The organism is Streptomyces sp. NPDC090032 (assembly GCF_044748025.1).
Classification (GTDB): domain Bacteria; phylum Actinomycetota; class Actinomycetes; order Streptomycetales; family Streptomycetaceae; genus Streptomyces.
Window position 1 is genome coordinate 549,640 of record NZ_JBIVFF010000002.1, and the last position, 55,537, is coordinate 605,176.

Annotated in this window: 55 protein-coding genes and 2 pseudogenes (2 of these 57 running past the window's edge); 27 read left to right on the forward strand and 30 right to left on the reverse strand. The window is 71.5% G+C overall.

Annotated features, from left to right (window positions below; all coding sequences use genetic code 11):
- A protein-coding gene (locus tag ACIPWY_RS06200) for a TetR/AcrR family transcriptional regulator (RefSeq protein WP_362900426.1) crosses the window boundary here: on the forward strand, positions 1-160 show its 3' end. The gene continues 449 nt to the left of window position 1, outside the view; the window shows 160 of its 609 coding nt (coding positions 450-609); the start codon falls outside the window, past its left edge; the stop codon is at positions 158-160.
- A 17-nt stretch (positions 161-177) separates the two neighbouring features.
- Here the strand turns inward: ACIPWY_RS06200 and ACIPWY_RS06205 are convergent, their stop codons facing one another.
- From ACIPWY_RS06205 to ACIPWY_RS06215, 3 genes are all read right to left on the reverse strand, one after another.
- Positions 178-1,632, reverse strand: a complete 1,455-nt coding sequence (locus ACIPWY_RS06205) for a SulP family inorganic anion transporter (protein WP_401532370.1) — start codon at positions 1,630-1,632, stop codon at positions 178-180.
- Positions 1,633-1,753: 121 nt separating this feature from the next.
- Positions 1,754-2,125 carry a hypothetical protein gene (locus ACIPWY_RS06210; protein ID WP_393698762.1) on the reverse strand — a complete coding sequence of 124 codons (372 nt, stop codon included), beginning with the start codon at positions 2,123-2,125 and terminating at the stop codon, positions 1,754-1,756.
- 149 nt (positions 2,126-2,274) lie between these two features.
- Positions 2,275-3,444, reverse strand: coding sequence for a serine hydrolase domain-containing protein (locus ACIPWY_RS06215; RefSeq protein WP_393698764.1), 1,170 nt, complete (start codon positions 3,442-3,444; stop codon positions 2,275-2,277).
- Between the two features lie 182 nt (positions 3,445-3,626).
- On the opposite strand from ACIPWY_RS06215, the gene ACIPWY_RS06220 reads away from it, so the two are divergent.
- Positions 3,627-4,073, forward strand: a complete 447-nt coding sequence (locus ACIPWY_RS06220) for a MarR family winged helix-turn-helix transcriptional regulator (RefSeq protein ID WP_383891679.1) — start codon at positions 3,627-3,629, stop codon at positions 4,071-4,073.
- A 107-nt stretch (positions 4,074-4,180) separates the two neighbouring features.
- Complete coding sequence (locus ACIPWY_RS06225; protein ID WP_362900416.1) at positions 4,181-4,582, forward strand: hypothetical protein; 402 nt, start codon at positions 4,181-4,183, stop codon at positions 4,580-4,582.
- A 69-nt stretch (positions 4,583-4,651) separates the two neighbouring features.
- Here the strand turns inward: ACIPWY_RS06225 and ACIPWY_RS06230 are convergent, their stop codons facing one another.
- A complete protein-coding gene (locus tag ACIPWY_RS06230) occupies positions 4,652-5,284 on the reverse strand; it encodes an LUD domain-containing protein (RefSeq protein ID WP_393698767.1) in 633 nt (210 codons plus the stop codon).
- Positions 5,281-5,748 carry a nuclear transport factor 2 family protein gene (locus tag ACIPWY_RS06235; RefSeq protein ID WP_362900412.1) on the reverse strand — a complete coding sequence of 156 codons (468 nt, stop codon included), beginning with the start codon at positions 5,746-5,748 and terminating at the stop codon, positions 5,281-5,283. The genes ACIPWY_RS06230 and ACIPWY_RS06235 overlap by 4 nt, the downstream gene beginning before the upstream one ends.
- Positions 5,749-5,894: 146 nt before the next feature.
- Here ACIPWY_RS06235 and sigJ point away from each other — a divergent pair, with 146 nt between their 5' ends.
- Entirely contained in the window at positions 5,895-6,875 is a 981-nt protein-coding gene (sigJ, locus tag ACIPWY_RS06240; RefSeq protein ID WP_401532371.1) for an RNA polymerase sigma factor SigJ, read from the forward strand.
- Here sigJ and ACIPWY_RS06245 read toward each other — a convergent pair.
- From ACIPWY_RS06245 to ACIPWY_RS06275, 7 genes and pseudogenes are all read right to left on the reverse strand, one after another.
- Positions 6,837-8,321: a sialate:H+ symport family MFS transporter gene (locus ACIPWY_RS06245; RefSeq protein ID WP_362900408.1), complete on the reverse strand. Its 1,485-nt coding sequence runs from the start codon at positions 8,319-8,321 to the stop codon at positions 6,837-6,839. The genes sigJ and ACIPWY_RS06245 overlap by 39 nt on opposite strands.
- 91 nt (positions 8,322-8,412) lie before the next feature.
- On the reverse strand, positions 8,413-9,123 hold the full coding sequence (locus ACIPWY_RS06250) for an N-acetylmannosamine-6-phosphate 2-epimerase (RefSeq protein WP_401532372.1): 711 nt from the start codon (positions 9,121-9,123) through the stop codon (positions 8,413-8,415).
- Positions 9,124-9,146: 23 nt separating this feature from the next.
- Complete coding sequence (locus ACIPWY_RS06255) at positions 9,147-10,076, reverse strand: ROK family protein (RefSeq protein ID WP_401532373.1); 930 nt, start codon at positions 10,074-10,076, stop codon at positions 9,147-9,149.
- Positions 10,073-11,032, reverse strand: a complete 960-nt coding sequence (locus tag ACIPWY_RS06260; RefSeq protein WP_401532374.1) for a dihydrodipicolinate synthase family protein — start codon at positions 11,030-11,032, stop codon at positions 10,073-10,075. The genes ACIPWY_RS06255 and ACIPWY_RS06260 overlap by 4 nt, the downstream gene beginning before the upstream one ends.
- Positions 11,033-11,426: 394 nt before the next feature.
- Positions 11,427-12,149: a FadR/GntR family transcriptional regulator gene (locus tag ACIPWY_RS06265; RefSeq protein WP_393698775.1), complete on the reverse strand. Its 723-nt coding sequence runs from the start codon at positions 12,147-12,149 to the stop codon at positions 11,427-11,429.
- Between the two features lie 124 nt (positions 12,150-12,273).
- Positions 12,274-12,699, reverse strand: coding sequence for a nuclear transport factor 2 family protein (locus ACIPWY_RS06270; protein WP_362900398.1), 426 nt, complete (start codon positions 12,697-12,699; stop codon positions 12,274-12,276).
- Between the two features lie 59 nt (positions 12,700-12,758).
- Positions 12,759-13,553 (reverse strand): annotated as a pseudogene (locus ACIPWY_RS06275) (slipin family protein); the annotation flags it as partial.
- Positions 13,554-13,975: 422 nt separating this feature from the next.
- Between ACIPWY_RS06275 and ACIPWY_RS06280 the strand changes: the two are divergent.
- Positions 13,976-14,785, forward strand: coding sequence for a putative protein N(5)-glutamine methyltransferase (locus ACIPWY_RS06280; RefSeq protein WP_393698777.1), 810 nt, complete (start codon positions 13,976-13,978; stop codon positions 14,783-14,785).
- 19 nt (positions 14,786-14,804) lie between these two features.
- Here ACIPWY_RS06280 and ACIPWY_RS06285 read toward each other — a convergent pair whose 3' ends face one another.
- The 3 genes from ACIPWY_RS06285 to ACIPWY_RS06295 form a co-directional block, all read right to left on the reverse strand.
- Positions 14,805-15,878, reverse strand: a complete 1,074-nt coding sequence (locus ACIPWY_RS06285) for a PHP domain-containing protein (protein ID WP_362900793.1) — start codon at positions 15,876-15,878, stop codon at positions 14,805-14,807.
- 124 nt (positions 15,879-16,002) lie between these two features.
- A complete protein-coding gene (otr(A), locus tag ACIPWY_RS06290) occupies positions 16,003-17,922 on the reverse strand; it encodes a tetracycline resistance ribosomal protection protein Otr(A) (protein ID WP_401532375.1) in 1,920 nt (639 codons plus the stop codon).
- Positions 17,923-18,120: 198 nt separating this feature from the next.
- A complete protein-coding gene (locus ACIPWY_RS06295; RefSeq protein WP_362900390.1) occupies positions 18,121-18,591 on the reverse strand; it encodes a protein phosphatase in 471 nt (156 codons plus the stop codon).
- Positions 18,592-18,762: 171 nt separating this feature from the next.
- Between ACIPWY_RS06295 and ACIPWY_RS06300 the strand changes: the two genes are divergently transcribed.
- Complete coding sequence (locus tag ACIPWY_RS06300) at positions 18,763-19,809, forward strand: DMT family transporter (RefSeq protein ID WP_393698779.1); 1,047 nt, start codon at positions 18,763-18,765, stop codon at positions 19,807-19,809.
- On the opposite strand, the gene ACIPWY_RS06305 is transcribed toward ACIPWY_RS06300, so the two are convergent.
- Positions 19,748-20,185, reverse strand: coding sequence for an SPW repeat protein (locus ACIPWY_RS06305; RefSeq protein ID WP_362900386.1), 438 nt, complete (start codon positions 20,183-20,185; stop codon positions 19,748-19,750). The genes ACIPWY_RS06300 and ACIPWY_RS06305 overlap by 62 nt on opposite strands.
- A 77-nt stretch (positions 20,186-20,262) precedes the next feature.
- On the reverse strand, positions 20,263-21,444 hold the full coding sequence (locus ACIPWY_RS06310) for a dihydrofolate reductase family protein (protein WP_393698781.1): 1,182 nt from the start codon (positions 21,442-21,444) through the stop codon (positions 20,263-20,265).
- Positions 21,445-21,620: 176 nt separating this feature from the next.
- On the opposite strand from ACIPWY_RS06310, the gene ACIPWY_RS06315 reads away from it, so the two are divergent.
- Together ACIPWY_RS06315 and ACIPWY_RS06320 are read left to right on the forward strand one after the other, a co-directional pair.
- Positions 21,621-21,959 carry an ArsR/SmtB family transcription factor gene (locus ACIPWY_RS06315; protein WP_401532376.1) on the forward strand — a complete coding sequence of 113 codons (339 nt, stop codon included), beginning with the start codon at positions 21,621-21,623 and terminating at the stop codon, positions 21,957-21,959.
- 5 nt (positions 21,960-21,964) lie between these two features.
- Positions 21,965-22,507, forward strand: a complete 543-nt coding sequence (locus ACIPWY_RS06320; protein ID WP_362900382.1) for an SRPBCC family protein — start codon at positions 21,965-21,967, stop codon at positions 22,505-22,507.
- Positions 22,508-22,517: 10 nt separating this feature from the next.
- Here ACIPWY_RS06320 and ACIPWY_RS06325 read toward each other — a convergent pair whose 3' ends face one another.
- Positions 22,518-23,150, reverse strand: coding sequence for a PAS domain-containing protein (locus ACIPWY_RS06325; protein WP_401532377.1), 633 nt, complete (start codon positions 23,148-23,150; stop codon positions 22,518-22,520).
- 223 nt (positions 23,151-23,373) lie between these two features.
- Here ACIPWY_RS06325 and ACIPWY_RS06330 point away from each other — a divergent pair, with 223 nt between their 5' ends.
- Positions 23,374-26,541, forward strand: coding sequence for a bifunctional cytochrome P450/NADPH--P450 reductase (locus tag ACIPWY_RS06330; RefSeq protein WP_401532378.1), 3,168 nt, complete (start codon positions 23,374-23,376; stop codon positions 26,539-26,541).
- Between the two features lie 76 nt (positions 26,542-26,617).
- On the opposite strand, the gene asnB is transcribed toward ACIPWY_RS06330, so the two are convergent.
- A complete protein-coding gene (asnB, locus tag ACIPWY_RS06335) occupies positions 26,618-28,459 on the reverse strand; it encodes an asparagine synthase (glutamine-hydrolyzing) (RefSeq protein ID WP_362900376.1) in 1,842 nt (613 codons plus the stop codon).
- 276 nt (positions 28,460-28,735) lie between these two features.
- The gene (locus ACIPWY_RS06340) at positions 28,736-29,920 is read right to left on the reverse strand and encodes a TIGR03364 family FAD-dependent oxidoreductase (protein ID WP_383891744.1); all 1,185 of its coding nucleotides are present in this window, start codon (positions 29,918-29,920) and stop codon (positions 28,736-28,738) included.
- A 178-nt stretch (positions 29,921-30,098) separates the two neighbouring features.
- On the opposite strand from ACIPWY_RS06340, the gene ACIPWY_RS06345 reads away from it, so the two are divergent.
- Positions 30,099-30,872, forward strand: a complete 774-nt coding sequence (locus tag ACIPWY_RS06345) for a GntR family transcriptional regulator (protein WP_362900372.1) — start codon at positions 30,099-30,101, stop codon at positions 30,870-30,872.
- On the forward strand, positions 30,865-31,554 hold the full coding sequence (locus tag ACIPWY_RS06350) for a phosphonatase-like hydrolase (RefSeq protein ID WP_362900370.1): 690 nt from the start codon (positions 30,865-30,867) through the stop codon (positions 31,552-31,554). Before ACIPWY_RS06345 ends, ACIPWY_RS06350 begins: the two co-directional genes overlap by 8 nt.
- Positions 31,555-31,622: 68 nt before the next feature.
- Here ACIPWY_RS06350 and pgm read toward each other — a convergent pair whose 3' ends face one another.
- Together pgm and ACIPWY_RS06360 are read right to left on the reverse strand one after the other, a co-directional pair.
- Positions 31,623-33,251, reverse strand: a complete 1,629-nt coding sequence (pgm, locus tag ACIPWY_RS06355) for a phosphoglucomutase (alpha-D-glucose-1,6-bisphosphate-dependent) (protein WP_393698792.1) — start codon at positions 33,249-33,251, stop codon at positions 31,623-31,625.
- A 96-nt stretch (positions 33,252-33,347) separates the two neighbouring features.
- Entirely contained in the window at positions 33,348-34,103 is a 756-nt protein-coding gene (locus tag ACIPWY_RS06360) for a Clp protease N-terminal domain-containing protein (protein WP_362900366.1), read from the reverse strand.
- A gap of 122 nt (positions 34,104-34,225) precedes the next feature.
- Here ACIPWY_RS06360 and ACIPWY_RS06365 point away from each other — a divergent pair, with 122 nt between their 5' ends.
- The 4 genes and pseudogenes from ACIPWY_RS06365 (at position 34,226) to ACIPWY_RS06380 (ending at position 36,146) form a co-directional block, all read left to right on the forward strand.
- A complete protein-coding gene (locus ACIPWY_RS06365; RefSeq protein ID WP_393698795.1) occupies positions 34,226-34,699 on the forward strand; it encodes a cupin domain-containing protein in 474 nt (157 codons plus the stop codon).
- Between the two features lie 123 nt (positions 34,700-34,822).
- On the forward strand, positions 34,823-35,263 hold the full coding sequence (locus tag ACIPWY_RS06370) for an OsmC family protein (protein WP_362900362.1): 441 nt from the start codon (positions 34,823-34,825) through the stop codon (positions 35,261-35,263).
- Positions 35,264-35,344: 81 nt separating this feature from the next.
- Positions 35,345-35,886 (forward strand): annotated as a pseudogene (locus ACIPWY_RS06375) (TNT domain-containing protein); the annotation flags it as partial.
- Between the two features lie 26 nt (positions 35,887-35,912).
- Positions 35,913-36,146 carry a hypothetical protein gene (locus tag ACIPWY_RS06380; protein ID WP_393698798.1) on the forward strand — a complete coding sequence of 78 codons (234 nt, stop codon included), beginning with the start codon at positions 35,913-35,915 and terminating at the stop codon, positions 36,144-36,146.
- 26 nt (positions 36,147-36,172) lie between these two features.
- On the opposite strand, the gene ACIPWY_RS06385 is transcribed toward ACIPWY_RS06380, so the two are convergent.
- Positions 36,173-37,840 carry a chitinase gene (locus ACIPWY_RS06385; protein ID WP_393699011.1) on the reverse strand — a complete coding sequence of 556 codons (1,668 nt, stop codon included), beginning with the start codon at positions 37,838-37,840 and terminating at the stop codon, positions 36,173-36,175.
- A 372-nt stretch (positions 37,841-38,212) separates the two neighbouring features.
- Positions 38,213-38,722, reverse strand: coding sequence for a DinB family protein (locus tag ACIPWY_RS06390; RefSeq protein ID WP_362900356.1), 510 nt, complete (start codon positions 38,720-38,722; stop codon positions 38,213-38,215).
- A 270-nt stretch (positions 38,723-38,992) separates the two neighbouring features.
- Here ACIPWY_RS06390 and ACIPWY_RS06395 point away from each other — a divergent pair, with 270 nt between their 5' ends.
- From ACIPWY_RS06395 to ACIPWY_RS06430, 8 genes are all read left to right on the forward strand, one after another.
- Entirely contained in the window at positions 38,993-39,409 is a 417-nt protein-coding gene (locus tag ACIPWY_RS06395) for a hypothetical protein (RefSeq protein WP_362900354.1), read from the forward strand.
- A 117-nt stretch (positions 39,410-39,526) separates the two neighbouring features.
- On the forward strand, positions 39,527-39,919 hold the full coding sequence (locus ACIPWY_RS06400; protein ID WP_393698801.1) for a hypothetical protein: 393 nt from the start codon (positions 39,527-39,529) through the stop codon (positions 39,917-39,919).
- A gap of 7 nt (positions 39,920-39,926) precedes the next feature.
- Positions 39,927-40,493, forward strand: coding sequence for a hypothetical protein (locus tag ACIPWY_RS06405; RefSeq protein ID WP_393698803.1), 567 nt, complete (start codon positions 39,927-39,929; stop codon positions 40,491-40,493).
- Between the two features lie 56 nt (positions 40,494-40,549).
- Positions 40,550-40,921 carry a peptidase inhibitor family I36 protein gene (locus tag ACIPWY_RS06410; RefSeq protein WP_362900791.1) on the forward strand — a complete coding sequence of 124 codons (372 nt, stop codon included), beginning with the start codon at positions 40,550-40,552 and terminating at the stop codon, positions 40,919-40,921.
- A 143-nt stretch (positions 40,922-41,064) separates the two neighbouring features.
- Positions 41,065-41,517 carry an ATP-binding protein gene (locus ACIPWY_RS06415; RefSeq protein ID WP_362900348.1) on the forward strand — a complete coding sequence of 151 codons (453 nt, stop codon included), beginning with the start codon at positions 41,065-41,067 and terminating at the stop codon, positions 41,515-41,517.
- A gap of 58 nt (positions 41,518-41,575) precedes the next feature.
- Entirely contained in the window at positions 41,576-42,970 is a 1,395-nt protein-coding gene (locus tag ACIPWY_RS06420; protein WP_393698805.1) for an FAD-binding oxidoreductase, read from the forward strand.
- 129 nt (positions 42,971-43,099) lie between these two features.
- Positions 43,100-44,374: a hypothetical protein gene (locus ACIPWY_RS06425; RefSeq protein ID WP_401532380.1), complete on the forward strand. Its 1,275-nt coding sequence runs from the start codon at positions 43,100-43,102 to the stop codon at positions 44,372-44,374.
- An 89-nt stretch (positions 44,375-44,463) separates the two neighbouring features.
- On the forward strand, positions 44,464-45,336 hold the full coding sequence (locus ACIPWY_RS06430; RefSeq protein ID WP_362900344.1) for a universal stress protein: 873 nt from the start codon (positions 44,464-44,466) through the stop codon (positions 45,334-45,336).
- Positions 45,337-45,355: 19 nt separating this feature from the next.
- On the opposite strand, the gene ACIPWY_RS06435 is transcribed toward ACIPWY_RS06430, so the two are convergent.
- Together ACIPWY_RS06435 and ACIPWY_RS06440 are read right to left on the reverse strand one after the other, a co-directional pair.
- Positions 45,356-45,550: a ferredoxin gene (locus ACIPWY_RS06435; RefSeq protein WP_362900787.1), complete on the reverse strand. Its 195-nt coding sequence runs from the start codon at positions 45,548-45,550 to the stop codon at positions 45,356-45,358.
- Positions 45,551-45,595: 45 nt separating this feature from the next.
- Positions 45,596-46,801, reverse strand: coding sequence for a cytochrome P450 (locus ACIPWY_RS06440; RefSeq protein WP_362900342.1), 1,206 nt, complete (start codon positions 46,799-46,801; stop codon positions 45,596-45,598).
- Between the two features lie 340 nt (positions 46,802-47,141).
- Between ACIPWY_RS06440 and ACIPWY_RS06445 the strand changes: the two genes are divergently transcribed.
- Positions 47,142-47,648, forward strand: a complete 507-nt coding sequence (locus tag ACIPWY_RS06445) for an FBP domain-containing protein (RefSeq protein ID WP_362900340.1) — start codon at positions 47,142-47,144, stop codon at positions 47,646-47,648.
- Between the two features lie 109 nt (positions 47,649-47,757).
- Here the strand turns inward: ACIPWY_RS06445 and ACIPWY_RS06450 are convergent, their stop codons facing one another.
- The 4 genes from ACIPWY_RS06450 to ACIPWY_RS06465 all read right to left on the reverse strand — a co-directional run bounded on the left by ACIPWY_RS06450 (position 47,758) and on the right by ACIPWY_RS06465 (position 53,391).
- Positions 47,758-48,603: a nitroreductase/quinone reductase family protein gene (locus ACIPWY_RS06450; protein WP_362900338.1), complete on the reverse strand. Its 846-nt coding sequence runs from the start codon at positions 48,601-48,603 to the stop codon at positions 47,758-47,760.
- Between the two features lie 428 nt (positions 48,604-49,031).
- Positions 49,032-50,000 (reverse strand): hypothetical protein, encoded by a 969-nt coding sequence (locus tag ACIPWY_RS06455; RefSeq protein WP_393699014.1) that lies wholly within the window; start codon positions 49,998-50,000, stop codon positions 49,032-49,034.
- A 270-nt stretch (positions 50,001-50,270) separates the two neighbouring features.
- Positions 50,271-51,923, reverse strand: coding sequence for an amidohydrolase (locus tag ACIPWY_RS06460; RefSeq protein ID WP_401532382.1), 1,653 nt, complete (start codon positions 51,921-51,923; stop codon positions 50,271-50,273).
- Between the two features lie 43 nt (positions 51,924-51,966).
- Entirely contained in the window at positions 51,967-53,391 is a 1,425-nt protein-coding gene (locus ACIPWY_RS06465; protein WP_362900333.1) for a cytosine permease, read from the reverse strand.
- A gap of 151 nt (positions 53,392-53,542) precedes the next feature.
- On the opposite strand from ACIPWY_RS06465, the gene ACIPWY_RS06470 reads away from it, so the two are divergent.
- The 3 genes from ACIPWY_RS06470 to ACIPWY_RS06480 form a co-directional block, all read left to right on the forward strand.
- A complete protein-coding gene (locus ACIPWY_RS06470) occupies positions 53,543-54,145 on the forward strand; it encodes a TetR/AcrR family transcriptional regulator (protein ID WP_362900331.1) in 603 nt (200 codons plus the stop codon).
- Positions 54,146-54,220: 75 nt separating this feature from the next.
- On the forward strand, positions 54,221-54,925 hold the full coding sequence (locus ACIPWY_RS06475) for a ribonuclease H (RefSeq protein ID WP_393698811.1): 705 nt from the start codon (positions 54,221-54,223) through the stop codon (positions 54,923-54,925).
- A 105-nt stretch (positions 54,926-55,030) separates the two neighbouring features.
- Positions 55,031-55,537: the 5' portion of a 4'-phosphopantetheinyl transferase superfamily protein gene (locus tag ACIPWY_RS06480; RefSeq protein ID WP_362900327.1), read on the forward strand. 291 nt of this gene lie beyond the right edge of the window; only the first 507 of its 798 coding nucleotides appear in the window; the start codon lies at positions 55,031-55,033; the stop codon falls past the right edge of the window.

Consider the following 55,537-nt stretch of genomic DNA (forward strand, 5'->3'; position numbering starts at 1 on the left):
CCACATCGAAGGTGAATCGCCCGCGCTCCGGCTCGCCGTCCGCGGCTGGCTGGCCTTCATGGTGGCCGTGTGCCTGGAGTGGCTCGACGAGCCGGAGCTGTCACGGGATCAGGTGCGCGACCTGTGCGCGCGGGCCCTGCTCGGCGCGATCACGCCGTAGCGCGCCCCCGGCGGACCTCAGACGGCCGGATGGAGCTTGACGGGCTCGATGCCCGCGCCGCTGTGCCGGGCCGCCCAGTTCCGCAGCGCCGTCTCGCAGGCGTGGTCGAGGTGATGCAGGCCGGACAGGTTGAGCTCGACGGGCCGGTCCTGCGGCAGCGCCTCCAGCTCGTCGAGTATCTTCGGCAGCTGCAGAAACGTCGCGTTGCCTGACAAGTACGCCTGGATCGGCCCGGCCCCCTTGTCTATGACGTCGAGCCGCACGTGCGAGGCCTCCCACGCCGTCTTCACCACCGCGAGCGCGAGGCCGATGAGCACGCCCTCGAACATGCTGACCGTGACGATCGACACCGCCGTGACGATCAGGACCAGGGCCTCGCCCCGGTACTCACGCCACAGCGCCGCGATCTGCCGCACGGGGATGAGCTTGGCGCCCGCGTGGATCAGGACGGCCGCGAGCGCGGCGACCGGGATCACGCCGAGCGCGGCGGGCAGCAGCGCCGCGAACAGCAGGAGCCACACGCCGTGCAGGACCCGGGAGGCCTTGGTGCGGGCGCCCGCCTGGACGTTGGTGGCGCTGCGCACGATCACCGCGGTCATCGGCAGCGCGCCGAGCAGCCCGCACACCGTGTTGCCCGCGCCCTGCGCGATGAGTTCCTTGTCGTACGACGTGCGCGGCCCGTCGTGCATCCGGTCGACGGCCGCCGCGCTGAACAGGGACTCGGCGGACGCGATGAGGGTGAACGCGAGGACGGTGCCGACGACCCCGACGCTCGCGAGCTGCCCGAATGCGTCGGCGCCGGGCGGCTGTACGGACTCGATGAGACCCTGCACCTCGACCCGCGCGACCGGCAGTCCGAATCCGGCGGCCGCGAGTGTCGCGAGCCCCACCGCGGCGAGCGGCGCGGGCACCACCTGGGCCGCCTTGGGCAGCCGCTTCCAGCCGAGCAGCACGACGATCGTGCCCACGCCGAGGAGCAGCGCGGTGAGTGCCTGCGGCGAAGACACCGAGTCGGTCAACAGCTCCGGCAGCCCGGCGAGTTTGTCAGGTCCCGACGCGGGCGCCGGTGTGTCGGCCATCGCGTAGAGCTGCCCCGCGATCAGCACGAGGCCGATCCCGGCGAGCATGCCCTCGACGACCGCCACGGAGATCGCCCGGAACCAGCGGCCCAGGCGCAGGCCGCCCATGAGAAGCTGGAGCAGCCCCGCCGCGAGCACGATGACGCCGAGCACCGGCAGGCCGTACGCCTGCACGGCCTCGTACACGAGCACGGTGAGCCCGGCCGCGGGCCCGCTCACCTGAAGACTGCTGCCGGGCATGGCCCCGGCCACCAGACCGCCCACGATGCCGGTGACGAGGCCGAGTTCGGCAGGGACGCCGGACGCCACGGCCACGCCCACGCACAGTGGCAGGGCGACCAGGAACACGACGAGAGACGCGGCGAAGTCCTGCCGCGGTACCAAACGCTTCACGAGCGCATACCTCCAGCGCGCCCCGTGCGGGGCGCGTAGTCCTACACGTGCGGAGTGTCACGGAGGCGGGCAGGAGGGTGCGCCGAAGACGCACGGGAACTGCTCCTGCCCCCGGGCGCTCTCAGCAGCGGAAGACCTGGAGTATGACGGGGAGACAGTCGGCCGCCCGTCTCGGCTGGCGGTGCGGGGACCCGCCCGCCGCCATCGACGCGATGCCGGGGTCCCCGGCCAGGACCTGCCAGGGACACGCGGCCCCGCGCACGGTGCCGTCGGGCCCGTATCCCTCGGCGCGGTGCCGGTCGCGGGGCAGGTAGTGATGGGCCGAGATCCGCGGCAGCTCGGTGTCGTCGCAGGCGGCGACCGGGGCGCCGGTGCGCGTCACGGGCTCGTGCGCGGAGGCGGACGGGGCGCCTTGGACCAGGAGTTGGAGGGAGAGCAGGCCGACGGCGAGGGCCATCAGGCAGGCCCTCGCAGTCCTCGTGCCCCGTGCCATCCGGCCGGCCTCCTGGTCGCGTCGCCTCGTAATCCCCTTGGGCAGTCAGCAGATTAGCCTGGCGAACTGCCCATGTGGTTACCGTAAGGTTGCGCGGCGGTAAGGGCGCGCCGGACGGCGTGTGGTGGCCGGTTTCGGACGGTCGGATCTCAGCCGAGCGCCTCGTACAGCGCCCTGATCAGGGCCATCTTGCGTGGGTCGTCAGCGATGTGAGGGCCCATCCGGTTCATCACATAGCCCATCGCGACACCCGACTCGGGGTCGGCCGATCCGAACGAGCCGCCGAAGCCGTCGTGTCCGACCGCGCGCGGGTTCGGCCCGTACGAGCCGTTCGGCCCGCTCAGCCACAGGCCGAGGCCCAGCTCCGTCTCGTGCGTGAACCCGGCGCCGAGGACCAGGTCGCGGCAGCTGCCCTGCCCCTCGCGGATCCGCTCGGCGCCCTCCGGGGAGAGGATCTGCTGATCCCCGGACCGGCCCCTGCCCGCGACGATTCCGTACAGCGCGGCCACGGCGCGCGCCGTGCCGTGGCCGTTGGCGGCCGGGATCTCGGCGGCGCGCCACGCCGCCGTGTTCGCCTCGGCCGCCCCCGCGATCGGGTTGGTCAGCGCGGCCAGAGCGGCCGGTGCCAACTGGGCGAAGACCGCTGCTTGTTCGCTGGTGGCCTGCGCGCGCGGGTGCACCAGTTCCGCCGCGCGGCCCGCCTCCTTCTCCGGCAGCCCGATCGTGAAGTCGATGCCGAGCGGGCCCGTCACCTCGCGCTCCAGGAAGGCGCCCGGCAGCAGACCGCTGACGCGCCGGACGACCTCGCCGACCAGGAACCCGTACGTCAGTGCGTGGTAGCCGGAGACCGAGCCGGGCTCCCACCAGGGCTCCTGCGCCGCGAGCCGGGACGTGGTGAGCTCCCAGTCGAGGAGCTGCTCCAGGGAGTGCGGCTCGCGCAGCCCGGCGAGTCCGGCCCGGTGCGACAGCAGATGCCGTACGAGTACGCCTTCCTTGCCGGCCGCGGCGAACTCCGGCCAGTACGAGGCGACCGGCGCGTCCGGGTCGAGCAGGCCGCGGTCGATGAGGATGTGGGCGCACAGAGCGGTCGGCCCCTTCGTCGTCGACCACACGTTGACGACGGTGTCGCGCTCCCACGCGCGCGTGCGCGCCGCGTCGGCCCAGCCGCCCCACAGGTCGACGACGGGTGCGCCGTCGATCAGGACGGTGACGGCCGCGCCCAGTTCCCCGCGCTCCTCGAAGTTCTCCTCGAAGGCCGCGCGGACGGCGTCGAAGCGCGCGTCACAGTGTCCTTGGATGCCGGGCGCGTGCTGGGTCATTGGGGTCTCCGTGGGCCGAAGCGGTGAGGCGGGGCGAGCCGGGACGGGCCCGCAGAGGTGAACATACCGACTGGTCGGACCAGCGGGAAGAGGGGTGACAGCCGATGGTTTTCCTGTGCCGGCCCGTCGGGCGGAGCGGTGCGAAATTGCAAGGCTGCCTGTCGACCTTCTACGGTGAGGCCATGCAGCGAGAACCCGCGGACGAGCCGCTCGCAGAACAGGTGGCCGCCGATCTGTCGGCCGTCGTCGGACGGCTGCTCAGGCGACTGCGCACCGCGTCGCCCGACAGTCTCCTCACCCCCACGCAGCGGACCGTACTGGCCCGCCTCGACGGAGAAGGCCCCGCCACCACGGCCGCGCTCGCACGCGCCGAGTACGTGCGGCCCCAGTCGATGCGGCTCACCCTCGCGGCCCTGGAGGAACGGGACTTCGTGGCGCGCACGCCCGACCCGGACGACGGCCGCCAGTCCGTCGTCGACATCACGGAGAGCGGCCGCAGTACCCTCGCCTCGGTCCGCGCCGCCAAGCACGGCTGGCTCGTCCAGGCCCTGGCAGGCGAGCTCGACGAGGCCGAACTGCGCACGCTGGCCGAGGCCACCGCCCTCATGGAGCGGCTGGTCGAGAAGTGAGCAGTACGCGGATCGGGGCCCTCGGGCTCCCGTAGTTGATCTACGTATGACATTCTCCTCCCCGAGCGCCGGCGGGCACAGGCCCGCCGGCAAGGGGAGGGGACATCATGAAGACCCGAAACACCGTGATCAGAGCACTCGCCACAGGTGCCTGCGCGATCGGTCTGGTTGCCGGCCTGCAGGGCGAGGCCTGGGCCGGCACGGTCACCATCTACGCGCCCAGCGGCGCCGGCAACGCCACCTGGAACGCCGACCCGGACGGCTCGATCCCCGGTGACGCGATCCGCGCCTGTGACACCAAGTCCGACGGCTGGGGCATCGAGACCGCCCTCGACTATGACTACGACGGCAAAATGGACCGGTACATAGACACCCGCGGCCACACAGCCGGCTACTGCAGCCCGTGGAAGGGCGGAGACCTCAAGGAGGGCAGGACCGTCCGCATGTACGTCACCCCGGTCAGCGGATCGAGCTACGGCCCCTCGACGTACATCGACGTCGTGGCCTGACGCCCACGCGACCCGCGCCCTGAGCCCGCCCCGGCGCCTGCTGGGGAAGGCTCAGGGCGCACGTCCGGTTCAGAACCCGATCGCCTCGCGCAGCAGCAGGACGATTCCCTGGCCGGTGAGGGGTTGCGCGTGGAGGACCAGGAGTTGGTTGACGGCGCTCGGCTGTCCGTACGCCTCCTGGGCCCGGGCCGATTCCAGGGGGAGGGTGTGTTCCTCGAGGCGGCGCAGTGCGGCGTCCAGGTCGGGCACCACCTTCTGCGCCCCGACGATCCAGATCGCACGACCGGCGCCCCCGGCGTACGCGGGCAGTTGGCTCCCGGAGGCCGAGGCGATCACGAGGGAGCCGGTCTCGGTGAGCGCGGCGACGCTGCCCACGACGACGTCGGGGACGGCGATGAGGCGTCGGATGTCGTCCGCCTCGGTGGCCCGGTCCATGGCCAGCACACGGGGCTTGACGGCCGCCCGATAGCGGCCGCCGGTGTTGATGTCGCCGTCGATGCCGGACAGCCGCAGTGTCTCGCTGGCCGCGGTGAACACACTGGCATTCTGCGGAATCAGCTCCTTGACGCGGGCACGCGCGGCGGCGGCGTCGTCGAGGATCTCGACGGTGAAGTTGCGCGCCGCCAGTGCGGTGGCCGCCCGGTCCAAGCCGTGCGCGGGCGCCGGGTCCGTGAAGGACGTGGTCGAAGTGGAGAGGGTCATCGTGCCTCCTGGGCCGCGTGGGGGGCCTCGGCCGGCGCCGAGCCCGTCAGCGGAGTGGTGTCGAGGTACCTGATCTCGTAGACCCGCTCGGTGAACTTCCAGCCGTCGTCGGTGCGGCGGTAACGGTCGTGGTAAATGGCGTAATTGAGCCCCTGGAGTCCGTTCCGCACGCGTGCGATCTCCTGCATGTAGGCGCGGCCGGTCGCCGTGTCGCCGTCGATCCGGATCATGCCCGGATGCGTGTTCTGCACGAAGAAGTCCCACTGCGCCTGGAGCCGCTCGCCCCCCGCGAGGATCTCCTCCCGGCCGGTCAACTCGATGGGGACGTTGGGCATCCGCAGCACGCCGTCCTCGGTGAACAGTGACGCGAGGCGGGGGCGGTCGCGCATCATCGCCGCGTCGGTGAACTCTCCGCGCAGCGCCTCGATCTCGACGCGGTCGGCAATCGCCTGAAAGTCGGTCATCGGCTTCCTCCGTTCCGTATGCCTGTTACGACAACGCGGCCCTCCGGAACGTGAGGCGACGGGAGCGACGTCACATTCCGGAGGGCCGGATCGTCCAGGAGAGGGAGGGCAGTGACCCGGCCGAGACAAGGGGAGTGCGCGACACCATGGCCAAGCGATCCGAGACGAGTGACGGTCAGCCCGATCCGGGCCTGAGCGCGATCATGAGCGAGCGGCGCCGGCTGATCAATCTGGCGTACCGGCTCCTCGGCTCGCTGTGCGACGCCGAGGACGTCGTGCAGGAGACGTATGTCCGCTGGTACGCCATGGACCCGGCGCGACGGGACGCCGTCGAATCCCCCGGCGCCTGGCTGGCCACGGTCGCCGGCCGCATCTGCCTGAACCTGCTCGGCTCCGCCCGCGCGCGCAGGGAGCGCTACGTGGGCGAGTGGCTCCCCGAGCCGCTTCCCGAACGCCGGGAGTGGACCGACGGCGTCACGGCGGACCCGGCGGACCGGATCACCCTCGACGAGTCGGTCAACATGGCCTTCCTCGTCGTACTGGAATCCATGACGCCGGCCGAACGCGTCGCGTTCGTCCTTCACGACGTCTTCCGTTACGCGTTCGCCGAGGTGGCGGAGATCGTCGGCCGTTCACCGGCGGCCTGCCGCCAACTGGCCTCCTCCGCCCGCCGCCGCGTCCGCGAGTCGCAGGCCCCGGCCGGTCCGACGAGCGCGCAGGCCGGCATCGTCCGGGACTTCAAGGAGGCCTGGGCGGCGAAGGACGTGAGCGCCCTCGTGGGTCTCCTCGACCCCGAGGCCACCGTGGTCGCCGACGGCGGGGGCCTGGCCGGCGCCCTGCGGCGGCCGATCACAGGCCGCGAGCGACTCGCCGACGCCTGTCTCAACGTCGCCCGCCTCGCACCCGACCAGACACTGCTGGAGCGTACGGTCAACGGCCGGCCCGGCCTTGTCGCCCAGCAGGACGGCATCACGGTCACCGTGTTCGCGTTCCGGGTCGCCGGAGACCGGATCACCCACATCTGGGCCATGCGAAATCCGGAGAAGCTCCGCCCCTGGACAGACGGTGACCGTGGCGGGGTCCGTGTGTCAGCGGGACGCCGCGGGGACCTGCCCGTCGGACCGTGACGACGTGGTCTGCGGTGCCGCCTCGGCGAGGTGGTCGACGGTGCCGTCCGGGTCGGTGAGGCGGTTCAGGCGGCCCGGTACGTCGAAGCCCACCAGCAGGACGACGATCACCGTGCCCGCGAAGGTCAGCACGGCCAGGGCGCGCCCCAGGTCCATGCCCGCCGCGAGGTGCGCGCCGAGAACCGGCGCGACGGCCCCGCCGAGCGCACCCACGTTGTAGGTGAACCCCAGCGCGGCGGCCCGGTTCTCGGTGGGGAAGTGGCCACCGATGTACCGGGGCAGCAGCCCGGAGATGCCGAAGCTGGTCGCCTGGAGCACGAAGAGCAGGACGCCGAGCAGGAAGAGGTTGTCGCGCACCGCGAACACCGGGAAGACGAAGACCAAAGAGGCGAGCAGCGTCAGCGCGTACGCCTTCTTCGTACCCATCCAGTCACCCGCGAAGCCCGCGAGCCAGCAGCCCGCCATCGTGCCGAAGCCCGCGAAGTACAGCGCGTCGGTGACCTGTTGGGGCGAGTAGCCCAGCTCGGTCTTGAGGTACGTCGGCAGCAGCGCCTGGATCGGCCACGAGTACAGGAACGCGAAGAAGATCGTCACGATCATCGACACATAGAGCAGTCGGCTCTTGCGCCCGCCCAGCTGCACGGCGAACGCGATGAGCGCCACCGCGGCCACGACCGACAGCGCGGGCACGAGCCCGTCGCCGACGGGCGTGAAGATCGAGAACAGCGACACCGTGGCGGCCACGGTGAGGACGACGTTCACCGTCGCCCTGGCAGGAGTGGCGAACAGGGGCCGGAACGGGTTCGGCCGCTCCTTCTCCTGCTGCTTGCCGACCGACTCGCTCCAGTCCGCCGCCTCCGGCAGCGCCCGCCGCATCCACAGCGCGACGACTATCGGGACGAGGCCCACGTAGAACATCCAGCGCCAGCCCAGTGTGGGCACGACCCAGTTGTAGACCTGCGCGGCGAGCACCGAGCCCATCGAGAAGCCCGAGATCAGGAACCCGCTGGCCCGGTTGCGCACGCGCGTGGGCCAGCTCTCCATGACGTACGTGGCGCTGGCGCTGTACTCGCCGGCCATGCCCATCCCGATCGCGAGGCGCGCCACGAACAGGCTCGTGTAGTCCCAGGCGAAGCCGCACGCGAACGTGCCCAGGGAGTACAGCAGGATGCTGAGGACCATCGAGAGCTTGCGGCCGTAGCGGTCGCCGAGCGCGCCCAGGACGGCTCCGCCGAGCCAGCGCGTGATGAACGCGCCGGAGATCAGACTCGCGGCCTGCACGGTGCTCAGGCCGAACTCCGAGCTGATCTCGGTCAGCACGAGGGTGATCAGGACGAAGTCGAACCCGTCGAGGACGTAACCGATCCAGGCGGCGAAGAACGCCTTCCACTGGGGGCGGCTCACCTCGCGGTACCAGGGGAGCGGTGGCTTGGCTGTGGTGTGCACGATTACTCCAGGATGCCGGAAGGACCCGCCGTCGAGTCCCGTCTGCGGTGTGGGGGGTGCGGTACGGCCTGAGTGGGGGGTTGAGCGGGAACTACATACAGAGGAGAGCCGTCACGAAACGCGAGGTCAGCGCGGTGGGCGCGGTGATCGCGGTGCCGACGACGACACTGTGCGCGCCCCGGGCGAGCGCGAGCGCGGCCTCTTCGGGAGTACTGACACGGCCTTCGGCGACCACAGGAACCTCCAGCGCGGTGGAGAGCGCGGCCACCAGATCGAGGTCGGGGCCGACCTGGCCGGGGGAGCCGGGTACGTAGCCGGACAGCGTCGTCGACACGAAGTCCGCGCCGTCGGCGGCCGCCGCGACGCCCTCGGCGAGAGTCGCCACATCGGCCATCACCAGGGCCCCGGCGCCGTGCACCGCGGCCACGATGTCGGCGAACGTGCCTCCTTCGGGCCGGGGGCGCGCGGTCGCGTCGGCGGCGACGATGTGGGCGCCCGCCTCGGCGACGGCCAGGGCGTGCCGGACGGTCGGCGTGATGTAGACGCCGGCTTCGCCGTCCTTCCACAGCCCGATGAGCGGCAGGTCGACGGCCGCGGAGATCGCGGCGACGACCTCGGGTTCGTTGGCACGGATCCCGGCCGCCCCGCCGGCCGCGGCGGACCGGGCCAGCCGTACGAGGGTGTCGGTGTCACGCATGGGATCGCCGGGCGGCGCCTGGCAGGAGACGATCAACTTGCCTTCGAGCAGGGCCGGGACGGCGGACGAGGGCGACGTGGGGGTGTTCGACGCGAGGGCGTTCATCGAGATACTCCAGGCAGGGGTGGTCAGGACTGTGGCGGCGCGTGCAGCGGCACCTGAGAGGGCAGGCGCGCGGCGCCGATGACGGCGGCGTCGGCCCCGAAAAGGGGCCTGGAGGGCCGGAGCCGAGCCAGCGGAGGCATGAGCTCGGCGGTGAACGCCTCGGTCAGCGCGCCCCAGTACAGCGGCCCGATGTGCGGCACCCCGCCGCCGACGACGACCCGGTCGGGGCCGAGCGTGTTGGCGAGACCGCCCAGGACGCGGCCGGCGGCGACCGCGCCGGTCACGATGGCGCGCACGGCTGGCTCCTCGCCCGACGCGGCCCGCTCGGCCACGGTCTCCAGGCGGTCCACGGACCGGCCCGTGAGCCGCCCGTACAGCGCGGCGATCCCCGGTCCCGACGCGACGGCTTCGAGGTGTCCCGTGCCGCCGCAGCTGCACGGCAGCCCCGCCGCTTCCGGACTCGGCACATGGCCGAGATGACCGGCGATGCCCGCGGTTCCGTGGACCATGCGCCCGCCCACGGCCATCGCTCCGCCGACACCGGTGCCGATCGCCGCGTAGACGAGGGACGCGCCCGCACCGGCGGCGGCCAGTTCGGGGGCGGCCGTGGCGCGTACGTCGTTGTCGCACGCCACCGGGAGTCCCGTACGGGCCGCGAGACCGGCGGCGAGCGCCGTGCCCGCCCAGCCGCGGATCGAGTCCGTGGCGCTGGTGACGGTGCCCGTCACCGGGTCGATCACGCCGGCCGCGGCGACCCCGAGGACGCCGGGCCCCGTGCGGCCGCCGACCGAGAGGGCCGCGTCGGCGAGTGCGTCGAGCACGGCGTCGGGGCCGTCGCCCGCGGGCGTGGGCCGGGTGTGCCGGGCGAGGACCGTGCCGTCCGGGGCGACGAGCACGGCGGCGATCTTCGTGCCGCCGAGGTCGAGGCCGATCGCGGGATCCGTGACCGTCATCGGACCGGCGCGAGTCCGGCAGCACGCAGGCGCCGCGCGACCTCGGCGACGGACTCCGCGCCGAGCTGGATCTGCGGGAACGCCGTGTCGCCGCACTCGATGACCCCGAGGAGCCGCAGCGCCGCCTTGAACGACCCGAGGGCGGAGGAGCTGCGCCCCATGTCGGCCTCGGGGCCGACGTCGACCATCCCGAACAGCGCGACGAGACGCTCCTGCTCCTTGGCGGCGAGCGCCCAGTCGCCTGCCAGCGCGGCGTCGTAGAGGCGCACGTATCCGGCGGGATCGACGTTGCCGATGCCGGGCACGACGCCGTCCGCGCCCGCCAACAGGGCGCAGTCCACGGTGAGTTCGGATCCGGTGAGTACCGAGAAGTGCGGGGCGGGCCCGTCCGCGCGGCCGTCGCGGCCGCCCAGCTCGACGAGCAGCCGGCGCAGCCCGCCCTCGTCTCCGCTGCTGTCCTTGAGGCCGGCGAGCGTGCCGTCCTCGGCGAGTTCCCGCACCAGCGACGCGGGGAGCTTGCTGTGGACGGCGACAGGGATGTCGTAGGCGAACAGCGGCAGGTCCACGTGCGCGCGCAGGGCGCGGAAGTGGCCCGCGATCTCCTTGGGGTGGGTGCGCGTGTAGAAGGGCGCGGTGGCGACCAGGGCGTCGGCGCCGAGTTCGGCAGCCACGCGCGCGTGGGCGATGACACGCGCGGTCGTGGTGTCGATGACGCCGGCGAGCACGGGGACCCTGCCCGCCGCCGTTTCCACGACGGTCCGCAGGGCGACGGCACGCTGCTCGTCGGTCAGAAACGCGACCTCGCTGGTCGAGCCGAGCGCGAACAGTCCGTGCACGCCGCCCGTGACGAGGTGCTCGACGAGACGGGCGAGGGATGCGGTGTCCACCTGGCCCGTCTCGTCGAGGGGGGTGCAGACGGGCGGGACGACCCCGCGCAGGGGTGTGGTCAGGGACATGGCGGCGCTCCGGGTTCTCTTCGGTTCAGAGGGGGTAGGGCGTCAGACATAAGACGTCCTACGTCCTGGGCGTCACCTTAAGTCGCACCCTGCGGGGGCGGTCAAGGGGTAGAGGTCACATTCACGCGACGGACACCGGTGAACGGAGTAACGGCGCGGGTGCACCCGGCGTCACTGCCCCCCAGGGCGAGATGGCCGGGCAGAACGGCCATGGTGGGCCGGACGTCGTGGGCCGCGATGAGCGTGCCCCTTTGTGGACGTGGTCAGGGCCGGCATCCGGTGCTGCGGGAATCCGTCTCCCCGGGTGGCGAGGTCCTGGAGGGTCAACTCGCCCCGGCCGACCGGGCGTTGGTGGCCGTGGGCGAGGGCCGGCGCCCCGATCCCGAGCGGGCCGTCAAGAGCGCGTGCGGGCCTCGGAGATGCGCCGTCGGACCGGCGCGTAGTGCTCGCCGACGGCCTGGGCGAACGCCACCGTGTCGCCCGCGCGGGCCGCTGTCACGATGCTGTGGTGGGCGGCGGCGGTCTCCGCCTGCTCGGTGTGCGCGAACCCGGCGATCTGCGGGGCCACGATGGCGTACACGTCCCAGAAGGCCATCGAGAGCTGGCCCATCAGATCGTTGCCGAGCGGCGCGACGAGCAGGGCGTGGAACGCGCGGTCGGCCTCGATGAGACCCTTGTCGTCACCGCCCACGCCGGCGTTGCTCATCCGGGTCACCAGCCGTTCCAGCGCGTCGAGTTGCTCGCCGCTGAGCGACGCGACGATCCGCTCGGCCATGCCGCGCTCGAACAGCTCGCGCACGTCCACGAGGTCGGCGAGGACCTGCACGTCGTCGTCGGGGCTCAGCAGCCCGCGGAACGTCAGGCTCTCCACCAGCGCGGACAGACTCAGGTGCCCCACATACGTGCCGTGGCCGTGCCTGACCTCGACGATGTCGAGCGCGTGCAGGATCTTGACGGCCTCGCGGACGCTGGACCGGCTCGCGCCGAGCGCCTCGCACAGCTCCGTCTCCGTGGGCAGCGGATCGCCGGGGTGCAGCCGGTTCTCGAGGATGTACCGCTTGATGCCGTCGGTGACTTCCTGCCGCAGCAGTGGCCGGACCGGCCTGATACCGGGCATGAGCGGTCTCCCCACCTCTGAACGCGCCTGGACCCGCCGCCCGGGCCGCTTCCACGCTACCAAGGCGTCGGACATCAGATGTCCCGGGTCGGACGAGCATGGGCATGGGCTGTGCGCCCCTCGTTCAAGGTGTCGGGCCGCCCTCGCCCCCGAGGAACAGGGCACCCTCGGGCTCCCGTCGACCGCCGGTCTGATGCCAGTAGTCGCGCGTCTCGACGGCGAGCCCGTCGGCGCGGAACCGTACGAACACGCAGCCCGCCAGCGTCGAGGTCTCGCCGCCCTCCTCTGCCACCACCCGGAACTCCGCCACGGTCAGTCCCTCAGGGCCGACCACCGGCGGTCCGAACTGCACGTCGAGCGGGCGCTCGCCCTCGAACGACCAGCGCAGATAGTCGGCCAGCTCCACCCGGCCCCGGTGCGGCGCCCTGAACGGCATCGAGCGGTGCACGCAGTCCTGCGCGTAGAGCGCGAGGAGCGCCGGGACGTCGTGCCGCGCCCACCCCCGCTCCCAGGTCTCGACGAACCGCAGTGCCGCGTCAGCTGTGTCCATGCCGGTGCGAACGCGCCCCCGTGGCGCCGTCATTCCTCGGGGCTCGCCGGCTTCTCGTGGTCGCCCTCCTCGACGGCGGGCGGTGGGGGACCGGGCTGCTGGGCCCGTTCAAGGAAGCGCAGGAGCTCCACCGGGAAGGGGAGCACGAGGGTCGAGTTCTTCTCGGCGGCGACGGCCACCACGGTCTGCAGGAGCCTCAGTTGGAGCGCCGCGGGCTGTTCGGACATCTGGGCTGCGGCCTCGGCGAGTTTCTTGGAGGCCTGGAGTTCGGCGTCGGCGTTGATGACGCGGGCACGCCGCTCACGGTCGGCCTCGGCCTGTCGCGCCATGGACCTCTTCATCGTTTCGGGCAGTGACACGTCCTTGATCTCGACCCGGTCGATCTGCACGCCCCAGCCGATGGCCGGGCTGTCGATCATCAGCTCGAGGCCTTGATTGAGCTTCTCGCGGTTGGAGAGCAGGTCGTCCAGGTCGCTCTTGCCGATGATCGACCGCAACGACGTCTGGGCCATCTGTGAGACGGCGAACCGGTAGTCCTCGACCTGCACGATCGCGTTGGCCGCGTCGACGACCTTGAAGTAGATGACGGCGTCGACCCGGACGGTGACGTTGTCGCGGGTGATGCCGTCCTGGGCGGGCACCGGCATGGTCACTATCTGCATGTTGACCTTGTGCAGCCGGTCGATGCCGGGGACGACGGTGGTGAACCCCGGCCCGCGGACCGCGCCGTGCAGCCGGCCCAGGCGGAAGACCACGCCTCGCTCGTACTGCTTGACCACGCGGGCCGCCGCGGCGGCATAGACGGCGCCGAACGAAGCGGCTGCGACCGCGGCCGTGAGCAGTTCCGCCAGCATGGCGACCCCCTGACTTTTGAGTCGTCCAGCTCGATGTGCGGCGGCCGGCTCGGGGTGTCTGAGCCGGCGCGATGTGCCTAAGCAGGCTGGTGTGCCTAATCCACGATATGCCCGAAATGTTCAATGGGGCGAGGAGTGCGGGTCGGTCACGGGGAGTGACCGCATCCGGCCCTCCGAGGGCCGGCAGACCCGTACTCGCGGCGGGCGGCCGGCCCGCCGCCACGGACCCAACTCCCGGCCGGGCCACGGCGACGGCTGGGGTAGTGTTACCGCTCCCAGCAGCGCTTCGGCCGAGGAGGTGAGCCCCATTACCGCTGTGTCAGGTCGGGTGCTCCCTTCACACGCCCCCGCTGTCCACCGGACGTAGGTGGCCGCAGGTCATCGGGAGCCCCATCGGCATCCCGAAAGGTCACGCTTCATACATGTCGGTTCAACCGTCACTCTCGCCACATCACCCCGACATCGTCGCCGGCCTGCGCGCCGCAGGCTGCGTCTTCGCCGAGGAAGAGGCGGACATCCTCCTGTCGACGGCCCGTACGCCGGACGAACTCGCCGCGATGGTCGAGCGCCGCGTGGAGGGCCTCCCCCTCGAACACGTCGTCGGATGGGCGGAGTTCTGCGGTCTGCGCATCACACTGGAACCCGGTGTCTTCGTCCCGCGGCGCCGCACCGAGTTCCTCGCCCGCCAGGCGGCCGCCCTCGCGCCCGCCGGGGCCGTCGTCCTCGATCTGTGCTGCGGCAGCGGGGCCGTGGCCGTGGCACTCGCCACCCGCGCCGAACCCGCCGAACTCCACGCAGCCGATCTGGACCCGGCAGCGGTGCGCTGCGCCCTGCGGAACGTGTCGCCGTTCGGCGGCGAGGTCCACGAGGGCGACCTGTACGGGCCCCTGCCCGCCGCGCTCAGGGGCCGCGTCGACATCCTGGCCGCCAACGGCCCGTACGTCCCCACGGGCGATGTCGCCCTGCTCCCGCCCGAGGCCCGCGACCACGAGCGGCGCATGGCGCTCGACGGGGGCGCCGACGGGCTCGACATCATGCGCCGCGTCGCGGCAGGCGCCCCTCAGTGGCTGGCCCCGGGCGGGCACCTCTTCGTCGAGACCAGCGAACAGCAGGCCGCCGAGGCCGTCGCGGCGGTCACCCGCAGCGGTCTGGCGGCTCGGGTGGTGACGGACGACGACCTGTACGCCACCGTGGTCATCGGGACGAAGCGGGGTGCGGTGGGGGAGGGGTAGCGCGCCGGCGCGGTGGGAGCTAGGGGGTACACCCCGTGTCCCCCTGGCCCGCCCGGCTCGGGACCCGGCGCGTTCGTGTCCAGGTGAGGAGTTCGTCCGCAGGCCAGGTGTTCACCACGCGGTCGGCCGGTACCTCGCACTCCTCGGCACGGGCGCAGCCGAGGGGCTGCCAGTCGAGCTGGCCCGGCGCGTGCGCGTCCGTGTCGACGGAGAACAGCGTGCCCGCGGCCACGGCCTCGCGCAGCAGCCTGCGAGGCGGATCGAGGCGCTCGGGGCGACTGTTGATCTCGACCGCGGTGCCCGACTCCGCGCACGCCGCGAACACGGCTTCCGCGTCGAACTGCGACTCCGGGCGGCCCCGTCCCACGCCGTTGCGTCCCGTCACGAGCCGCCCCGTGCAGTGCCCGAGCACATCGGCGTGAGGGTTCGTCACCGCGGCGACCATCCGGCGCGTCATCGCCGGCGCGTCCATGCGCAGCTTGGAGTGCACCGACACCACGACGACGTCGAGCCGGCCGAGGAGTTCGGGTTCCTGGTCGAGGGATCCGTCGGCGAGGATGTCGCACTCGATGCCGGTGAGCAGCCGGAAGGGCGCCCAGCGCTCGTTCAACTCCGCCACTACGGCCAGCTGTTCACGTAGCCGCTCCGGCGACAGGCCGTGCGCCACGGTCAGGCGCGGCGAGTGGTCGGTCAGGACGGCCCACTCGTGACCGAGGGCGATCGCCGCGCGGCCCATCTCCTCGATGGTGCTGCCGCCGTCCGACCAGTCGGAGTGCAGATGGCAGTCGCCACGCAAGAGCGCGCGCAGCCGCTCACCGCCCTCGGCGAGCGGCGCCGCGGCGCCCTCGCTCTCCAGGCGCGCCAGATAGGCCGGCACCTCGCCCGCCAGCGCCTCCCGGACCACCTGCGCCGTCTTGGGCCCGACTCCCTTGAGTGATTCGAGCGTCCCGGCCGCGGCGCGCTCGGCCACCTCCCCGTCGGGCAGCGCGCCGAGCACCTGGGCGGCGGTGCGGAAGGCTCCGGCGCGATACGGCGGGGCCAGTGTGCGCTCCAGGAGAAAGGCGACCCGCTCCAGCGCCTCGACGGGTTCCATCGCCATGGCCTTCGCCACCTCCCGCTCCCGCGTCGCGTACCGCTTCCTCCAGTTCCTCCAGCGTGGCGCACCCCCGTGTGCGCCGCGACACGCGGGAGTCCGAGGACGGCCGGGGGCCCATTGCCTACGCCGCATGCTCCGGCGTCCGGACGGGTCGGTCGCCGGACACCCGGGACCACCACACGCCCTCCCCGCGCGTCAGGCCCGGCAGAGCGAGCTCGGCCCCACGTACTTCGCGGGCCGGGAGCGAGCCCGTGACGACCCAGGAAGTGGTGCCGCCCGTCGTGTCGCCGAACTCGGCCTCCGCGGCGGACAGGCGGGCGGTCACCGCGGCGAGCGTGTCCAGCGGGATCTCCGCCTCGAACGCGTGCACCGGTTCGTGCACCGTCGTCCCCGACCGCTCCAGCGCGCGCCGCAGGACGAGCCGCGTCAGGCCCCGGAAGTCCCCGGCGACACTGACCGGCGACAAGAACCCGGAGCGCACGAGTGTCACCCGGCAGTCCGTGACGGGCCACCCGAGTGGCCCCTCGCCGAGTGTCGCGTGCACCGTGTCCTCGACGGCCTGGTGGAACGCGCGGGGCAGCGCGCCCAGCTCCGTCTCGTACGAGAAGACCCGCCCGGAACCACGCGGACCCGGCTCCACGCGCAGCCCGACCGTCGCGCAGAATCCCGTCTCGCGGTGGTGCGTGATGTCCTCGTACACCTCGACGGTGCCTGCGGGGCGCTCGACGCAGCGGATGCGGCTCGGCTCGAAGACGGCCTCGATGCCGTAGTCCTGGACGAGGGTCGCGGCCAGGACCTCCTTCTGCACCTCGCCGTAGAGCAGCAGGGCCGTGCTCCCGTCGGGCGCGGGCTCCGCGTGGATGAGCGGATCCTGCCCCGCGATGTCGAGGAGCGCGCTCCGCAGCGCCGCCGAGCGGCCGGGGCGAACGGCCCGCACGAGGGTCTCCAGCGTGGGCGGCGCGAAGCCCGGCGCATGGCCGCGGCCGTCGCGCGGGCCGAGCCGGTCGCCGACCCGGACGTCGGGCACGCCCCGCAGCTCAGCGATGTTTCCGGCAGTGAGGGTGCCGGCCGTTCGCCCCACCACGTCGAGACCGGTGACGCGTCCGGGAATCTCGGTGACAGAGCCGTCGGACGCGTCCCGCAGGAACGTCACACGTTGACGCTCCTTCAATTCACCCTCGTTCAGGCGGAGATAGGCCACCCGCTCGCCTGCCGGGCCTCGGCGTACCGCGAAGACCGTGCCGCGCGGTACGGCTCCGGGAGACGGTACGGCCGACGGGTGGGGGATCAACCGGGGGACTTCCTCGATGAGTTGGGCGACGCCCTGGCCGCCGAGGGCCGAGCCGAACAGGACGGGGTGCACGGAGCCGTCCGCCGTGCGTGCCGCCAGGACGCGGCGCAGGTCGGCGGCGGTCGGCTCGGGACCGTCGACCAGACCTGCGAGCACCGAGTCGTCGACCTCGGCGAGCGCTTCCGCGACAGCGGCCCGTGCGACCGGGTCGGTGAGACGCCGCGGGACCGTCCGGGCCGACGGGGTGCCGGCGTCGTGGACCTCCGTGAGCGGCACGACGTGCGGGGTCAGGCGGCGGCGGACGTCGTCGAGCAGCGCCTCGTCCCGCGCGCCCGCCCGGTCGATCTTGTTGACGAAGACGAGGGTGGGCAGCCGCAGCCGGCGCAGGGTCTTGAGGAGGACACGGGTCTGGGCCTGGACGCCCTCCACGGCGGACAGCAGCAGCACGGCGCCGTCGAGGACCGCGAGAGCGCGCTCGACCTCGGCGATGAAGTCCGAGTGCCCGGGGGTGTCGATGAGATTGATCTGGATGTCGCCGATGGTGAACGCGGCGACGGCCGAGCGGATCGTGATGCCGCGCTGCCGCTCGATGTCGCCGGTGTCGGTACGGGTGTCGCCCGCGTCGACGCTGCCGAGACGGGTGATCGCGCCGGTGTCGAAGAGGAGACGCTCGGTGAGGCTGGTCTTACCGGCGTCGACGTGGGCGAGAATGCCGATGTTCAGGGTGTGCCGCGTGGGCTGGGAAAGCATGGAAGGTCGAGTCCTCGAAAGAGTTCGTCCGGTCAGGGCGCTGAACTGCTTCGAAGGAATGACGCATTCCGTGCTCCAGGGCTGTCGGGGGCGTGGCCCGACCATGATGCGGCGCGACCGGCAGACCCGCGCAACTCATTTTCCGTGGCGCGGCGCGGCCTGACGCGGCCCGGCGCCCCGCCGGTTCCCTCGGACGGGTCAGTCGGCGAAGTGCCTCACGTACCGCTTCTGCCAGGGTGTTTCCACGGCGTGCGCGGCGTAGTTCCGGCGGACGAACTCCACGGCGCGGTCGGCAGGTACGCCGTCCAGGACGGCCAGGCAGGCGAGCGCCGTCCCGGTCCGCCCGCGGCCACCGGCGCACGCGAACTCGACCCGCTCCCCGGCGGCCCGCTCCCACGCGTCCGAGAACACCTCACGGGCCTCCTCGCGGCTGCTCGGCAGTCGGAAGTCGGGCCAGCGCAGCCACCGCGACTCCCACGGGACGTCGGGCGGCCGCCGGCCGAGAAGATGCACCGCGTACGAGGGAGAGGGACCCGGCGGGAGCGGGCGGCGCAGACCGCGCCCGCGGACCGTCCGTCCGGAGGGCAGCAGCAGTACGCCGGCGGCGCCTGCCTCCCACGGGCTCGCGGCGCTTGTCCCGGACGGCGGCCCGGAGTCGAACTCGTTCATCTGCGCTCCCGTCGGTGAACAGCGTCGGTCCCCCATCATGTCCAGGACGAGCCATCGTCTCCCGAAATCCCGCGACTTGATCGCCGGGCGGTGCCAGACTCGACGGACGCGTGACCACGACTCAGCTGACCATGACCGCGACTCCACGACTCATCCACGGAGGCCGTACGCGTGACCGAGAAGCCGCGCCTCGAGGTGGCCGGGCGCGCGCTCGTGCCGCTGCTCGCGACGGTACTTGTCCTGCTGCTCGCGGGGACCTGGCTCCTGTCGGGTGCCCTCGTCGAGGCCGCCGGGCCCTTGACGGTCGCGACGGGGCGCACCGCCGTGTGCTGCGTCGTCCTCACCGCCTTCGCCGCCGCCCGCTCCTCGGGGCGCAGGCAGCTGCGTGAGGTGGTCCAACGGCCGTGGCTGGTATGCCTGTTGGCCCTGCTCGGATTCGCCGGATACGCCGCGGGCACCCTCCTGGCCATCCCGCGCGTCGGCACCTCCCTCACGAATCTCGTCGTCGCTCTCATGCCGTGCGCGGGCGTGGCCATCGGCGCGCTCTGGTTCGGCGAGCGTGCGAGCCGACGCTCCGTGACCGGCGCCCTCATCGCGACGGCGGCGGCCGGCGCGTACGCGGCGCTCGGCGGCCAGGGCACCCTCGACGCACCGGGCCTGCTCCTGGCGCTCGCCGGGATGTTCGGGTTCGCGGTGTACGGGTTCCTCTACCGGCGCACGCTCGCCGGTCTGCCGCCGCTGGCCGTACTTCCGGTGCTGCTCGCCGCCGCCACCGTGATGCTGCTGCCCCTCACCCTGCCGGGGCTCCGGGCGCATCCGCCGACGGCGGCGCAGTGGGCGGGCATCGCGCTCCTCGGTGGTGCCGTGTACGCCCCCGCCTATCTGGTGCAGCACCGGCTGATCCTGCTCAAGGGGCCCGTTTTCACCGCCGCCGTCCAGCTCGCCGTGCCGTTCACGGTGCGCATCGGCGACTGGGCCCTGGGCACGGCGGGTGCTCCGGGGCTCACCGAGGCCGCGCTGCTGGCCGCCGCGTGCGCGGGCATCGCTCTCGTCACGCTGGAGCGGCGACGGCCCGGGAGCGATGTGAGTGCTCCCGGGCCGTCAGTGACTCCCGATTCCGTTGGACGGACCGACTCTTCCGGGGCCGCGTTGCCTACTACGTTGCCCGGTTGGCCTTCATCGACAGGCTCGCGCACAGGAGCCCGAGCACGAAGATGAGACCACCGATGATCACGTTGTTGAGGATGACGCCCAGGTCGGGGCTGGAGCCCACGATCCACGGCGCGATGATCATCCAGGCGCCCATGGCGCACATGGCCCAGCTGAGGCCGTACATCCGGGTCGGAGTGACGGCGAACCCGATGGCCAGGACTGCGATCGCGATGCCCATGATCAGGTTATGGGTCGCGAGCAGGGGCTGGCTGGCGCTGTAGTGGACCACCAAGGGGGAGATGGCGCAGTAGAGACCGATCAGGAAGACCGGTGCGTCCATGAGCGCCACATCGCGGCCACCGAGTACGCGCGCGTACCGGTCCCGCATTTCCGAGATGTCAGGGTGACTGGAGAGGTCAGGCCTGTGGTGAAGGTCGGCCATGAGAATCGACTCCTTAGGTTCTCGAAGTCTGACCGCGTCGCGCGGCGGACTGCCACGCACCCTCATTCTGCGCTTATTCATTCCTTATGTGTACTTGTGGCGGGAAAGAGGTGCTGATTGGGGAGAATCGCCGCCTCGGCGAGGTCCGGGATCTCCGCGACGGTCACGCCCGCGTCCTCCAGGATTCCGATGCCGTCGGCGCCCGCCACGAAGGTGTCGGGCTCGCGCCAGGCCGTCACCACGCGCCGCGCGCCCGCGTCGAGGATGAGCCGGGCGCAGGGCTCGGGCCGTGACGCGCGGCGGGCGCAGGGTTCGAGGCTGCTGTAGACGGTGGCGGTCCGCAGCCGCGGGTCCGCCGGGTCGATCTTGGCGAGCGCGGCCTCCTCGGCGTGCACGACCGGGTCCCCGCCCTCGCGCGAATATCCGCGTGCCAGCTCCGTGCCGTCACTCGCGACGATCACCGCGCCGACGCTGAACGCCGTTTCGGAAGGCGGGCAGTCCGAGGCGAGGGCGCAGGCGAGGGCGAGCCAGTGCCGGTCGGCCGCCGTGGGGGAGTCGTCGGTGCCGGGCGCGCAGGGCGCGTACCGCATCAGCACCACGTCGCCGACCGGCCGGGTCTCCAGGAGCCGCATCCGGTGCCGACTGCCGCCGGGGTACGCGCCGGGTCCGAAGAGGCGGGGCGCGTCCGGTTCACCCACGACGAGCGGTGCCACCGCCAGCTGCACCTCGTCGGCCAGGCCGCGCTGGAGCAGCTGGGTGTGGACCCGGGTGCCCCCTTCCACCATCAGGCGCCGCACACCGTGCGCGGCGGCCAGGTCGTCGAGCAGACTCGCCCAGTCGACGGTGCTCCCGAGGGCGGCCACCTCGGCGAGCGGGCCGAGCCGCTCCCGCGCGAGTACCGCCCCGGCGTCGGTCGTGTAGACGACCTTGTCGCCGCCCGTCGTCCAGAACGGGTCCCCGGCGTCCAGGTCACCCGACGCGGTCACCGCCACCTTCAGCGGATACGCGGGCAGTCCCGCGGCCACCCGGTCGGCGCGCCGTTGCTCGGACTTGACCAGGAGCCGCGGCCGGTCGGCCCGCAGAGTGCCCGCTCCCACGAGGATCGCGTCGCACGAGGCGCGCACCGCGTCGACCCGGTCGAAGTCCTCGGCGTTGGACAGGAGCAGGCGCTCGGGCCCCGCGTCGTCGAGGCAGCCGTCGAGCGAGACGGCCGCCGAGAGGAGGACGTAGGGGCGGGACGGGCGGGACGGCTGGGACATGGCGGCTCCGGGTCCGGGAAGCGAGGAGGGCGGCGGGGCGAGAGCTGTGCTGCTTCAACCTTCGAACACTATCCGGGACCTGCCGCGGCCGAGGCGGTCGTCAGCGCAGCCGCATCGGCCGCAGTGGCACCTTACATTCCTTGACCGGCATATAACCAATGCGGCATATTGACGTCATGCCCGCATCCGCCGTCTGGACCGCACTCGCCGACCCGCACCGCCGCGTCATCGTCGCGCTGCTGCTCGAGCGTCCGCGGCCCGTCGGTGAGATCGTCGAGGCGTGCGGCCTGAGCCAGCCCAGCACCTCCAAGCACCTGCGGGTACTGCGCGAGGCGGGCCTGGTCGACGTCGAACAGGAAGCCCAGCGCCGCGTCTACCGCCTGCGGCCCGGACCCGTCGCCGAGCTCGACGCCTGGCTCGAGCCCTACCGGCGCCTGTGGAACGACCGCCTCGACGCACTCGGGCGCCGCCTCGACGCCCACGCCCCCGAGGACGACGAACCAGCGAAGGACTGAAGGCCATGACCACCCCGCACCCCGCACCCACCGGCAGCTACGCCCCGCTCGACGACGGCCGCCCCGCCGTCCGCTTCACCCGCACGTACGACCACGCGATCGAGCGTGTCTGGCGTTACGTCACCGACCCCGCCGAGCTCGCACACTGGTTCCCGTCCCAGGTCGAGATCGAACTGCGCCCCGGCGGCGTGATCCGTTTCCACGGCGACCCGAACATGCCCGAGTCGACCGGCCGCGTCCTCACCGTGGACGTCCCGCGCCACCTCTCCTTCAGCTGGGGCGGCGACGAACTCCACTTCGACCTGGAGGCGCTCGACGTGGCGCGCACCCGCTTCACCCTGACCAACGTCCTGGAGGCCGCCGACACCGCGGCCCGCAACGCCGCGGGCTGGGAGATCTGCCTCGCCGCCCTGGACGCGGCCGACCGCGGCGAGAGCTTCGACGGCCCGCATGCGGGAACGCTCGTCCCGTGGAAGGTCCACTACGACGCTTACGTCGCGGCCGGACTGCCGTCGGGGGCGCCGGTCCCGGGCATGGACGAGGCGTAGGCCTTGTCCCTTACGCGGAGTCGCCCGGCGCGGCGGCGCGCGGCGGCCACACCCCGGGCAGCAGCACGCCCGACGCGTAGGCGCGCGCGACCAGTGCCGTACGGTTCGTCGCGCCCCACCGCTGGGACAGGCGCCGCAGGTGGTAGTTGACGCCGTCCGTGGTCAGGCCCGTGTCGCGGGCCGCCTGCGCCGTGGTGGCACCGGCGGCCAGGAGCTCCAGGATGCGTGACTCGGCCGCGCCGGCGGTTGCCCGCGGCCGGTCGGGAGCGGCCGGGCGTTCGCCGACGACCCGCAGCATGACGAGCAGATCCGGCGTCCGTTCGACGGTGTCGCTGACCGGATCCACGGTCAGCTCGCCCTCCCGCAGTGCGCCGTCCGGCGTCTCCCAGGCGACCGAGACCTGATAGCGGGAGCGCCGCCGCAGTCGCAGCGCCTCGGCGATCCGGTGGAGCTGCGACTCGTCCCGCGGGCGGAACAGGTGCAGGATGTCCCGGCCCTTCAGGCGGCCGGGGGTGGTGTCGCACTCGCCGGCCATGGCCGCGTTCGCCAGCATGATCGTCCCGCGTGGTCCGCACACCGCGACGGGCATCGGGATCCGGTCGAAGAGCAGCATCGCGCGATTGCGCCACAGCACCCCGTCCATCGCGTACCCCTTCCCACGTGGCGTTTCATGTCGCGGCCGGACTCTTTACACCTTCGGACCCTTTTCACCTGCGGTCCCTTGTCACGTCCGGCCGACGAGCGCAAGCGCGGCGCGCCGCAGGTCACTACACAATCATGTAGTGCGGCGGCCCGGCCCGGCGGGGCCACGGGATCAAGCTGGACGGGCACCGAACCCCGTACCGCGAAAGGCAGTTGCCGCCCCCATGCCCGACTCCGCGCTGCTCCCGCCGGCCCCCACCGACGGCCTTCCGCTCATCGACATCTCCGCCACCGGCCCGGGACCCGCGCCCCTCCAGCAGGCCATGGAGCTGTCCCGCCGCCACGGCCCCGCACTCGTGCGCAGGCTGCACGGCCGCGACGCCCTCTTCGTCAGCGACCTCGACCTCGTCACCGAACTCGCCGACGAGACCCGCTTCGCCAAGCACGTGGGCCCCGCGCTGGAGAACGTCCGCGCCTTCACCGCCGACGGCCTCTTCACCGCCTACAACGACGAGCCGAACTGGGCCCGCGCCCACGACATCCTCATGCCCGCCTTCGCCCTGGGCTCCATGCGGACCTACCACCCCGTCATGTACCAGGTGTCCCGCCGCCTCATCGAGTCCTGGGACCGCGCCGCGCACGCGGGCAGCCCCGTGGACGTACCGGGCGACATGACGCGGATGACCCTCGACACCATCGGACTCGCGGGCTTCGGCTACGACTTCGGGTCCTTCGAGGGATCCGAGCCGCACCCCTTCGTGGAGGCCATGGTCCGCTGCCTCGAATGGTCGATGAAGCGGCTCGCCCGCACGCCCGGAACAGACCACTCGGCCGCCGACGCCGCGTTCAAGGCCGACGCCGACTATCTGGCGCAGGTGGTCGACGACGTCATCACGGCGCGCACCGACGCACCCGAAGGCGACGACCTGCTCGGCCTGATGCTCACCGCCCGCCACCCCGACGGCAGCGCGCTCGACACGGCGAACATCCGCAACCAGGTCATCACCTTCCTCATCGCGGGCCACGAGACCACCTCGGGCGCGATGTCCTTCGCCCTGTACTACCTGGCCAAGCACCCGGCCGTACTCGACCTCGTACGCCGTGAGGCCGACGCCCTGTTCGGGGACGCGGCCGACCCCGAGCCCAGCTTCGACGAGGTCGGCCGGCTCACCTACACGCGGCAGGTGCTGAACGAGGCGCTGCGCCTGTGGCCGACCGCCGCGGCGTTCAGCCGGCACGCGCGTGAGGACACGCTCCTCGGCGGCCGCATCCCGTTGCGTGCCGGGCAGGCGGTCACCGTGCTCACGCCGATGCTGCACCGGCAGCCCGTGTGGGGAGACAACCCGGAGCTGTTCGACCCCACCCGGTTCACGCCCGAGGCGGAGGCCGCGCGCTCGCCGCACGCCTTCAAGCCGTTCGGAACCGGTGAACGCGCCTGCATCGGGCGGCAGTTCGCGCTCCACGAGGCGACGATGCTGCTCGCTCTCCTGGTGCACCGCTACCGTCTCGTCGACCACGCCGACTACGAGCTCACGGTCAAGGAGACCCTGACGCTCAAGCCCGAGGGCTTCACCCTCACGCTCGTCCCGCGCACCTCCGCCGACCGGAACCACCCGGCCCTGCCGGGCCACGCGCCCGTGGAGGAGCGGACCGCCGCGCCGGACACGCTGCCCGCCCGCGTGCGGCCCGGCACCGGGGTCCTGTTCCTGCACGGCAGCAACTACGGGACCTGCCGCGGCCTCGCCGAGCAGCTCGCCGACGACGTCGCCGCGCTGGGCTGCGACACGGCCGTCGCGCCGCTCGACACCCATGCGGGGGCACTGCCCACCGACCGCCCCGTCGTCGTGGTCGCGGCCTCCTACAACGGCCGGCCCACGGACGACGCGGCCGAGTTCGCCGCCTGGCTCGACGGTGCACAGGAAGGCGCCGCGCACGACGTCACGTACGCGGTCCTCGGGGTGGGCGACCGCAACTGGGCCGCCACCTATCAGCACGTACCGACGCGCATCGACGAACGGCTCGACGCGCTCGGTGGCACCCGCCTGTGCGAGCGCGCCGCGGCCGACGCCTCCGGCGACCTCAACGCCACCGTCCGCACGTTCACGACCGGGCTGCGCGCCGCGCTCCTCACCCAGTACGGGGACCCCGACGCGGCTCCTGCCGACACGGCTGAGCCCGAGGACGCGTACGAGATCCGGGAGATCGGCGGTGGGCCCCTCGATGTCGCGGCCGCCCGGCACGGGCTCGTCCCCTTCACCGTCACCGAGGCGAGCTCCCTCACCGCGCCCGACCACCCGCGCACCAAGCGCTTCGTGCGTCTCGCGCTGCCCGAGGGCGTCACGTACCGTACGGGGGACCATCTCACCGTGCTGCCCGCGCAGGATCCCGCGCTCGTCGAGCGGACGGCCGCCGCGTTCGGGGTGGATCTGGACACGGTCCTCGACATCCGGGCCCGGCGCCCGCGCCGCGACGGACTCGCTCTGGACCGGCCGCTGACGGTCCGTGAACTCCTCACGTTCCACGTCGAGTCGGGGCACGCCCCCACCCCGGCCCAGGTGGCACTGCTCGCCGAGGCGAACCCCTGCCCTCCCGAGAAGGCGGCGCTCGCGGGACTCGCCGACGACCCGCGTACGCTCGTCGAACTCGTGGAGGACCACCCCGCCCTGCGGGGTGCGCTGACCTGGCCGCAGCTCCTCGACCTCCTGCCGCCGCTGAAGCCCCGGCACTACTCGATCTCGTCGAGCGCCGAGCAGAGCCCCACGCACGCGGACCTCATGGTGTCCGTCCTCGACGCCCCGGCCCGCTCGGGCCGCGGCCGGTTCCGTGGCACCGGATCGACGTACCTGGCCGGGCTGCGGCCCGGCGATACGGTGCTCGCCCGCGTCCAGCCGTGCCGCGAGGTCTTCCGCGTCCCGAACGGCTCGGAGACCCCTGTCGTCATGATCGCCGCGGGAACGGGCCTCGCCCCCTTCCGCGGCGCCATCGCCGACCGCGCCGCCCTGCTCGCCGCCGGCACCCCGCTGGCACCCGCCCTGTGCTACTTCGGCTGCGACCACCCCCGAGGTGACTTCCTGCACGCCGACGAACTGCGTGCAGCCGAGGCCGCGGGCGCCGTCTCTCTGCGCCCCGTCTTCAGCGAGGCGCCCGAGGAGGGCCACGCCTTCGTCCAGCACCGAGTGGCTGCCGAGGCCGATGAACTGTGGGCGCTGCTCGGGGCCGGGGGACGCGTCTACGTCTGCGGTGACGGGGCACGGATGGCGCCCGGCGTGCGCGACGCGTTCCGCGCCCTGTTCCGGGACCGCACGCCGGGAGCCGACGACGAGGCAGCCGAACGCTGGCTCGCCGGTCTGGTCGCGGACGGACGTTACGTGGAGGACGTCTACGCGGGCTGAGTGCTCCGCACGGGAGGCACCGCGCCCCGGAGGCGGCGTACGGCTCGTGCCGCACGCCGCCTCCGGGGGACGAGGATCAGGAAAGGACCAGCTCAGGGTTGTACATGTCGAGCCAGAGCGCGAGGTCCAGCGTGCGTTCGAGCCCGCGCCGCGACGCCTGGCCGATCTGCGGCCCCTCACGGTGCGCGGCCTGCGTCACCCGCTCACGGTCGACCAGGTCGAACACCCGGTGCGAGGGCCGGGAGAGCAGATCCTTCGCGTGGTTCTGGAGAGCGACGGCGTACTTCGGGTCCTGCGTCGACGGATACGGGCTCTTCACCCGGTCGTACACCGACTTCGGCAGCACGTCCGCGGTCGCCTCGCGCAGCAGGCTCTTCTCCCGGCCGTCGAACGACTTCAGCGACCAGGGCGTGTTGTACACGTACTCGACGAGGCGGTGGTCGCAGAACGGGACCCGCACCTCCAGGCCGACGGCCATGCTCGTGCGGTCCTTGCGGTCGAGCAGGACCCGCACGAACCGGGTCAGGTGCAGATGGCACATCTTGCGCATCCGGTACTCGAAGTCGCTCTCGCCGTCCAGTCGTTGGATGCCGCGCACGGCGCCCGCGTAGCTGGCGCGGACGTATCCGTCGAGGTCGAGGGCGCCGGCCAGGTCACCGCGCAGGACGTCGGCGTCGTCGCCCATGTGCTGGGCCATGTGCACCAGCCACGGGTACGTGTCGGCGTTGCGCGCCTCTTCGTCGAAGAACTGGAGGTATCCGCCGAACACCTCGTCCGCGGACTCGCCCGACAGGGCGACCGTCGAGTGCTCCCTGATCGCCCGGAACAGCAGGTAGAGCGACGCGTCCATGTCGCCGAAGCCCGCGGGGATGTCACGGGCCCGGATCACCCGGGCGCGGACGTCCGGGTCGGCCAGCGCGTTCGAGTCGAGGACGATGTCGCGGTGGTCGGTGCCGGCGGCCTTCGCCACGTCGTGCACGAACGGGGTGTCCGGTGTGCCGCGCATCTCGTCGGCGACGAAGTTCTCCGTCTGGCCCACGAAGTCCACGGCGAAACTGCGTACGGTCTCGCCCTGTGCACCGAGCTGCCGCGCCGCGATCGCCGTCATGGCGGAGGAGTCGAGGCCACCGGACAGCAGCGTGCAGCGCGGCACGTCGGCGACGAGCTGGCGGCGCACGATGTCGTCGAGGAGCGAGCGCACGGTCGCGATCGACGTGTCGCGGTCGTCGGTGTGCGGGCGGGTCTCCAGCCTCCAGTACGCGTGCTGCCGCAGTCCGCTGCGGTCGACGGTCACGATGGTGCCCGGCTCCACCTCGTGCATTCCGTCCCAGACCGCGTGGCCAGGCGTCTTCACCATGGTGAAGAGCTCCCGCAGGCCGTCGAGGGTCACCCGCGACTTCGCGAGCGGATTGGCGAGGATCGCCTTGGGCTCGGACCCGAACAGGACACCGTCCGCAGTCTCGTAGAAATAGAAGGGCTTGATGCCCATGCGGTCCCTGATCATCACGAGCTTGTCCTCGCGGCCGTCCCAGACGGCGAACGCGTACATGCCGTTGAGGCGCTCGGCCAGCGCCTCGCCCCACTCCAGGTAGCCGCGCAGCACGACCTCGGTGTCGGAGTCGGTGGTGAACGTGTGGCCGCGTGCGGTCAGTTCGCTCCGGAGTTCCGTGTAGTTGTAGGTCTCGCCGGAGTACACGAGCGCGACGGTGCCGCGCGGTGTCTCGGCGGTCATCGGCTGACGCCCGCCCGGCAGGTCGATGATCGCGAGCCTGCGGTGGCCGAGCGCCGCGGGCCCCTCGGTCCACGTGCCGCGGTCGTCGGGGCCGCGGCACGCCATCGTCTGCGTCATCGCATCCAATGTGTCGGCAGAAGCGCGCAGGTCGCGGTCGAAGGAGATCCAGCCGGTGATGCCACACATACGTTCCTCCTGCATGCCGTACTGGCGCCGTACCAGTTGTAATCAGCACCTATATGTCGAGCATGTGACATGCACTGTGTACGGTCAACGCGCCGTTAACCCGGTGGAGGTACCTGACCCCATTGGTTTCGGCCGCACTTTGCGTGACCGGGTGGAACGATCCCCATTGCAAATCCCGGCGGCTCTCGGGTCGTTGCGGTACCGCGGGCCGGCCGAACGAGTGCGATCCGGCCAAGGGCAAAAACTTGATCAACCCCTGGCCGGACCCCGCGGTGCTCAGGCCGTCGCGGCCAGGGACTCGTCGAACGTCGCGGCGGCAAGGCCGAACGAGAGCGTCATGCCGATACCCGAGGTGACCGAGATGGCCCGTACCCCCGGTGCCATGTCGCGGACCAGGAGGGGGCCGCGGCCGCTGCTCGCGTAGACGCCCTGCCAGCGTTCCTTCACCCGCAGGTCGCCCGCGCCGAGGACCTTGGCCGCCGAGTCGAGCAGCAGCTGTGCCGTCGGCTCGTCCTCGAAGGGGATCGTGGTCCGGCCGTAGGCGTGGGAGTCCCCGACCAGGACCGTTCCGTCGGGCAGGCGGGTGAACATGACGTTCGCGACGACGTCGAGCAGCTCGGGGCTGTGGCCGGTGACTTCCTCGCGCAGCCGGGGACCCGACGGCATGGCGGTGAAGGCGTCGTAGCGCAGCATGGACGTGGCGGTCAGGATCGCCGCGTCCGTGCGGAAGGCGTCGGGCGCCGCGACGCGCGCCATGGTGAGCCGGCAGCGTTCGATGCCGTGCTCCTCCGCCGCCGTGGGGTACAGGCGGTCCAGGTCGTGGCCCACGCAGACGAGGATCCGGTCGCCGTGGACCGGGCCACGGCCGGTGTGGACGGTGCCCTCCTCGACGCCGTTCACGTTCGTGCCCCACACCACGGTGACGTTGGGCTGTATGGACAGCCATGCGGCCAGGTCCGGGGCGGCCTCGCGGGGGTTGACGCGCAGGTCGTCGGGGAGGAAGGCGCCGCCCACGATGTCGCCGATGTCGGCGCCCCGGCCGAGTTCCCCCGCGACCTCCTCGCGGGTCCGCAGCCGGACGGTGTCCGCGCCGCGCTCCTCGCGCAGTTCCTCCAGGACCGCCAGCTCCGCCTGGGACCTCGCCACCACGAGCGCGCCGGCCTCCTTGGCCCACAGGCCCGAGCTCTTCGCGGCCTCCAGCCACCCCGCTCGCGAGCGGTAGGCGAGTTCCAGCAGGTCGCCGCGCTGTGCCGTGATGCAGCAGTGCCCGAAGTTGCGCACCGAAGCCCCTACGGGCTGCCAGTCCCGCTCGATGACCGTGACGGTCAGGCCGCGCCGGGCGGCCTCGAAGGCGTGGGCCAGGCCGACCACCCCGGCACCGACGATGACCAGGTCACTGCGGCCGCGGGGCAGGTCGGCGGCAGGCGAAGGGGCGGAGGGGGACGCTGTCGTGAAGCTCATGGATTGCAGCGTGCGAGGTCCGGGGCGCATGGGGCAATACTTGTGTGTACAAGTTTTCCGTCTGTTTACCTTCCGTGCCCCGGAGCGGGGTGAACGACTCCGAAACGTCACGGCTCTGCCCCCTTGCGGCCACGTGCGGGCCTTGAGAAGTGGCCGGTCGAGCTGCGATAGTCATCTTGTGAAGACAAGTAAGGGAGTGCCGCTCCACGAGCAGCTCGGCGCCGAGTTCCTGCGGCGTATCGAGTCCGGAGAGTGGCCGGAGGGCGAGCCGGTCCCGAGCGAATCCCAGCTCTGCGAAGAGTTCGGGACCTCCCGCGGGCCGGTCAGACAGGCCTTGTCGATACTGCGGTCTGACGGGCATCTCGTCGGCGGCCGGGGCAAGCCGCCCGTCGCCCGGCGGGCGGCCCCGTCGCAGCCCTTCGCGTCGCTCATGTCGTTCACGCAGTGGGCGAGATCGATCGGCCGTGAGCCGGGGCAGCTGACCGTCGAGGTCGCCCGCCGCCGGGCCTCCCCGGAGGCCGCCGCACGGCTCGGCCTCGACGAGGGCGAGCCCGTGGTCGACCTGGTCCGGCTGCGCCACCTGGACGGCGTGCCGGTCATGGTCGAGCGCTCCACGTTCGTGCTCCACGTCGGCCGGCACCTGTTCGACATGGACCCCGACGCGGGCTCGATCTACGAGGCCCTGTGCGGGCGCGATGTCGACCTGCACCACGCCCGTCACACCATCGACGCCATCGCCGCCGACGCACAGGACGCGTCGCTCCTCGGCATCGAGCCGGGCGAACCCCTGCTGCGCGTAAGGCGGTTGGCGTTCTCGCGGGACGGCGTGCCCCTGGAGTACGCCGACGACCGCTATCTGCCGACGCTCGCCAACTTCACCATCGAGAACACCGCCGAGGGACACACCGTCGTCGGCCGGTACCGCACTGACGAGGAGAACCCCAGTGATTGAACTCGCCGTATTCGACATGGCAGGCACGACGATCGACGAGTACGGCGCGGTGTACGAGGCGCTGCGCCACGCCGTCGAGTCGACCGGCGTGACGGTCGACGCGCAGGACCTGCAGACGTGGATGGGCACCGACAAGCGCGAGGCCATCGACGCCCTGGTCCGCCTCGGCGGCGGCACCCCCGACGCGGAGCTGGTCGAGCGGCAGTACGGGGTCTTCCGGGCGTTCCTGAAGGAGCGCTACGACGAGGCCCCGCCGCAGCCCATAGCCCAGGCCGACAAGGCCCTCGCCGAACTGCGCGCCCGGGGCATCAAGGTCGCCCTGACCACCGGGTTCAGCGCCGACGTGGCCCTGCCGCTGCTCGCGTCGCTCGGCTGGTCCACGGACGAGGGCGGCAACCTCGACGCGGTCGTCACCGCCGACGAGGTCGTCCGCGGCCGCCCCGCCCCGTACATGATCCACCGGGCGATGGAGAAGACCGGCGTCGTGGACGTCCGCAAGGTGCTCGTCGCGGGTGACACCGTGGTCGACCTCGAGGCCGGACAGCACGCGGGCGCGGGCGTCGTCGTCGGCGTCCTCACCGGCCAGCTCTCGCGCACGGAGTTCGAGGCGCACCCGCACACGTACATCCTGGACAGTGTCGCCGAGGTGCCGGACATCGCGGAGGCTACGGCCGCGCGGTAGTCGTACAGAGAGGACACGTGGGCGGCAGTGCCCGGGCGAAGGCTCGCGCGGCTGCCGCCCACATCCCGTCAGTCCTCCGCCAGCGCCGCGTCCACGATCGACTGCGCCTGCGTCTGCACCTGGGCCAGGTGGTCGGGGCCGTGGAACGACTCGGCGTAGATCTTGTACACGTCCTCGGTGCCGCTCGGCCGCGCGGCGAACCAGGCGTTCTCCGTGGTCACCTTCACGCCGCCGATCGCGGCGCCGTTGCCCGGCGCGTGGCTGAGCCGTCCGGTGATGGGCTCGCCCGCGAGCGTGTCCGCGGTGATCGCGTCGCCGCTGAGCTCGGCGAGCCGTGCCTTCTGCTGCTTGGTCGCCTTCGCGTCCACGCGCGCGTACGAGGACGAGCCGTGCTCCGCGGCGAGTTCGGCGTAGTACTGCGAGGGAGTCTTCCCGGTCACCGCGGTGATCTCGGCCGCGAGCAGCGCGAGGAGGATGCCGTCCTTGTCGGTCGTCCAGACGCTGCCGTCCCTGCGGACGAAGCTCGCGCCCGCGCTCTCCTCGCCGCCGAAGGCGACCGACCCGTCGACGAGCCCCGGCACGAACCACTTGAATCCGACGGGGACTTCGAGCAGCTCACGGCCGAGGGATGCGACGATCCGGTCGATGACGGCGCTCGACACCAGTGTCTTGCCGATCGCGGCGTCGGACCGCCAGCCGGTGCGGTGCGTGGCCAGGTAGTGGATCGCCACGGCGAGATAGTGGTTCGGGTTCATGAGACCGGCGTCGGGCGTGACGATGCCGTGCCGGTCGGCGTCCGCGTCGTTCCCCGTCAGCAGGTCGTAGTCGTGCCGCTTCGCGAGGACGGACGCCATCGCGGGGGCCGACGAGGGATCCATCCGGATCTTGCCGTCCCAGTCGAGCGTCATGAACCGCCAGGTCGGATCCACCTCGGGGTTGACCACCGTCAGGTCGAGCCCGTACATCTCGCCGATCCGCGCCCAGTAGTGCACGCTCGCCCCGCCGAGCGGGTCGGCGCCGATGTGCAGTCCGGAGGTCCGGATGGCGTCGGTGTCGATGACGGAGCTCAGCTCTTCGACGTACCGCTCACGGAAGTCGTACAACTCCGGAGCCACGTCCTTCGTGCTGCGCACGTCCCGGTTGCCGTCGGCGAGCAGTTCGTTGGCGCGGCGTGCGATCCAGGAGGTCGCCGTGGAGTCGGCGGGGCCGCCGTGCGGCGGGTTGTACTTGAAGCCGCCGTCTCGCGGCGGGTTGTGGCTCGGCGTGATGACGATGCCGTCCGCCTGCCCGAGCTCGTCAGGCGCGGTGCTGTTCCAGTGCAGGATGGCGTGGCTGAGCGCCGGGGTCGGCACGTAGCTGTTGTGGATGTCGGCGAAGACACGTACACCGTTCGCCGCGAGGACGCCGAGCGCCGTGTGGAGCGCGGGGCGCGAGAGGGCGTGGGTGTCGGGCCCGATGAACAGCGGGCCCGTGATGCCCTCGGCCGTGCGGTACTCGACGATGGCCTGCGTGATCGCCGCGATGTGCTGTTCGTTGAACGCGCCGTCCAGGCTGGAGCCGCGGTGCCCGCTCGTGCCGAAGACGACGCGCTGCTCGGGGCGGTCCACATCGGGGACCTTGGTGAAATACGCGTCGACGAGTTCATCGATGTCGACGAGATCCTCCGGCCTGGCCTGGGTTCCTGCGCGCTCAGTCATGGGGGCATTCTCCCATCAGGGCCGCGCGCGACGCAGGACGGCGCAGGGGCCCGAAGCGCCGTGGACGCCCGGGACCCCCGGCCGGTGGACGGTCCGTCAGGACTGCTTCTTCGCCCGCTCCTTGACGATCGCAGCCAGCGTGTCGGCGATGTGCGCCTCGGAGGCGGCCTTGTCGATGCCGGACTCGGCGAGGGTGCCCGAGCCGTTCTCCTGCTCCAGGAGGGCCAGCAGGATGTGCTCCGTACCGATGTAGTTGTGGCCCAGGCGCAGCGCCTCGCGGAAGGTCAGCTCCAGGGCCTTCTTCGCGTTCGCGTCGAACTTGACTAGGCCGGGCACGTCGGAGACGGCCGGGGGCAGCGTGGCCGTGGCGTTCTGCCGGACGGTGTCCAGGAGCACGCCCTGTGCCCGGATGGCCTGCGCGGCTAGCCCCTCGGGCTCGGCGAGGAGGCCGAGCACGAGGTGTTCGGGCCGGATCTCGTCGTTGCCGGCGGCCTGGGCCTCGTTCTGCGCGGACATCACGACGTTGCGCGCCCGCGGGGTGTAGCGGCCGAAGCCCGAGCTGGGGTCGAGCTCGCCGCCCTCGCCGGAGGCCTTGGGCACGAACCTCTTCTGGGCGGCCTGCCGGGTGACCCCCATGCTCCTGCCGATGTCGGTCCAGGACGCCCCGGAGCGGCGGGCCTGGTCCACGAAGTGGCCGATCAGATGGTCCGCGACATCGCCGAGGTGGTCCGCGGCGATCACGGCGTCGGAAAGCTGGTCGAGTGCGTCGGTGTGGACTTTCTTGATGGCGTCGATCAGGTCGTCGAGACGTACGGGGTTGGTGAGGCCTACTGGCTCCGCAGATTCGGTCATGTGACAACCGTAGGTTGACAGTGTGAAGGTGTCAACCGTTGGTTGACAGTCGCTGGAGGCGTACTCGCCCACGCCGTAGGCTGCGCAGTCCACGACGTACCAACCACTGAATGAGGAGGGTCATGCCGTCGGCCCGAGTGCACCTTGCGGACGTGCTGCGCACGGCCGACGCGTCCCGGACGGGCGCCCTCTGGAAGCTCGACGGCGCGGCACGGCAGCTCGACGCCAACCTCGTCCGGTTGCCGGCCGCCACCGTCGTCACCGAGCACGTCGAACCGGATCTCGACGTCCTCCTCGTCGTCCTCGAAGGCGACGGATCGCTCCGGCACGCCGGAGAGGAGGAACAACTCGCCCCCGGCGCCCTGGTGTTCGTCCCGCGCGGTGAACGGCGCTCCGTGACGGCCGGCCCCGACGGCCTCGCCTACCTCACCGCCCACCGAAGGCGTCCCGGCCTGACCATCGCGCGGACGCCGGCCAGCGAGGGCGGCGAACCGGCTTGCCTGCTCAGCCGGATCTGCCCCGCTTGCGACCGGGTCTCCGAGGATCCCGCGGCGGCCTACTGCGCCCGCTGCGGCGCACGCCTGCCCACGTCCTGACGCGACCGGGCGGGCGTTCATCTTCGCCGGACGGTCCGGCCTGCGCCTCCCCACGCCCCCTCGCCCGTACGGTGCCGGGGACGAGCAGGACCGGGCGACCGCAGCGAGGGAGAACCACCCGACATGGCCGACTACCGCATCGAGACCGTCCGCAACGGCTTCCGCGACTGGACCGCGCGCAACGACCGCGGCGCCGAGGTCCGCATCGGCGCCGCCGAAGACCCCGACGTGCAACCGTCGTTCACCCCGGTCGAGCTGCTCCTCGCCGCGCTCGGCGGCTGCGGCGGCCTCGTCACCGACCGCACTGCCCGCACCGTCGAACACGACGGGCTGCGTATCGTCGTGGAGTCCGTGTCACGCCCCGAGGACGACGGCCGTGTCGGCGCGGTCCGAGTCAGCTACGAACTGGAGCTGCCCGAGGGCGACGAGCGCGCCGCCGACGCGTTCGCCCGCGGTGTGCGCCTGACCCACGAGAAGTACTGCACCGTCAGCCGGACCGTGGAACACGGCGCCCGGATCGAGGCGCGGCTCCCGGACGGCACGCTCGTCTTCATGGCGGGCTGACTCGCCGTCAAGGCGTGCTCACTCTCGCCTCCGAAGTGCGGTGACCGTCCGCGGCAGCGGCGGAGCCCGCGGCCGCCGCGCACGTGCACGGGCGAGTTCCAGGGCGAAGCCAGGCTCGGCCCGAAGTACCCGCCCAAGAAGTGGGAGGCCCCGGTCGGCCCGCCCCTGAAGGCCTGTCACCGCACGGGCTCCCTCAGCCCGAAGGCGTCCCTGAAAATTGGGAGGGGCCGGCGGACTCCGGCAGCTGGAAGTACCCGCCGAACGACGGGTTCACCGAGACCAACGGCCAGGTCGACCGCCGCCCCACGGAGCTGCGGCCCAGGCAGACGCTCGACGGTTCGGCTCGGAGTGCGGCCCTACGTGGCACCCGCCGGGGACGCGTACAAGAAGCGGGCGCTGCCGCGCGGAACCTCAACACCCTTGAGCCCGCCTACGCGTGCGACTATCACGTCTACGAGGTCGCCAAGCCGTTCTTCGTGTGGCAGGGCCCGATCGCGCCCCGGTTCGAGCAGCCCGGCGGCGGCCGGCAGATCAAGCTCGACCAGGTGTTCCTCAACGCCGGTGAGGGGCAGCGCCTCAACGTGAAGTGGCTCCTGGAACACGACTGCCTCGAGCCTGCGTAAGCACGATCGAGAGGGGAGGACGGCTCGTGGACCGGCACGCACTGGAGCGCGCTCTGCGCCAGGCCGCCGTGCCCCCGACCCACTACTGGATCGAGGGCGTCCCCGAACCGTCCCCCACCCCCACCGACTTCCTCTATCTGCGCGAGGAGCCCGGCGGGGGCTGGGAGACCGGAGCGTACGAGCGCGGCGCCCACGAGGCGATCGCGCGGCATCCCACGGAGGACGCCGCCTGCCCCCACCTGTGGCAGCTGCTGAACTGAGCGCCGCCCTGTGCGCCACCGCGTGCTTACGGCAGTGAATGCACCTTCGGACCAACGGCGTTGGACCAGGCGTTGCCCGCCGTCGCGTCCCAGTTCGTGGACCAGGTCATCGCGCCGCGCAGTCCGGGGTAGGTCTTCGCGGGCTTGAAGGAGCCGCAGCCGGTCCCGCGCGTCAGGCAGTCGAGCGCGTTGTTGACGACCGACGGGTCCACGTAGCCGCTGCCCGCGCCACGCGTGGACGCCGGTACGCCGAGCCCGACCTGGGACGGATCGAGACCGCCCTCCAGCTGGATGCAGGCGAGTGCGGTCAGGAAGTCGACCGAGCCCTGGCTGTAGACCTTGCCGTCGCAGCCCAGCATCGAACCACTGTTGTAGAACTGGGTGTTGACGACGGTGAGGATGTCCTTCACGTTCAGCGCCGTCTTGAAGTATTCGCCGGACGTCGACTGCATGTCGATGGTCTGCGGCGCCATCGTGAGGACCAGCTTCGCGCCGGCCTTCGCGGAGAGCTGGTGCAGGGCCTTGGACATATAGGTGGAGTTGAGGCCGTTCTCGAGGTCGATGTCGACGCCGTCGAACCCGTACTGCTGCATCAGGGAATAGGCACTGTCGGCGAACGCGGCGGCCGACGCGTCGCTGTTCACGGAGACGCTGCCCTTCTCGCCGCCGACCGAGAGGATCACGGACTTGCCCGCGGACTGCTTCGCCGCGATATCGGCCTTGAAGTCGGCGGCCGACGTGTATCCGACGGCGGGGTCGAGCGTGAAGGAGATCTGCCCGGGAGTGCTCGTCGCGTCGGCGAAGGACACCGCGATGATGTCGTACTGCGAGGGGACGTCACGCAGCTTCTGCACGGTGGCGCCGTTGTTGAAGTTCTGCCAGTAGCCGGTCACCGCGTGCTTGGGCACGGTCCCGCCGCCACCGCCGCCGGAGGCCGTGGTCCGCGCGGTGACGGCCGTCGATTTCGCGGACTCACCCGCCGAGTTGGTCGCACTGACCTGGAAGCTGTACGAGGTGGCGGCGGCGAGCCCGGTGACGGTGGTGGAGGCGCCGCTGACGGAGGCGACCTTGGAGCCGTCGCGGTAGACGTTGTATCCGGTGGCGCCGGAGACCGGATTCCAGGAGAGGTCGACCGAGGAGGAGGTCGCGGTGCCGGCCGCGAGCCCGGCGGGGACTGCCGGAACGACCACGGGATCGCCGCCGCCACCGCCGCCGTCCGGACCGAGCACACTCACGTCGTCGGCGTAATACGCGCTCTGCCCGTACCAGCCGTGCGTGTAGACCGTCACGGACGTCGTGTTCGCGCCGGTGGTGAAGGTGGTGGTCAGCTGCTGCCAGCCGGAGGACCCCGGCGTCCAGGTCGACACATCGGTGGTGCCGGTGCCGCTCGCTCCCAGGTACACGTAACTGCCCTGGACCCAAGAGCTCAGGGTGTACGTCGAGTTGGGCTTGACCGCGACGGCCTGGGAACACTGGGCGGTGTCCTGTGCGGTGGGTGTGCCCTGGAGCGCCCGGGCGCCGCCGTGCACGGGGGAGCCGACCACGGAACCGGTACCGGCGGAGCACGTCCAGTTGTTCAGGTCCGATTCGAATCCGGCGTTCTTGGCGACGTTGATGTCCGCGGCCTGCGCCGTGGTCGCCAGAGCGGTGACGCCGAGCGCCGCGGCCGCGGTGACGGCCAGCGCGCCCTCGATCCATCTGCGTGCACGGTCCACTTGCTGCCTCCGGTGGGGAGTGAAGGGGGCGGGAGTGAACGGTGGCCACCGCTGTAGGGCCCAAAGCTGGTCCAGACCAATCGAGTTGTCAAGACCTCGAACGACGTCGGCGCGCGCCCCAGGGTGGTCCGGGCGGTCCGGTTCGGGGAGCGGCTTGAGGGCTGACGCCAGGGGGTGTGGATACGGGGCCGCCGGCCTGGGCGTGGGTAGGGAGTGGCCGGCGGCCCCTCCGCGCAGGAGCCGTCAATCCTGTGCGGATTCCTCTCGTAGTGGACTGCGTGGTTCCGATGGCTGGAAGCGTGCGAACACAGTGACTGGGTGTGCCTGATTCACACGGGGCGCGAGCCGGGTTCAGAGGCGCTCGATAATCCCGCGCACATAGGCGGCCTGACCGGAGTGCTGAAGATCGTCCGAGATGACGCTCACCAGCCGCACGCCGAGTGTGACCGGCGGCGACCAGGTGTCGTCGACCACCTGGTCCAGGTCCGCGTCGGTCAGTTCTGCCAGGTGGGCGAGGGTGCGCGCGTGCACGGCGTCGAAGTAGCCGAGCAGCAGCTCGGCCGACGGGACCTGCACCGCGGCCACCTGTTTGTCGCTGTGGCCGTACCCCGTGTCGGAGGGCGGCAGGGCGAGATCGAGGCGGTCGGCCCAACCGTCGGCGAGCCAGACCTGATCGGTGTGGAAGGCGTCGGAGATGTGATCGTCCTGCACGCGTGAAAGGTGCCAGATCAGCCACGCGATCGAGTTGGAGTCGTCATTGAGGCGGGTGTTGAGTTCCTCGGCGGAAAGATCTTCCGCCGCCGAGTGAACCGTTTCGTGGATCCGTCCGAACGCGTCGGTGAGAAGGTCCTTGGAGTGCATGACGTGCTGCTTCCTCGGTGGCGGGGATTTCACACCCGCGCACCCGTTCCATTCCGGCCATTCGGAGCCCTGAATATGCCAGGAGACTGGCCAGAAAGGCATGGTGACAGCGCGTCGGAAGTGTCGATACTCATCTTCTGAGGAAGTTGAATGATGCCCGACCAATAGATCATTCCGCCGGCCCGGCCCGGCGCACCCACACGGATCACGCACACCGCACGGAATGAAAGTGAGGCCCGTAGGGCAGCGAGCGAGGCGACGGGGGAGAGCATGCACGAGGAATTCCTGTGCCATGTCACCGCATACGGAATCTGCGGCGGTCAGCGCGTCGGCGTACCGCTCGGAACATATCGCGCGCCCACTCTGCCGCTGGCGATGTGGTGGCTGCGAGACCGCGCTTCCTGGATAGCCGAACGGCTGGATCCGCACCCCGGCAATCCGCATTTCCCCGAACACGCCATTGCCCCGGTCGCCGACACCGTCCCCGATGTGCCCGGCGCGCTGCGCGACTGGTGCGGCGATATCGAGCGGCAGGAACAAGTCGCCGAGGAACTCGCCGACGGGAAACTCGTACGGCTGATCACCCGTGACGACACCACGGAATACGAGTTCCTCGCCGAGTCCGTCGACGCCTTGCGCATGCAGCGCACCCGCGCGTCCAGGGCCGCGCTCGTTCCCCACCCGTGATCGACGCGGCGTCGATATGACTAGTAGCCGGTACGGGTGGCGCCGCGCTTACCTGCGTAAATGCCGGGGGACTGTGGTCATGCACAGCATCGTCACCGCACTCTCGGAGCCGCTCGAATGCACCGCAGCACCACTTTGCTCACCACCGCTCTCGCCGGCGTCGCCGCCGCGCTGACCCTCGCCGCACCGGCCGCCGTCGCCACCGCGCCGACCGGTTCCGTACGCGCCGCGGGCCCCGGACAGGTCTGCTTCTGGACCGAGCAGGGACAGCACGGCCAGGCCTGGTGTTACGCGCCACCCGGCTACGCCGAGGCGGAGAACGGCACCCAGCGCCACGCCTACTCCTTCGACTCCCGCGTCGACGGGACGGTCTACGCGATCAGCTACGGACCGGGAAACAGCTGCCTCTACCGCGAGATCCGCAAGGACGACTACGACGAGAACTGGGAGGCGTGGGCCACCAAGTTCGACGGCGTCAGCGACAACAAGATGGGATGCGAAGCGGGCTGATCCGCCGATGACCCACCGACCGCGGCTCCGGGCGCGCCCGCTCCTGGCGCTCACCGCGCTCTGCCCACTGTCCCTGGCCGGCCTGCTCGTCACCGGCTGCGCGGCCCCGGACCCCGGGCCGGCGCTCTCCCCGGACGACACCGTCAAGGCGGCCACCCAGCTCCTGACCGACCGCTGCCTCATCGCGCAGGGATTCACCCCGCCGCGCCCCGGCAGACGGCCCGGCACCCAGGCCCAGGAGGAGCACCTGGCCGACGCCCTCTTCGGCGCCGGACGCACGGAGCTCTCCCTGAAACTGCCGACCGGGTACTCCGTGCGCGCCCACACCGACGGCTGCCTGGCCTCGGCGCAGCGCGCCCTCTACGGCGACCAGCGCCGCTGGTTCCGGGTGTCGACCGTCGTCAACAACCTCAAGCCCGAAGCGGCCTACCGCAAGACCAGCCTCGCCTCGGTCCGGGCCGGACACCGCACGGAGGTCGCCGACTGGCAGCGCCTTCGGAAACACGCCCTGACCCGTGCGACCGACCTCCTCACCCGTCAGCGACAACAACAGCAGAAACAACAGCAGCAGTAACACCAGCAGAAACAGCAACAGCAGCAGCAACAGCAGCAGAAAGAAGCACAGTGATCATCAAGAACTCCGCCGCGCTCCTCGCGGCTGTCGCGCTCGCCTTCGGCGGCGCCGTCGCCACCTCGTCCTCCGCCTTCGGTGCCTCGTGCCCCAGCGGCCAGTTCTGCGCCTGGACGGACGCGGACTTCGGCGGGCAGCGCACCAACTGGTCGGGCGACGATCACGACTGGGAGGACCCCATCCAGGACCAGGACTCTTCCTGGGCGAACCATGGAATTTCGGGCCCCGGCATCAAGGACCACGTACAGGTCTACGAGAACCCGGGCCTCGTCGGTCTCGGCACCGTCTGCCTCGCCCCGGGCCAGGAGATCGCCTCCGACAGCTGGGGCAACGACAGCGGCGACTCGCACACGTGGAAAATGAGCTGTTGACCTCACGCACCGCGTGACCGGACCGGAAGGGGCGGAGTCCCATGCCGCCCCTTCCGGCCGGTTATGACTGCCGCACGCGCCACTGGGTATCAGGAGGTCTGCAGGGGAGTTACTGTGCCGACCGATCCCATTGAGAGAACCGTATGACCGAGTACCTGGACGGAGTGCTGATGCCGACCGGTGCTGCCGACCCCGTCGAGCCGCTGCGCCGAGCGACGCAGTACACCGGGGAGCCGGGCTGCATCGCCGACGCACGCGCCTTCGCCGAGGTGTTCCTAGAGCAGCTGGGGTCCGAGTGGTGCGCCCTGATCGACGCCAGGTCCCGCGGTGATCTGCTGCTCCTGGTCAGCGAGCTCGTCACCAACGCGGACCGTCACAGCCACGGACCGTACGTCCTCGATCTCGAGGGTTCGAGGGACCACGTGGCCGTCACCGTCTACGACAGCAGCGCCGCCGTGCCCCGTCGCTTCGTCAGGGATCCCGCGCGCATCGGCGGGCACGGGCTCGAGATAGTCCACGCCCTCGCCACCGAGGTCATCGTGGAGCGGGTACCGGTCGGGAAGTGGATCAGGGCCGTCTTTAGACTGCGACCGTAATCGAACGGTTCTCGCGCGAGGAGACGACGACATCGACACGGGATCCGACCGCGAGCTCTTGAACGACCTGGCCAAGGCGCTGCCCGGCCTCGCGCTGATCGAGGACGGCGACGTGCTGTCCGGGCTCAGCCACGACGACGCGGAATGGGCGCCCGTCGGTCGAGCACTCGCGGCGGTCCGGGTGACGGACGCCGACGAAGTCCAGCAGGTGGTGCGTGCCTGCGCCGCACTGTCCGTACCCGTCGTGACCCGCGGCGCCGGCACCGGGCTCTCGGGCGGCGCCAACGCCACCGACGGCTGCCTGGTCCTCGACCTCTCGCGGATGAGCCGCATCCTGGAGATCGACCCCGAGAACCTCATCGCCGTCGTACAGCCCGGCGTCGTCAACAACGACCTGAAGGCGGCCGTCGCCGAGCACGGCCTCTGGTACCCGCCGGACCCCGCCAGCGCCCCCTGGTCGACCATCGGCGGCAACGTCTCCACCAACGCCGGCGGCCTGTGCTGCCTCAAGTACGGCGTCACCCGTGACTACGTGCTCGGGCTCGAAGCCGTGATGGGCGGGCCCGCGGGCGCGTACGGTACCCGCGTCCGATTCGGCCGGCGCACCACGAAGGGTGTCAGCGGCTACGACCTGACCGGCCTGTTCGTCGGCTCGGAAGGCACGTTCGGAGTGATCACCGAGATCACGCTGCGCCTTCGTCCCGCGCCCGCCGCGGAGCCCCGCACCGTCGTCGGCGCCTTCGACGGCCTCGTCGCGGCGGGCGCCGCCGTCGCGCTCACCACCCGGCGGGGCCTTGAGCCCGCCGCCCTGGAACTCCTCGACCGCCACTGCATGCAGGCTGTCGAGGACTGGAAGCACCTCGGGATCGAACCCGGCGCCGCCGCGCTGCTCCTGGCGCGGATCGACGCGCCCGGCGACGCGGGCGAGGCGGAGGCGGCGGCGGTCGCCGAGGCGTTCGCGGAGGCGGGAGCGCTCTGGGCCGAACAGTCCACCGACGCGGTCGAGGCCGAGGCCCTGTTCGACGTCCGCAGGCTCGCCTATCCGGCACTCGAACGCCTGGGGCCCGTGCTGACCGAGGACATCTGCGTACCCCGATCGGCCGTGCCCGCCATGCTCGCCACCGTCGAAGAGATCGGACAGCGGCACGGGGTGCGGATCGCGACCATCGCGCACGCCGGCGATGGCAACCTCCACCCGCTCCTGATCACCCCGCCCGGCGACGCCGAGGCCCGCCGCGCGGCGCAGGCCGCGTTCGAAGAGCTGCTCGGCGCCGCGGTCGCCGCGGGCGGCACCGTCACCGGGGAGCACGGCGTTGGCCTGCTCAAGCGAGGCGGCATGCGACAGGAACTCGGTCCCGAGGTCTGCTCGGTGCAGCGCGCGGTGAAGAACACCCTTGATCCGCTGGACCTGTTCAACCCGGGCAAGGTCGTCGGCGAGCCCGACGCGGGCTGACCCTTTGAGCGGCGCTTTGTCCGGCGCGCCGACCTAAATGAACTATTTGTATGCTTATCCGACTTACGGTGCCTGTGTTGTCAGGGGGGCTGCGCAACGCGTCCCTCGCGGACGCGGGTTGGGATGCCGATGAGTGAGATCAGCCGCCGAGGAGCCGTGGGTCTTGGACTCGGGATCGGCCTGGGTGCCGCCGCCGCGGGCCTTGCCGGATGCGGGACAGGCAAGAACACGGCCCGCCCACCCGCGGGCCCCGACCGCCCCGACCAGGGCACCCGCCCGGAGATCGCGCCCCGGCTGATCGGTGACGGCTCGACGGCGTACACCGGCAAGCAGCCGAGGCAGCCCGAGGCGCCCGTCCCCCTCGAACCCAGCCAGACGCCACCGCAGTTCGTGATCTTCTCCTGGGACGGTGCGGGGGAGGTCGGCAAGGGTTTCTTCCCGCGCTTCCTCGAACTGGCCGAGAACCACGGCGCCCGCATGACGTTCTTCCTCTCCGGTCTCTATCTGCTGCCGGAGTCGAAGAAACGGCTCTACGACCCGCCGAACAACCCCGTCGGCGCCTCCGACATCGGGTACCTCACCGACGCGCACCTCAAGGAGACGCTGAAGTACGTCCGTCAGGCCTGGCTCGACGGCCACGAGATCGGCACGCACTTCAACGGCCACTTCTGTGCCGGCTCCGGGTCCGTGGCCAACTGGACGCCCGCGCAGTGGCGCAGCGAGATCGAGCAGGCGAGCTCGTTCGTCAAGACCTGGCGTACGAACACGGGTTGGCACGACCACGACCCCCTGCCGTTCGACTACGACCAGGAACTCATCGGCGGCCGCACGCCCTGCCTGCTCGGCCAGGACAACGTGCTGCCGATCGCCCGCGAGCTCGGCTGGCGCTACGACGCCTCGTCGCCCGGCGGCGTCCAGCGCTGGCCCGAAAAGCGTCAGGGCCTGTGGGACCTGCCGCTCCAGGGCATCCCGTTCCCCGGCCACACCTTCGAGGTCCTCTCGATGGACTACAACATCCTGGCCAACCAGTCGAAGAACTCCACGCGAGGGCCGTCCTACAACTACGCGGGCTGGCGCCAGCAGGCCACCCAGTCGTACCTCGCGGGGTTCAACAGGGCGTACGAGACGAACCGGGCGCCCTTCTTCATCGGCAACCACTTCGAGGACTGGAACGGCGGGATCTACATGGACGCCGTCGAGGCCGCCTTCAAGGAGATCGCCGACAAGAAGGACGTACGCCTCGTCTCCTTCCGGCAGTTCGTCGACTGGCTGGACGCCCAGGACCAGGAGGTGCTCGACCGGCTCCGTTCGCTGGAGGTCGGACAGGCGCCCGCGGGTGGCTGGTCGCAGTTCCTCGGCGACGCGGTCGCGGCACCGAGGGGCGCCGCACGCAACGGCGCCTAGGCCCGGGCGCGTGTCCGGCGTCCTGACGTGTCGTCGGTCCCGCTGACGCACACTGATCGGGACTCGATCAGTGACGGAGAGGCAGGCGCATGGACCGCTGGATCACCGCGGGAGTGGACGGATCGCCGGAGAGCTCGGCCGCGACGGCATGGGCGGCGCGTGAAGCGGTACGGCGCGGATACGCGCTGCGGCTGCTGCACGCCTGGTCCCCGGTGCCGGACGTGGCGGCGTCCGCGCCCGATGTCGCGGCGCAGGCCGAGTGGGCCACAAGTGTGGCCGAGGAGGCCGTGCGCGCCGTGGCGAGCGGCCACCCCCAGCTGTCCGTGACGGCCGAGTCCCCGTCGGGTGATGCCGTGCCCGCGCTCCTCGGTGCCGCGGCCGACGCGGAGTTCCTCGTCCTCGGCTCCCGGGGACACGGCGCGCTCGTCGGCTTCCTGGTCGGCTCGGTCGGGCAGCAGGTCATCGCCGAGTCCGCGCGGCCCGTCGTCCTGGTCAGGGCCGACGACCGGGCCGAACCCGAGGCTGCGGGCCGCGAGATCGTCGTCGGCCAGGAGGGCGCGCCCGAGGACAGCCGCGCGGTCCTCGAGTTCGCCTTCGCCACCGCGTCCGCACGCGGCGCGACCCTCAAGGCCGTACGCGCATGGACACTCCCGCCGCTCTACGCGTACAGCCCCGCCTCGCTGAAGCTGCTCGACGAGGCCGGCGGCATGGAGCCGTACGAGAAGAAGGCGCTCGGTGAGGCGCTCGAACCGCTGCGCGAGCGGTATCCCGACGTGCCGGTGGTGGAGCACGTCGAGATCGGCAGTGCAGGCCAGGTGCTTCTCGCGTCGGTCGCGGGGGCTCAGCTGGTGGTCGTGGGCCGCCGCGCCCGCCGCTCGGCCGTCGGGTCCCGGATCGGGTCCGTCGCGCATGCCCTGATGCACCACGCGCCCTGCCCGGTGGCCGTCGTGCCGCCCGTCTGAGTGCCGGGTCCGCTCGGCCTCAGTCGTCGGTGACGGTGATGGCCCGCACCGGACAGGCGCGGGCCGCCTCCCGCACCAGCGGGTCACCGCCGCCGTCGTCGCGGCCCTCCAGCACCTCGCTGAAGCCGTCGTCGTCCTGCGTGAACACGTTCGGCGCCGTCAGCGCGCACATGCCCGCGCCCACACAGCTGTCCTTGTCGATCCGGATCTGCACGGTCTGCGCCTTTCCCACGGCTCGGGTTCGGTTCTTAAGTCGGGGTCACCAGGTGATCGGGAGTTCCAGCATGCCCTGGATCGTGTCGCCCGGCTTGAACGGGATCTCCTCGGCGGGCGCCGCGAGACGCAGCCCAGGAAGCCGCGTGAACAGCGAGCGCAGCGCGATCTCCATCTCGGCCCGGGCCAGGTTCTGCCCCAGGCACTGGTGGACCCCGTAGCCGAACGCGAGGTGCTGGCGCGTGGGCCGGTGCCAGTCGAGGGAGTCGGGGGCCGTGAAACTGTCGCCGTCGCGGTTGATGAGCGAGGTGGAGAAGATGACCCCGTCGTCCGCCCGGATGGTCTCGCCCGCGACCTCGATGTCCTCGGTGGCGACGCGCAGGATGCCGTCGGCGATGGACAGGAAGCGCAGCAGTTCCTCGACCGCGGCGGGCAGCAGCGAGTCGGCGGAGCGCAGCTCCTCCAGCCGGTCCGGGTGCCTGAGCAGAGTGAACGTGCCGAGGGAGATCATGTTCGCCGTGGTCTCGTGTCCCGCGATCAGCAGGATCGTGGCGAGGCTGATCAGCTCCTCACGGTCGATCTCCTTCTTGTCCGGCCCGCGGTGGATGAGCTCGTCGAGCAGCCCGTCACCCGGCTCACGCCGCTTGCGGTCGATCAACGCGCCCAGGTACGCGTCGAGTTGCTCGCGCGCGGCCTCCGTGTCCGACGCGTCCGGCCCTCGCAGCAGCCGCCGGGACTGCTCCTCGAAGAAGTCGTGATCGGCGTAGGGCACGCCCAGCAGCGAGCAGATCACCATGGACGGCACGGGCAGCGCGAAGGCGCTCACCAGGTCTGCCGGGGGCCCCTGCTCGACCATTGCGTCCAGCAGCCGGTCGACCGTCTCCTGGATGCGGGGCCGCAGCGCCGTGATCCGCTTGAGGGTGAAACTCGGGATCAGCATGCGGCGCTGTGCGTTGTGCTCGGGGTCGTCGACTCCGAGGAGGGCGACGCTCCGTTTACGGGACAGGGCGAGGCGCTCCGTCGTCATCGGGAAGGCGCGGTTCTCCCGGTCGGTGGACAGGCGCGGGTCGATGAGCAGGTCCCGTGCGACCGACTGGCCCGTGACCACCCATACGGTCCGCCCGTCGAAGAGCGAGACGCGGGAAAGGGGCCGCGCCGAGCGCAGCGGATCGTAGGAGGCCGGCGGGTGGTAGGGACACGTGCGGTCCTGGGGGAAGGCGACGGTGTCCGGCGTGGGGGGTGTCACGGTCATGGCTGACCTCGCAGGCGGTGAGTCTTCCTTGTGATCTTCATTAGATGCCTTAGGCATCCACTCGTCCACTCGAAGACAGGCCAGTCCGCCCATGAGGGTCATCTGGCCCGAACCCGTTGTTCCGGTTCGGGCAAGGGCGCGTTCTGTCTGGTCGGGGCATGTCGTCGGGCCTGCGACGGGGACGGGGCATGTGCCGGACGGCCTGAGCCGATGGGGTGTCCTCGGGCGTGGCGCGGCTTGTTCGCGCCCCGTCGTCCGTGCTCCGTCCGTGCCCGTGCCGGTTGCGCCCGCAGGGAAAAGCGGATGCCTGTGCGAGTGGCGGTAGGTATCGTCGCCGCACGTGGAACCACTGAACGAGAAACAGATCCGGGCGTCCTTCGTGAACTGCACGAAGGGTGAGGCGGCCCGGATGAAGCTTCCCCTCGACTTCGCCGAGCTCCCCTGGGAGGACCTGGACTTTCTCGGCTGGATCGACCCGGGGGCGCCCCTGCGGGCCCACCTCGTGCGCCCCGGCCCCGGCGGGCCCCTCGGCATCACCCTGCGGGTCCCCTCGGTGAGCCGGACCAGCGCCGTGAAGTCCAGCATCTGCCAGGTGTGCCTGACCGGGCACGCCTCCTCCGGTGTCGCCCTCCTCGCGGCGCCCCTGGCCGGAGCACGCGGGCGGGAGGGCAACACCGTCGGCATCTACCTCTGCGCGGACCTCGCCTGCTCGCTCTACCTGCGCGGCAAGCGGCAGCCCAAGCTGAGGGCGGGCCGTTACGAGGAGTCGCTCTCGCTCGACGAGCGGATCGCCCGCGCCACGGGCAACCTGGACGCCTTCACCGCGAAGGTCACCGAGTCCGCGTGACCGGTTGGGGCAGGTGGCCCAACCGTGGTGATTCTGAGCGGGAGGTCCTGGCGGGCCCGGAGTCTCGGCGGGAGGTCCTACCGGGACCCGGAGTCTCGGCGGGAAGCCCTTACATCGCTGCCGCGTCCAGCAGCGGGATCAGCTGCTCCTCCTCGTGAAGCAGGTGCCGCTCCAGTTCGCCGGTGAGCCGCTCCACCTCGGGGAGCACCAGGCGGGGGTCCGTGTCGTCGGCGGAGACCGTCTCCTGCAGTCGTGCGAGGAGCGCGGCGATCCGCTCGTGCTCCTCGCGCATCAGCTCCAGGACCGCGCCGAGCTCGGGGTGGCGTGAGCCGATGAACGGGAACAGGGCGGCGTCCTCTCCGGCGTGATGGTTGTGCAGTCCCTTGCAGAGCGTGAGGCAGTTGACGCGGAGCTGGGCGCCGAGGCCCGGGCCCGACTCGGCGATCTCCTTGCGGATCAGGCCGAGTTCACGCCGGATCCCGTCGTGGACGGCCTTGAGCCCGTCACCCCATGACGTCGCACCCGTCACGTTCGGCGGCCCGCTCGCGATGGCCCGCAGCGCGACCACGGGGATGACGCGGGAGGTCTTCGCCTGGTACTCCGCCCAGCCGGGATCGCGCTCGACCGCCCGGGCGAACACGGCGTCGCGCTCGGCTCCCGTCAGGACCTCGGCTTCCGCCTCGTAGGTGAACACGCCGTCCTCGACCGTGACGCGCGGGGTGGCCACCAGATTGTGGAACCAGTCCGGGTGGCTGGGGGATCCGCCGGCCGACGCGATCACCAGGACGCGTTCGCCGCCGTCGGGGAGGTATCCGACCGGCGTGGTGTGTGCGGCGCCCGAGCGGGCTCCCGTGGTGGTGAGGAGGAGGATCCGGCCACCTTCGAAGGGGCCTGAGAGCCGGCCGCGATGGGCTCGGAACTCGTCGATGACGTGCTGATTGAAATCGTTGGGCATTCTCTTCTTTCGTCTCCGGGACATACGAGAAATCTGGTTCGCGGAAGCAAAAGAAGATCGGCGGGCCTCGCGCCCGCCCCGGCCTCACTCGGAGGCCGGGTGCCCTACTCGTTGATGGCCCAAGGCCGACCCGGCAGTCACGGGGCGAGACCCTAGTTCATGCGCACGTGTGGCGGCAATGCGATTTCGGGGTGGGCTGGGAGGGGGTGGTGGTTCTGCTGCGGTGCGTTCTCCGGAGCGGCTCGGGTCGCTGCGCCGGTGTGTCTTTGGGTGCGGGGCCGTGGGGGCATGTACATGCTCGCTGTTCTACATGTTCCTGCTGCGAGCCGAATTGCCTGTACGTGGTGCTGGTGGCTCCGCGCGTACATGCCCCCACGGCCCCTCCCGTTTCGTCGGCGCCCGGCCGTCCGGTGGGGGCTTCGGATTTCCTACTGGACCTTGGCCTGGATGGCCGAGATGCAGGACGCGATCGCCTGCTGGAGGTCCTCCAGGCGCTTGAGCATGTCGTCCTCGTAGACGTCGTCCTCGGCGTCGTCGAGGGTGAGCTCCTCGAAGACCTTCGTCGCCTTCTGGAGGCTGTTGTAGAACTTCGCCCTGCGCTCCTTCACCCGGAGGTCGGGGTCGCTCTCGACGGTCTTGGTGACGAGGTCGCGGACGCTGTCGTACGCCTCACGCGCCCACTCGCCGGCCTCCTCGTCGTCGTCCAGCTCGTCGATCAGGGAGAGGTGGCGCTCGGCTTCCTCGCGCAGCTCGCGCGGTGCCTCGATCTTCTGTCCTGCGGCTGTCTTGATCTGGCCGTTCTCCGCGATCTGACGTACGTACTCGACCCGGTCGCCGGCCTTCGCCTCGGCGGCTACGGCCTTCTTCAGGTCGTCGGTGCGCACGATGTCCCTGACCAGCTCCGTGCGCAGGGCGGGGTCCTCCTCCAGGCGGTCCATGAGGGCCTTCCTGGCCGCCTCGGCGGTGCCGGGGTCGGCGAGGATCGCGGCGCGCAGCGCGGTCGGGTTCTCGGCGACCTCCAGGGCCTTGGTCGGGCGGATGCCCTCGGCCTCGGCTGCCGCCGAGATCGCGTGGCCGCGCGGTGACACGGCGATGGAACGCGACGCGTAGTACGTCAACCAGGCGTCGGAGTCCGGGAGTTCGACGTCCTGGCCCGGGGTGAGTGCCTCGAAGTGCGGCACGAGTCCGTCGTCGGCCGCCTTGTCCCACGCCTTGTAGTAGCGCATGACGCGCTCCGCCGAGCAGCCCGCCAGCTCGCTGAAGCGGCGGGCCGAGATCTTCGGCGTCTCACCCACCGCCTGTCCGCCGGGACGCACGCTGCGCGCCACCATCAGGGCGAACGCCCAGCCGCCGGTCCGGGCGTAGACACCGAAGGCACGTGCGTCCTCGGCGACCAGGTCGGAGACCGGTGCGGTGTCCTGCGGCTCTTCCTCGGGGACGTCGTCCGTGACGTCCTCGGGGGTCCCGCCCGGCACCCAGATGTTGTCCTCGGCGGGCCCGGCCTGCGCCGGGACGGCCTCTTCGGATGCGACGTCTGCTGCGGATTCGGTCGGGGCGGTCGCTGAGGTCACGTAGGTTCTCCTGAGGCGGCACGGGCGGACGAAGGTTGACGCGCTACTTTATCCCTCCTAATCGACCCTTTTGTGCGCGGGCTCCGGGATGGGTTTTCAGGCGCGGTGCTCGATCCTGCCACCGACGACGACGGTTTCGGCCACGGTGCCGGGGATGTCCTCCGGCACGGCGCGCAGAATGTCGCGGGACAGGACCACGAAGTCCGCGGCCTTGCCCACACTCAGCGAACCCCGCTCGTGCTCAAGGAAGTTGGCGTACGCCGAACCCATGGTGTACCCGTACACCGCGGTCTCCACGTCCACGGTCTCGCCGGGCATCCAGGGCTCACCGCCGCCCAGCGGGCGCCGCGTGACCGCCGTGTAGATGCCGACCATGGGGTCCATCTCGGCCACGTTCCAGTCGCTGGAGAGGGCGAGGACCGCGCCCGACTCGTGCAGGCTGCGCATCGGCCAGGCCTTGTGCCAGCGGTCCGTGCCGACGTTCTCCGCCCAGTCCTTGCCGGGCCCGGCGACCTCGGGGGCGCAGTGCCTGGGCTGCATGCACGCGACCACGCCGAGTGCGGCGAAGCGCGCGGTGTCGGCCGGGTCGAGGCATTCGACATGGACGACCTGGTGGCGGGCGTCCCGCTCACCGTTGACCGTACGGGCGTGCTCGACGGCGTCGAGGACCGTGCGGATGCCGCGGTCACCGGTCGCGTGGACGAAGCACTGGAAGCCGCGCGCGTCGAGCTTGGCGAGGAGGTCCGCGAACTCCTCGGGCGGGTAGAAGGTCTCCCCGCGGTGGTGGCCGCAGCCGGTGTAAGGCTCCAGGAGCGCCGCGGTGCGCGGTTCGACGACGTCGTCGATGTAGAGCTTCAGCGGTCCGACGCGCAGCCGGTCGTCGGCGTGACGTTGCGCGGCGGCGGCGAAGTCGTCGAGGTCGGCGTCGGTGGTGCCGCGCGGGTGGAAGAGCGCGGCCACGATCCGCGAGCGGAGCCGGCCCTCGGCGCGGGCGCGCTCGAACAGATCGAGGTCGTCGAGCGAGTTCTGCGGTTCGACGACGGTCGTGATGCCGAAGCGGATCGCGTCGTCGAGGGACTTGGCGAGGCGCCCGTACTGGCGGTCGGCCGAGGCCCACGGCACGCCGATCTCCTTGAGCGCGCGGTGCCCGTCGCGGGACAGGCCCTTCACGGCGAAGTCCTTGATGAAACCGGTGGGTTGACCAGTGTCGGGGTCGGTCGCGGCCTCGCCGAACGGCAGGCTCGTACGGCTTTTGTCGATGCCGAGGCGGCGTAGCGCGGCCGTGTTCAGCCAGGCGGTGTGCACGTCGTAGCTGAGGACGAACGCGGGGGTGTCGCCGGTCACCGGGTCGAGGCCGGCGGCGGTGGGCATGCGGCCGCCGGGGATCGCCGAGTAGTCGAACGCCTCCGCCTCGATCCAGGCCGCCCCGGGGTGCGCCGCCCGGAACGCGCGGATCCGGTCATGGATCTCGTCGAGGGTGTCGGCGCCGGCCAGCTGGACGCAGGCGTCGTCGGAGCCGAGCCGCACGTGGTTGTGCGCGTCGATGAAGCCGGGCAGGACCAGTTTTCCTCCGGCGTCGACGACCTCGGTGCCGGGCCCCGTCCAGGCCTCGGCGTCCGCGTCGGCCCCGAGCCAGACGATCTTTCCGTCGCGCACGGCGAGAGCCTGCGCCTCGGGCAGCGCCGGGTCGACGGTGTGGACGCGCGCGCCGCGCAGGACGAGGTCGGCGGGGGCGGGGGATTGGGACATGAGGGGTAACTCCTGTGGTGATACGGGTCGTTCGGGGGAAGGTTTACGCGACGACAGGGGTGACGGTCCGCCGGGCGAGCGCCCAGTACACGATTGCGGAGACGACCGAGCCGAGCAGGGTCAGGTCGGCGCCGCCGAGCGGAGCGACCAGGGGACCGGTCCAGAGCTCGGAGTCGCAGGTCAGCGAGGCGAAGACCATGCCGGCGAGCAGGGCGACGACGCCGGCCGGGTGGTAGCCGGCCCGGTACCAGTAGGCGCCGTCGCGGCCGGCGTGCAGGGACGGGGCGTCGTACCGGCAGCGGCGCATCACCATGTCGGCGAGGAAGACGCCGCCCCACGGTGCGAACACGATGATCAGCAGGGACAGGAACGACAGCAGCGAGTCGGTGAAGTCCGTGAGGAACAGGGCGTAGAGCGAGCCCACCACGGTGACGCCCGCGCTGATCAGGATCGCCTTGGACCGGCTCCACGGGATGCCGAGGACCTGGAGGTTCAGGCTCGACGAGTACAGCGTGATGATCGAGTTGGTGACCGAGCCGCCGAGCACCAGGGCGAGGAAAAGCGGCTGGAACCAGCCCGGCAGCAGCCCCTCGGTGCCCGCCACCGCGTCCGTCATGTCGGCCTGGGTGGCGGCGGCGACGCCCGCGACACCGAGCGCGACCGAGGAGACGAGGCCGCCGAGCGCGCCGCTCCAGGTGATCGACCGCAGCGAGGTGGTGCGCGGCAGGTAGCGCGTGTAGTCGGCGGGCATCGGGACGTACGAGAAGGGTCCCGCCAGCATCACGACGAACGCGAGGCTCCAGCCCGAGGCGCCGGGGACGCCGCCGCTCGACGCGCCGGTGTCGGCGCCCGGGATCAGGAAGACGAGGAGTGCGGCGAAGCCCACGGCGAGGATGTACGCCATCCAGCGCTCGGCGAACTGCACGGTGGCGTGGCCCCACAGGGCGACGGCGAAGGTGAGCACCATCGTGACGGCCAGCGCGAAGGCGCGGGCGGTGGAGCCGTGCCAGCCGAGGTCGGCGCAGAACGCTTCGAGGGCGAGCGCGCCGACCACCGTGTTCACGATCGTGTAGCCGATGGAGACGATCCAGTTGAGCAGACCGGCGGGCCAGTTCCCGCGGACGCCGAAGGGCGCGCGGGAGATCACCAGGGTCGCGGTGCCGGTGCGGATCCCGCTCAGTCCGGCGGCGCTGATCGCGAAGAACGCCAGGCCGCCGATGACGACGGCCGCGGTCGCCTGCCAGAACGAGAGCCCGAAGGACACGGCGAGCGCGCCGTTGATGACGTACGTGAAGGTGAGGTTCGAGCCGAACCAGAGCCAGAACAGGTCCTTCGCGCCGCCGTGCCGCTCCTCGTCGGGGATGGGGTCGATCCCGTGGGTCTCGACCTGGAAGACCTCGTCACCGGTGGCGGCGACCGCCGGTCCGGCCTGCGCGGGTCCGGCCTCCTCGGTGTGCTGCTGTGTCATCCCGCCGTCCTTGCATGTTGTTCTTGAATATCGTTCTAATTCCTTGAACGGCATTCAAGATGCGCCTCCTGGTCGCATACGTCAAGACCCCTCGCGGAATTCGCCGGATAGGGTCATGGGTGTCGGGACCACGGATCAGGGAGGCGCGGCTGTGGCGGCTACGGCGCGACGGCGCGACGGGCAGTTCGCCCAGGAGCGGATGCTCGAGGAGGCGATGACGGCCATCGCCGAGGACGGTCTGGCATCGCTCACGATGTCGGCGCTCGGCAAGCGCCTGGGCACCAGCGGCGGCCACATCCTGTACTACTTCGGCAGCAAGGACCGCCTCCTCCTGGAAGCCCTGCGCTGGAGCGAGAGCAGCCTCGCCGACGAACGCCGGGCGCTCCTTTCCCGGCGTGTCACCGCCGAGCGCAAGCTCGACCAGTTCGTCGAGCTGTACCTGCCGCGCGGCCCGCGTGACCCGCGCTGGACGCTGTGGATCGAGCTGTGGGCCCGCACCTCCGCCGACGAGGCGCTGCGCCAGGCCCAGGACGAGCTGGACCGGGGCTGGCAGGAGGACCTGGAGACCCTGCTGGACAGGGGGGTCAGGCAGGGGCGGTTCGCACCCCTCGACACGGCCGAGCGTGCTTCCCAACTCCTCGCCCTGCTCGACGGGTTGAGTACACGCATCGTGATCGGCCAGCGGGGCGCGGAGCGGTCCGTGGTACTCGCCACGGCCCGCTCCGCGGCCGAGCGGCTGGTGGAGCGGGCCTGACGGCGGTGCGGGCGCGACGCGCGCATGCCGGGGGCCGGCGACGGGGTGCGGCGTTCGCCGCTCACCGGCACTGGCATGATCGGTGCCATGGCAGATCGCGTAATCGCCGCGTGTGACGGGGCGTCGAAAGGAAATCCAGGGCCCGCAGGCTGGGCCTGGGTCATCGCCGACGGCGGGGAGACCCCGGTCCGCTGGGAGGCGGGCGCGCTGGGCACGGCGACGAACAACGTCGCGGAGCTCACCGCTCTGGAGCGCCTCCTCACCGCCACGGACCCGGGCGAGCGGCTCGAGGTCCGGATGGACTCCCAGTACGCGATGAAGGCCGTCACGACGTGGCTGCCCGGCTGGAAGCGCAACGGCTGGAAGACCTCGGCGGGCAAGCCGGTCGCCAACCAGGAACTGGTCACCCGCATCGACGCGCTGCTCGAAGGGCGCGCCGTCGAGTTCCGCTACGTCCCCGCGCACCAGGTCGACGGCGACCGGCTCAACGACTTCGCCGACCGGGCCGCGAGCCAGGCCGCCGTCGTCCAGGAACCGGCGGGCACCGACTACGGGTCCCCGGAACCGCCGCCGTCACCCGACACGGCCGCCGGCCCGTCGAAGAGGAAGCCCAAGCAGGCCTCGGCCCGGTCGAAGACGGCCTCGACCCGTACGCTCAACGCCAAGTTCCCGGGCCGCTGCGTCTGCGGCCGGTCCTACGCGGCCGGCGAGCCCATCGCCAAGAACCCGAAGGGCTGGGGCCACCCCGAATGCCGTACGGGCGCGGGCGCCGCGGAGTGAACCGGTCGGGCTGCGGGGGCCGGCGGGTGCCACGGTGAGGGCGGGCGGCACAGCGAGGGCGGGCGCGACCGTGATGGCAGGCGGCACAGTGACGCCGGGATCCGCGTGAGCCCGGAACGGGACCGCGCGCCCGAGCCGGACCTCGCCCGTGACCCCGCGGTCCCGGCGACCCCCGGTCTCTGGGACGGTCGCCCGTCCCTGTGGCTGCTCAGGACGCCCGAGCGCGGGGAGCAGCCCGCACTGGACGACTCCGTCCTCGATGCCGACGAGCGCGCCCGGGCCGCCGCCTTCGTACGGAGCTCGGACCGCGACCTGTACCGGGCCGCGCACATCTCCCTGCGCCGGCTCCTCGGTGCCTGCCTGGGTGTCTCGCCGGGGAGTGTCCGGTTCACCCGCGAGCCGTGTCCGCAGTGCGGCGGACCGCACGGGCGCCCGGCTCTGCCCGGCCCTCGCCCGCCGCTGCACTTCTCCCTCTCGCACTGCGAGGGACTCGTCCTGATCGGCCTGGCGGGAAGCCCCGTCGGCGTGGACGCCGAGCGGGTGCCGGACCCCGGGACCGTGGACGGCCTGGTCAAGGAGCTGCATCCGGCGGAACGCGCCGATGTGGCAGCG

Coding starts and splice junctions, on each gene's coding strand:
- ACIPWY_RS06210 (WP_393698762.1), bottom strand. CDS start 2,125: ATGGCACGGGGCACGAGGACTGCGAGGGCCTGCCTGATGGCCCTCGCC.
- ACIPWY_RS06215 (WP_393698764.1), bottom strand. CDS start 3,444: ATGACCCAGCACGCGCCCGGCATCCAAGGACACTGTGACGCGCGCTTC.
- ACIPWY_RS06220 (WP_383891679.1), top strand. CDS start 3,627: ATGCAGCGAGAACCCGCGGACGAGCCGCTCGCAGAACAGGTGGCCGCC.
- ACIPWY_RS06225 (WP_362900416.1), top strand. CDS start 4,181: ATGAAGACCCGAAACACCGTGATCAGAGCACTCGCCACAGGTGCCTGC.
- ACIPWY_RS06230 (WP_393698767.1), bottom strand. CDS start 5,284: ATGACCCTCTCCACTTCGACCACGTCCTTCACGGACCCGGCGCCCGCG.
- ACIPWY_RS06235 (WP_362900412.1), bottom strand. CDS start 5,748: ATGACCGACTTTCAGGCGATTGCCGACCGCGTCGAGATCGAGGCGCTG.
- sigJ (WP_401532371.1), top strand. CDS start 5,895: ATGGCCAAGCGATCCGAGACGAGTGACGGTCAGCCCGATCCGGGCCTG.
- ACIPWY_RS06250 (WP_401532372.1), bottom strand. CDS start 9,123: ATGAACGCCCTCGCGTCGAACACCCCCACGTCGCCCTCGTCCGCCGTC.
- ACIPWY_RS06255 (WP_401532373.1), bottom strand. CDS start 10,076: ATGACGGTCACGGATCCCGCGATCGGCCTCGACCTCGGCGGCACGAAG.
- ACIPWY_RS06260 (WP_401532374.1), bottom strand. CDS start 11,032: ATGTCCCTGACCACACCCCTGCGCGGGGTCGTCCCGCCCGTCTGCACC.
- ACIPWY_RS06265 (WP_393698775.1), bottom strand. CDS start 12,149: ATGCCCGGTATCAGGCCGGTCCGGCCACTGCTGCGGCAGGAAGTCACC.
- ACIPWY_RS06270 (WP_362900398.1), bottom strand. CDS start 12,699: ATGGACACAGCTGACGCGGCACTGCGGTTCGTCGAGACCTGGGAGCGG.
- ACIPWY_RS06280 (WP_393698777.1), top strand. CDS start 13,976: ATGTCGGTTCAACCGTCACTCTCGCCACATCACCCCGACATCGTCGCC.
- ACIPWY_RS06285 (WP_362900793.1), bottom strand. CDS start 15,878: ATGGAACCCGTCGAGGCGCTGGAGCGGGTCGCCTTTCTCCTGGAGCGC.
- ACIPWY_RS06295 (WP_362900390.1), bottom strand. CDS start 18,591: ATGAACGAGTTCGACTCCGGGCCGCCGTCCGGGACAAGCGCCGCGAGC.
- ACIPWY_RS06305 (WP_362900386.1), bottom strand. CDS start 20,185: ATGGCCGACCTTCACCACAGGCCTGACCTCTCCAGTCACCCTGACATC.
- ACIPWY_RS06310 (WP_393698781.1), bottom strand. CDS start 21,444: ATGTCCCAGCCGTCCCGCCCGTCCCGCCCCTACGTCCTCCTCTCGGCG.
- ACIPWY_RS06315 (WP_401532376.1), top strand. CDS start 21,621: ATGCCCGCATCCGCCGTCTGGACCGCACTCGCCGACCCGCACCGCCGC.
- ACIPWY_RS06320 (WP_362900382.1), top strand. CDS start 21,965: ATGACCACCCCGCACCCCGCACCCACCGGCAGCTACGCCCCGCTCGAC.
- ACIPWY_RS06325 (WP_401532377.1), bottom strand. CDS start 23,150: ATGGACGGGGTGCTGTGGCGCAATCGCGCGATGCTGCTCTTCGACCGG.
- ACIPWY_RS06330 (WP_401532378.1), top strand. CDS start 23,374: ATGCCCGACTCCGCGCTGCTCCCGCCGGCCCCCACCGACGGCCTTCCG.
- asnB (WP_362900376.1), bottom strand. CDS start 28,459: ATGTGTGGCATCACCGGCTGGATCTCCTTCGACCGCGACCTGCGCGCT.
- ACIPWY_RS06340 (WP_383891744.1), bottom strand. CDS start 29,920: ATGAGCTTCACGACAGCGTCCCCCTCCGCCCCTTCGCCTGCCGCCGAC.
- pgm (WP_393698792.1), bottom strand. CDS start 33,251: ATGACTGAGCGCGCAGGAACCCAGGCCAGGCCGGAGGATCTCGTCGAC.
- ACIPWY_RS06360 (WP_362900366.1), bottom strand. CDS start 34,103: ATGACCGAATCTGCGGAGCCAGTAGGCCTCACCAACCCCGTACGTCTC.
- ACIPWY_RS06365 (WP_393698795.1), top strand. CDS start 34,226: ATGCCGTCGGCCCGAGTGCACCTTGCGGACGTGCTGCGCACGGCCGAC.
- ACIPWY_RS06370 (WP_362900362.1), top strand. CDS start 34,823: ATGGCCGACTACCGCATCGAGACCGTCCGCAACGGCTTCCGCGACTGG.
- ACIPWY_RS06390 (WP_362900356.1), bottom strand. CDS start 38,722: ATGCACTCCAAGGACCTTCTCACCGACGCGTTCGGACGGATCCACGAA.
- ACIPWY_RS06395 (WP_362900354.1), top strand. CDS start 38,993: ATGCACGAGGAATTCCTGTGCCATGTCACCGCATACGGAATCTGCGGC.
- ACIPWY_RS06400 (WP_393698801.1), top strand. CDS start 39,527: ATGCACCGCAGCACCACTTTGCTCACCACCGCTCTCGCCGGCGTCGCC.
- ACIPWY_RS06405 (WP_393698803.1), top strand. CDS start 39,927: ATGACCCACCGACCGCGGCTCCGGGCGCGCCCGCTCCTGGCGCTCACC.
- ACIPWY_RS06415 (WP_362900348.1), top strand. CDS start 41,065: ATGACCGAGTACCTGGACGGAGTGCTGATGCCGACCGGTGCTGCCGAC.
- ACIPWY_RS06425 (WP_401532380.1), top strand. CDS start 43,100: ATGAGTGAGATCAGCCGCCGAGGAGCCGTGGGTCTTGGACTCGGGATC.
- ACIPWY_RS06430 (WP_362900344.1), top strand. CDS start 44,464: ATGGACCGCTGGATCACCGCGGGAGTGGACGGATCGCCGGAGAGCTCG.
- ACIPWY_RS06440 (WP_362900342.1), bottom strand. CDS start 46,801: ATGACCGTGACACCCCCCACGCCGGACACCGTCGCCTTCCCCCAGGAC.
- ACIPWY_RS06450 (WP_362900338.1), bottom strand. CDS start 48,603: ATGCCCAACGATTTCAATCAGCACGTCATCGACGAGTTCCGAGCCCAT.
- ACIPWY_RS06460 (WP_401532382.1), bottom strand. CDS start 51,923: ATGTCCCAATCCCCCGCCCCCGCCGACCTCGTCCTGCGCGGCGCGCGC.
- ACIPWY_RS06465 (WP_362900333.1), bottom strand. CDS start 53,391: ATGACACAGCAGCACACCGAGGAGGCCGGACCCGCGCAGGCCGGACCG.
- ACIPWY_RS06475 (WP_393698811.1), top strand. CDS start 54,221: ATGATCGGTGCCATGGCAGATCGCGTAATCGCCGCGTGTGACGGGGCG.